Origin of the sequence: Bradyrhizobium sp. Pha-3, from assembly GCF_042258325.1 — a bacterium.
GTDB classification, from domain to species: Bacteria; Pseudomonadota; Alphaproteobacteria; order Rhizobiales; family Xanthobacteraceae; genus Bradyrhizobium; species Bradyrhizobium elkanii.
Genome location: NZ_CP170151.1, coordinates 4259655 through 4316361 on the forward strand (window position 1 = coordinate 4259655; position 56707 = coordinate 4316361).

A 56707-nucleotide genomic window follows, 5' to 3' on the forward strand; every position below is an offset into this window, starting at 1 on the left:
CCGCTACGGCACGCCGCGCGCGCCGGTCGAGGCTGCCCTATCGGTGGGGCAGGATGTTCTGTTCGATATCGACTGGCAGGGCACCCAACAGCTCCACCAGAAAGCCAGCGCCGATGTGGTGCGGGTGTTCATCCTGCCGCCGTCGGCCGCCGATCTCGAGAAGCGGCTGCATACCCGGGCGCAGGATTCGGAAGAGGTCATCCGCGGACGGATGAGCCGCGCCAGTCATGAGCTGAGCCATTGGGCGGAATACGACTACATCGTCGTCAACCACAATGTCGACGACGCCTTTGCCGAGGTGCAGTCGATCCTGAAGGCCGAGCGCCTCAAGCGCGAGCGCCGCACCGGCCTCACCGAATTCGTGCGCGATCTGCAGCGTCAGCTCGAGAAGTAGCAGGTTGAAGCCGTGACGCGATCGCGGGGGATCGCATCACGGTCATTTCCTTCAGCGCACGCTAAAGCGCGATGAAATCCGGTTGGGTCGTCATCGCGCTTTGGCTTCTTGTTGGGGCATGATCTTTTCGGAAAACCGCTTCACACGTTTCCGGATCATGCCTTAGTTCGCAGCGCTGCGCGCAAGCCGCTGTAGCATTGCGGCGATCTGCTTGTTGTCCTGCTCTCTTTGGTCCCGATCGCGCGCAGTCTCCCGGCGAGCAGCCGACGTCTCGGCGCGGCGTGGAGCGGGGGGCGTCTCCGCGCGGCGCGGAACGGGTGTCTCGGCGCGGCGCGGCGCAGCCTCGGACAGACGCAGCGGACGGTCCCGGCTGACAACTGCCATCGGGGGCGCCGGCTCGGTGTGCAGCGAATCCCACGGCGCGTGCCACTCGTCCTCGGTCTGGTAGGGCGCCGAGCGCCTGCGGGTCAGTCCGAACACCAGCGCGCTGACCATGCCGGCCAGCGCCAGCGCGCCGACCATCACGATCAGCAACATCTGCGTCGACGACGATGATTTCTCTACGGACGCCTCGGCTGTGGCGGGGGCGGCAGGCGCCGGCGCGGCCGCCTGTTGCGGTGTCGCGTCAGCCTGCGCGACCACGGTCGGCGGGTCCGCGGCGCGCCGGGTTCCGTTGGTTCCGGCCATGCTCGATGCATCCAGCCACCTGGCGTTCACGTCGGACGGCTGGGCGTTGGCACCCTGTGCCGCCGGATCGGTCGCTGCTGCCGTTCCGCCGGCCTGGCTGGCGTCGGCGCTTGGCGCAGGCACGGCTGCGGCCTGCGGCGAGGGCCACTCGGCATGGGCATCGGCGACTGACTTGCGCATCGCCGGCTGCTGCGGCGCGGGCTGGCTCTGCGGCGCGGGCTCGCTCTGTGGCGGCGTCGCGTCGGCCGTTGTGGTATCGGGCGCGGCTGCCGCTGGCGGTTGCTGTGCGGTCGTGATCGCCGTCTTGGCCGCCTTGTTCTTGGCCTCGCCGAGATACCAGCACTTCTTCTTGCTGCGATCGAGATGGTAGAACCAGTGGCTTCCCGCAGGAGCGGTTCCCTTGGGCGCGGACAGACAGGTGTCCGCCGTGTTGGTGCTATTGGCCGTATTGGCGGCGGTCTGGGCCATGGCGCCGAAACTGGCGCCGGCCAGCATGCTGGCGGCAAGCGCCGCAGCGAATTTCGCTGAACGATTTGACATACGCGTCCCCGGTATCTCTTTTTTTACGCAAACGCTGGAGATCCCAATCTCGGCAAAGAGTTGGGTCGCAATGCGCCGCAAATCCGGAACGGGTAGGGCTTAATTGGGGCTCGCGGGGTGCCGCAATTGCGGCGGGCCGGTGGCCGTGGAACACGAACCGAACGATGGCTTCGTTCGACTGTCGGGTTCCACCGGAGCGGCAGCGTCCCGCCGGCGGTAGCAGCACCGGCGGGACGTCATGTCTCAGCATGATCTTTCGGAAAACCGCGTCACACTTTTCCGGATCATGCTCTAGTTCTTCAAGACGATGCGTCCAACGACCTTGCCGGCGCGCAGCTCGTCGATCCATTTCTGGACGTCGGCCATCGGCTCTTCCTTCATCGGCGTCGGCTTGATCTTGCCGGCGCGGGCGAGCGCCATCAATTCCTGACCTTCGGCCAGCGTGCCCACCATGAAGCCTTCGATGGTCATGCGCTTGTACACCCACTGCACCATCGGCAGCGTGAACTGGCCGCCCATCAGGCCGGACACCACGATCTTGCCGCCGCGCGCGACCGTCGACACCGCAAACGCCATCGACTTCTCGTTGCCGGCAAAGTCGACGACGCCGTCGAAGCCGCCGTCGCTCTCCTTCAGCATGCGCTTGACGACATCGGGCTCTGCCGGGTCATAGGCGGCCGCCGCGCCGTTCTTCAGCGCGGTCTCGCGCGCCGCGGGGCTGAGATCGGCAACCGTGATCGGCTGCTTGAACATCGCCTGCGCGAATGACAGGCCCATCATGCCGACGCCGCCGAGGCCGATCAGCAGCAAATTGCGCTGGCGCGGACGATCGACCAGGCGCTTCAGCGCGCCATAGGCGGTGACGCCGGAGCACATCAGGGTGGCGGCCTGGTTGACCGGCAGCGGATCGTAATCGAGCAGGTATTTTGCGTCGGGCACCAGCACGTGGGTGGCGAAACCGCCGTCGATCGAGACGCCGAGGAAGCGCTGCTTGACGCAGAGATTCTCGTCGCCGGCGAGGCAGTCGCGGCACTGGCCGCAGCCGATCCACGGGAAGACAGCCTTCTTCGTCCCGATCAGATCCTTCGGCGCATCGGGGCCGACCTCGTCGACCACGCCCGCGATCTCATGGCCGAGCGTGAAGGGCAGGATCATGCCGCGGGTGGTATCGAGCTTCTTGCCACCGCCGAGATCGGCGTAGCCGTCTTGAATGTGGAGATCGGAGTGGCACAGGCCGCAGCGCTCGATGCGCACCAGCACTTCGCGTCCCTGGGGCCTCGGCGTGTCGACGATGGTTTCGCACAGCGGTGCATCGAATTTGACGAGGGATTGGCGAACCATACGCGCCATTACGTTTTCTCCTGTTGTTCTATTTTGTGGCCCGTATATCGGCCAATTCCCGGGCCATGGCAACAAAGCCCGCGACCGGAATGGTTTCGGCGCGCCGTGTCGCGTCGATACCGGCTGCGGCAGCAAGCCGCGCCGGATCGACCGACAGCGATTTCAGGCTCTGGCGCAACATCTTGCGGCGCTGGCCGAAGGCGGCGGCCGCGACCTGCTCGAGCATGCGGCGGTCACACGGCTCGGGCGCGGCGCGCGGTATCAATCGTACCACCGAGGACGTGACCTTCGGTTGCGGCACGAAGGCCGCGGGCGAGATGTCGAACAGGATCTTGGTCTCGGTGCGCCAGTTGGCGAGCACCGCGAGCCGGCCATACGCCTCCTCGTCCTCATGGGCGACGATGCGCTCGGCGACCTCGCGCTGGAACATCAGCACCATCATGTCGTACCAGGGCGGCCACGGCTCGATCGACAGCCAGTCGACCAAGAGCTGGGTTGCGATGTTGTAGGGCAGGTTGGCGATGATCTTGGCCTTGGCGCCATCGAGCAAGGGACGCGGGTCAAAGTGCTGTGCGTCGCCATGCACGATCTCGATGCGGCCGGGATAGCGCTTGGCGATGTAGTCGAGCGCGGCCAGCGCCCGCTCGTCGCGCTCGATGGCGATCACGCGCTTGGCACCCAGCGCAAGCAGCGCGCGCGTCAAGCCGCCGGGACCGGGCCCGACCTCGATCACGGTGGAGTCTTCCAGCGGGCCCGCGGCGCGGGCAATGCGCGCGGTGAGGTTGAGATCGAGCAGAAAATTCTGGCCCAGTGATTTGCGCGCCGACAGCGAATGCTCGCGAATGATGTCGCGCAGCGGCGGCAGATCGTCGATCGTGCTCACTTAGCTTGATGCCGCGGCCATGCGCGCGGCGAGCCGGAGGGCGGCGATCAGGCTCGACGGATTGGCCTTGCCGGTGCCGGCGATGTCGAACGCCGTGCCGTGATCGGGCGACGTCCGGATGAACGGCAGTCCCAGGGTGACGTTGACGGCGTCCTCGAACGCGACGGTCTTGATCGGGATCAGCGCCTGGTCGTGATACATGCAGATCGCACAGTCATAGGTCTTGCGCGCGGCTGCGTGGAACATGGTGTCGGCCGGCAGCGGGCCCCGGACGGCAATGCCATCGCGGCGCAGGATCTCGACCGCGGGCGCGACGATCTCGACGTCTTCCATGCCGAGCGTGCCGTCTTCGCCGGCATGCGGATTGAGGCCGGCAATGGCGAGCCGCGGCGCCGCGAGGCCGAATCGCGCCTTCATGTCCGCGATCACGATCCGCGCGGTCGACACGATCATGTCGGTCGTCAATTGCGCCAGCGCTTCGCGGACCGACACATGGATCGTCACCGGGACGACGGCGAGGGCCGGCGACCACAGCATCATCACCGGCTGCGGCGCGCGCCCGCCGCTTGCGGCAAGCTCGGCCAAGAACTCTGTGTGGCCGGGATGCCGGAAGCCGGCGCGGTACAGCACGTTCTTGGCGATCGGATTGGTGACGACGGCGCTGGCCTTGCCAGCGGCGACATCGGCGACGGCCTGCCGGATCGACGCCAGCGCCGCATCCGCACTCGTGCCGTCGGGCTGGCCCGGTAGCGCCTTCGCCGCCTTGCCGGTCGCAACGACGGGGAGGGCGCCTGCGAACGTCGCGGATGCCTCCTCGGCGCTGACCTCGGCCAATTCGACGGCAAGCCCGAGCGCCTTGGCGCGTTCGGCAAGCGAGGCGCGGTCGCCCAGTAGATAGAACGGCGGGAGATCGAGCTCGCGGCGTCGCAGCCATGCGGCGAGCGTGATGTCGGGGCCGATGCCTGCGGGCTCGCCGGATGTCAGTGCGAGAGGTTGAGCCATGCGTCAACGATAGTCGATCATCGCCCGCCAGGATATTCGATCATCGCGGCTTTCCGGACTTCCTGCAGGTAGGCCTTCGACTTCGCCTCGTACTTCTGCACGTACATCTTGTCGCGCATCTCACGCTTCTTCGGCGTGTCGACGGTGGTTGCCTTCCGGCCGCAGAGGGCGACCATTTCGATGCCCTGCTTGGTGACCTCGGGAGGGGTGAGATGGCCGACCGGGGTCTTGTCCAGTATGTCGCGCAGCGACTGCGGCAGGTCGGCCGAGGTCTTCACGACGATCTCGCGGATCGCGGCGTTTCGCATCGACTTGAAGGAGGTGTTGGCTTCCTCGCAGCTGGTGACGCGCTCACGCAGGCTGTCAGCTTCCTTGCGGCGCCCCTCGAACTCCGACTGCGGCGCGCCGCGGGGCACGATCAGAACGACCGGCTGCATCCTGTATTCGAACGCCTCGGCCTCAGCCGCCCCTCCGGTCTCCTTGACCGCGTTGGCCACGTCCTTTTCGCCAACCTGCAGGCTTTCCTTGAAGCGGCCGCGGACCAGGCTGGTCCAGACCATGTCGGCCCTGATGCGTTGCTTCAGCGTGTCCGGGCGGATGCCCTTGCCCTCGAGCACCTTGGTGAGCTGGTCGCCGGAAAGCCGCATCCGCTGCGCCATGCCGCCGAAGGACTGGTCGATATCGCCGGCCGAGGGATCGACGCCGAATTTCTTGGCTTCCTTGATCTTCAGCTTCTCGTCGATCAGTTCGTCGAGGACGGTCTTCCGATCGGGCGTCTTGCCGCCGGTCAGCGCGTTCAGCTTGGCGCGCTGCTCGATGTCGTAATTGGTGATGGGCTCGCCATTGACCATCACGGCGATGGTCTGGGCATGCAGTCGCGCACCGCCTCCGAGCAGGAGGAAAAGAGCCAGCAGGAAACTCAACACTAGCTGATTGGGGCGCGTTGGCAGGCTAGCGGTCGTCATTATCGTCATGTCAGCCGTTTAAACCAATTCAAGCCGGAGCCACAGGCCCGCAGGCAATCCAAGCCCCCCGCCAGACCGCTCGCTCGCTACTGCATGCCAGCCGAACTGCTGGTCGTGGAGGTTTGGGCGATCGTCCGCAGCCCGATCTGGAACATGAACGCGTGGCTGAGGACGGGCGGCGTCGAGCCGGCCTGATAGGTATAGGACGTGACATAGTTGGCGGCCAGCACGAAGCAGTCGTCCACATAGCCCGCGCCGAACGCGTACTGGTTGATTTTGTTCGCTTCAAGGTCCCAGCGCGCCGCGCCCTGAACCACCCAGTTCGCCGCCACCTTGATCGATCCGCTGGCGAGGATGCCTTCGCGGCGCGTCAAATAGCCAAGTTCCGGCTGCGCGGCATAGTCGCCGTACATCAGGCTGACCGACCAGCGGTCGAAGTTCGCGCTGGCCTGGGCCTCGAACCGGTTGATGTTCCAGGTCGCCTCGTCCATCCGCGAGCGGACGCTGAACGTGTAGGTGCGGTTGGGCGAGTAGGCGAGGCTCGCGACATAGTCCGAGCGCGGATTCTGCAGGCCGGAATCGATGCCGGTGTTGGTGACGTCCGCGACCGCGAACGAGTTCAACCCGAACATCTGGTAGGACTGTCCGAACATCGCCTTGACGCTGCCGCCGCGATCGAACTGCGTGGTGGCCTGCACGCCGACATTGGCGCGGCTGCCGCCCTCGACGCGGTCGTAGCCGGAGAACTTGTCGACCGCGAACAGGTTCGAGGTATCGAACACCAGGCTCTGCGCGTCCTCGTTCGGAAGCTTGCCGGCGTCGGGCTCGTTTGGCCGGATGATGACCTGCGCGATCGGCTCGACGGTCGTCGTGCCCCACGGCTGCACGTTGATGAAGGGGTAGCGGTATTCGAAGCCGACGGTCGGCATCAGGCGGACCGTCTGGGTGTCGCCGACCGGCAGGAAGTTGGAAACGCCCGGCTGGTTCGAGATGTCGGCGTTGATGGCATCGGCGCGGACGCCGACGAACGGCGTCCAGATCTGGCCGAGCGGGTCGGTATAGGATTTGCGCCACTGCGCCTCGGCGGTCAGCCTTGTGTAGGTGCCCGGCATGCCGCGCAGCAGGCACTGTGACGGCGTGCGCGCCATCGGGTCTGCGGATGTGGTCAGGCACAGGCCGTTGGTGTTGGCGGTCGTCGTGATCGGGTCGAACACCGCGGTTTCGCGGGTCAGGTTGGTGAAGTTCACCTTGTAGCTGAACTCGCCACCGAAGATCGGGCTGTTGATCACGTTGTTGTAGTCGATGACAGGCGCGACCACCGGAACCTGGTTCTGGTTGCCGGAGTAGCTGAGATAATAGATCGCGCGCGCGTCGAAGAAGCTGCGGTTGCCGACGCCGGTCAGATAGAGCTGCGAGATCGCCTCGGTCGGCAGCGACAGGAACGATCCGAACGGGTCCTTGTACTGGGCGAGCCGGTAATCGGACATGAAGTAGTAGTCGGACAGCAGCACGCCGTCCCAGCCCCAGGTCCACTTGTCGTTCAGCGCGAACTGACCCTTGGTCTCGATGCCGCCGCGGAACTGGCGGTCGCCGGGCTGGCCGGCGAAGGCGCCTTGATCGAGCTGGTCGATGCCGTAGAGCCGGATCTGATAGGCGCCGTTCGACAGACGCTGGCGGAATTCGCCCTGGAACAGCACGCCCTGCTTCGACGTGATGCGCGGATTGAAGGTCGCGTCGAAGTCCGGCGCGAGCGCGAAGTAATAGGGAATTTCGACGCCGACGCCGAACGCCGAATACGTGGTGAAGCCCGGCATCAGGAAGCCGCTCTTGCGCTTCACAGTCGGATCGGGCGTCGAGAAGTAGGGCAGATACGCCATCGGAACGCCGAAGAATTCGAGCTGGGCGTTCTCGAAATAGAGCATCTTCTCGGTCTGGTTATGGATGATGCGCGCGCCCTTGACCTGCCAGAGCGGCGGCTTCTTCGGATCATCCTTACAGGGCGCGCAGGCGGTATAAACGCCGTTGTCGAACACCGTGTAATTGCCGCTGGACCGATCGGCGCGGGTCGCCGCCATGCGGGTCTGGTCTTCAGTGTCGACGCGCAGCGAATCGACGAAACCGTCGCGGTAGTCGTCGCTGAGATCCAAGATGTTGGCGTAGGTGATCTTGCCTTCCGCATCGGTCATGCGGATGTTGCCTTCGGCATGAAGACGCTTGGTCTTCTGGTCGTAGATGACCTTGTCGGCCTCGACGCTGGTGCCGTTGTAGAACATCTGGACGTTGCCGACGGCCGAGATGCGCTGGTTGTTGTAGTCGTAATCGACCTCGGTCGCCTGGACCAGCATCTGCCCATCATTCTTGGCCGGCGGGCGGGGCGGCTTCGGCGGACGCGGATTGTAGGTGAAGGCCTGCGCGGCAGCCGGCGTCGACGCGACAACGTCGAGCGCGCTGACCACGACGAACGCGGCGAGGAGAGCTGAGATCGAAACGCCAAACGCGGCCATGCGGCTCCGTTGACGGCGCAGGACACTGCGCCGCCCGAGAGCAGGCGACCTCAACTGGCGGGCGGCGACGATAGCCACTACCCGTCCTCCTGGTACAGCAAGGCTAAGAAACCGGTGAGGCTGCCCACAACGACGGGCAACCACGCCGCAGCGATGGGATGCATCAACTCAGCCTTGCTCAAATCTTCAGTTACTTTCGACAGCACGTAGAGCAGAAAGCCTGCGCCCACGCCACTCAAAACCATCTTCTGCACGCCGCCCATCCGAAAGAAGCGGAGGCTCACAGAAGCCGCCAACATCACCATCGCAGCCAGCAAAAACGGCTGTGCGATGAGCTTGTGATACTGCAAGCGATAGCCAGCCGTCGCGAACCCTGAGCTCTCCGACGAACGGATGTAGTTCGGCAGTTGCCAAAAGGACACAGTTTCCGGGGTGGAGAAACTGTTGCGCACCTGTGCCGGGGTAAGGGTGGTGGTCAGGTAGAAGGTGTCCTGATCCACCGGAGGCTTATCGAGGGTGAATCGGCGTACTCCCTTGAACACCCAACGGCCGTCTTCGAGCGCCGCTTCGCGCGCTTCGATTCGCTCCTTGAACTGGAGCGCCGTATCGAATCGGAACACGGTGAGGCCGGTCAGCCGGACGCCCTGCTGCTCGCTGCGGGCCGCATTGATGATCGCCTGACCCTCGTCGTTGATCTGGTTCAGCCAGAAGCCGGACGCGTCCTGAATGCCGCCGCCGGGCGCCGAGCCGAACAGTTCGGCCTCCATCCGTTTGGAGAGCTCGCGCAGATTGGCCGATACCGGATTGTAGGCGGTGGTCGCGAAGATGCCGAGCACGATCGCGCTGGCCAGCGCCGGCGAGATGAATTGCCAGGCCGAAACGCCGGCGGCGCGTGCCACGACGAGCTCCAGCCGCCGCGACAAGGCGAGGTAGCAGGTCATCGCGCCGATCAGCACGCAGAACGGCATCAGCTTCTCGAGCAGCTGCGGCACCCGGAACAGCGAAGTCTCCGCCACCGTGATCGCGGAGGCCGAGACGAGGCCCGACGTCTTGCGCACCATCTCGATGTAGTCGACCAGCACGAGCAGCACGAAGATGCCCGCGAACACGCCCACCGCCGCGACCACGAAGCGGCCGGCGAAATAACGCCCGAGCGTGTTTGTGACCATGCTCATGCGGTTGCCGGCCTCCGGAAGAGGCGCGCAATGCGCTCGTTGTTCCTGTTGATCGCTTCCATCAGCCGCGGCGGCGCTTCGACGACCACGCCGCCGACGATCATCCAGATGCCGATGCCGATGCCGCCGAACAGCATCAGATACTGCACCAGCGCTGCGAGCGGCGTCTTCACCGCCATGACGGAGCAGGCGAACCCGACCATGCGCAGGCCGAACACCGCGAATACCGAGCCGCCGATCGAGAAATTGCGGCTTTGGCGCGTGGTGCGCGGCGCGCCGAGGAAAGCGAAGGTGAGGGCTGCGAACGCAAACGGATAGATCGGCGCCATGAAGCGATCATGCAGCTCCGCGAAGAACTGGCCCGACAGCTGCTGATAGGTCTTGTCTTCCTCGTCCGGCCACATCAGCTCCCAGAGATAGCGCTCGCGAATCCCGAGCGTGACGTCGCGGCCCTGCGAGAATTTCGACATGTCGAAGGCGTAGCGGGCGAATGCGACCAGCGCCGGATCGCGCTTGCCAACCTCGAACCGTTGGAGATTGCCGTCATAGAGCACGAGGTACGAACCTCGATCGGTCTTCTGCACGGTGCCGTGGTCGGCGATGATGGTGACGCGCTCCTGCGGATCGCGGCGATCGTCGACGAAGACGCCGCCGAGCACGCCGCCGGGCAGGCGCTCGCGGATGCGAATCGTCAAGTTCTGGTCGAGCTGGGCGAAGCGGCCGGGCTGCAGGATGTTGGTCAGCACGTCGGCGGTGATCTCGGCGTCCCACTGCTTGATTCGGCGCATGCCGTCGGGGGCGAGATAGGCACCGATGAAGGCGACCAGGGCCGCCACCACGCAGGTGGCAAGGAAGAACGGCCGGAACAGCCGGATCGGCGAGAAGCCCGCCGCGTTCATGACGATGATTTCGGAATCGGTCGCGAGCTTGTTCAGCGTGTGGGAGATCGCGATCATCAGCGCGATCGGGGCGATGATCAGCACCAGGGCGGGAATCACAAGACCGGTGATGCCAAGGAAGGTGAGGATGGTCTGACCCTGGCTGGTCATCAGGTCGATGCCGCGCAGCGCCTGCGTAATCCAGATCACGCCGGTGAGGCTGACCAGGACAAGCGCAAACGACGCCAGCGTCGTTTTAAAGATGTACTTGTCGATCGACCCCATCGCTACCGCATGACCCCCAAAGGCCCCCTGCACGCAACCAAACGCACGGCTTTCGACCATCCCCGTCAACCCGGGTTCCCCTATGGTCGAGCCGCGGACCCGTCCGGCTCACTCTCTAGTCACTCTCTCACTACCATCCCTTTGATCCGTCAACAAAATGGCCGAGCCAAGGCACGCTTAATTTATGGTTAATTAATCGCTTTTGTGGCCTTCCGGTCACTCCGGCGCTTGGCAGCGACGCAGCCGACAGGTCATAGTGCACGACAAGCCCGGTCCGGGCTGGTTCCGGACCGCCATCGCAATGCTCACCCCGCGTGCCGGAAGGACCGCCTCAGGTCCGAGCAACACCCTGAGTTCTGGAGGATTTTCCTATGTCCGACGCCGTCAAGGTCGGCTTTGTCCCATTCTCCGCGTCCGCTCGCGGTATTCTGGTCGCCTTTTGCGACGAGCAATTGAAGCTGGGAGCCACCACCCGGAAGGCGCTGGGAGCCGCCGCCGAGACGGTCAAGCGGGCCGCGGCCGCCAACCAGTTCAAGGGCAAGAGCGGGGCAATCCTCGACATCCTGGCGCCGGAGGGAATCAAGGTCGAGCGGCTGATCGTGATCGGCACCGGCAAGGCGGCCGACCTCAAGGAGAAGGATTTTCTCAAGTTTGGCGGCGCGGTGGCCGGCAAGCTCAATGCCGGCAGCGGATCGATGACCGTGGTCGCGGAACTGCCCGATGCCGCGATGGTCGCCGGCGAGGCCGCCGCGATCGCCACCGGCATCCGTCTGCGCGCCTACAAGTTCGACCGCTACAAGACCAAGAAGAAGGACGGCGAGGACGGCGCCGCCCTGCGGGCCGACGTCTCGATCGCCGTCGGCGATGTTGGCGCCGCCAGGAAGGCCTATGCGCCCGAAGCGTCCGTCGTCGACGGTGTGAATTTGGCGCGTGAGCTCGTCAACGAGCCGCCGAACGTGCTGTATCCTGAGGAATTCGCGCGCCGCGCCAGCCAGCTTCGCAAGCTCGGCGTCAGCGTCGAGGTGCTCGACGTCAAGGCGATGACCAAGCTCGGCATGGGCGCGCTGCTCGGCGTCGCGCAGGGATCGGCGCGGTCCGGCCGCACCGTGATCATGCGCTGGAACGGCGGCAAGAAGAGCGAGACGCCGGTCGCGTTCGTCGGCAAGGGCGTCTGCTTCGACACCGGCGGCATCTCCATCAAGTCGGCCGGCGGCATGGAGGATATGAAGGGTGACATGGGCGGTGCGGCCTGCGTGGTCGGGCTGATGCACGCGCTCGCGGCGCGCAAGGCCCGCGTCAATGTGGTCGGCGCCATCGGCCTTGTCGAGAACATGCCCGACGGCAATGCGCAGCGTCCGGGTGACATCGTCACCTCGATGTCCGGCCAGACCATCGAAATCATCAACACCGACGCCGAGGGACGCCTCGTGCTCGCCGACGTGCTCTGGTACGTCGCCAAGAAGTTCAAGCCGAAATTCATGGTCGATCTGGCCACGCTGACCGGCGCGATCATGGTCGCGCTCGGCACCGATCACGCCGGCATGTTCTCCAACAACGACGAACTCGCCGAGCGCCTGGCCAAGGTCGGCCTCGAGACCGGTGAGAAGGTGTGGCGCATGCCGCTCGGTCCCGAATACGACAAGCAGATCGATTCGCAATTCGCCGACATGAAGAACACCGGCGGGCGCAACGGCGGCTCGATCACGGCAGCGCAATTCCTGCAGCGTTTCGTCGACGGCACGCCGTGGGCGCACCTCGACATCGCCGGTACCGCGATGGGCGCGCCGAAGACCGAGATCAATCAGAGCTGGGGTTCGGGTTATGGCGTCCGGCTGCTCGAGCGGTTGGTCTCCGACTACTATGAAGCCGGGAAATAGAGTGTCGGCCGGCGCATGACCGAGGTTCTGTTCTACCACCTGCAGAACATGACGCTGGAGAGCGTGCTGCCGCCGCTGCTCGAGAAGTCGCTCGAGCGCGGCTGGCGCGTGGTCGTGCAATCGACGTCGCAGGAGCGCGCCGAGACGCTCGACGCGCATCTTTGGACCTACAGCGACGATTCATTCCTGCCGCACGCGACCTCGCGCGTTGCCGACGCGCAGGACCAGCCGATCATCCTGTCGATCGAGGAGGGCAACCCGAATCGGGCCAATGTCCGCTTCCTGGTCGACAATGCGGCGCTGCCGGCCGACTGCGACAGCTACGAGCGGGTGGTCCTCGTGTTCAATGGCGACGACCCTGACGCGGTGGCCTCGGCCAGGGAAAGCTGGACTGCTTGCAAGGCGCGCGGCTTCGAGGTCACCTATTGGCAGACCGACGAGCGGGGACGCTGGCAGCGGCGCCAATAGCGATAGCTACTAATTAATGATAATTCGACGTTTCTTGGGGCGGGCCACGGTCATGCCGCAAAGTGATGTTCGGACAAGCCCTTAGGTGAAGGGGTAGGAGCTTTGTCGATCGTGCAGGACGGAACATTCAGTCGGAAGTCTCTGTTGGCCTTGCTGGTGCTTGCACCGGGACTTGCCGGCTGTTCGGGCGCCGGATCCGACTTGTTTTCGCGCGATGCGGAATGGTTCTCGCGTCCCGGGCGGGTGTTCATCCGCAACATCTCGATCGAATCGCCGCCGCTGACGCCGGACAAGCCGGTGACGAACGACGATCTCGTCAGTGCCGACGGCAGCTGTCCAGGCATGGCGCCGCCGCCGGGCGCCGCCGATGCCAACGCGCAGGCCGGCGGTGCACCGCCGCCGCAGCCAACCGGCGGCAGCGTTGCACTCGGCCACACTGAATGCGACGTCGTGCGCGGCATCGGTGCTCCCGACAGTGTGAACCTGTCCAATGGGCCGGGCGGCGAGCGTGTTGCGGTCGTGACCTGGTCGCGTGGCGCGCGCGCCGGCATCTACACGTTCTCCTCAGGGCGCCTGTCGTCCGTCGAGCGCGGTGCGGACCCTGTGCCGGAGCCGAAGCAGGCGAAGCCAAAGAAGAAAAAGACCTCGCACGGCTAGCAGGCTGTTGAAGAAGTCTTTGTTCGACGTGCGATGAATGGGATGTCGTCGCCGTTGAGGAGGCAGATTTCGCCTTGGAGTGAGCCATCATCTTGCAGTTCGGCCCAGCCGTCACCATTGGCTGGCTCCATTTCGTCGTTTCCCTGCCAGCCGAACTCGACGATATCGCCGTCGCCGGCTCCATAAATTGAGCCGGCAAGGCAGTCGATGGCGAACTCGCCGCCATCCGCGTCGAACAGGATGTAGGCGCCCGCCAAGGCCATGTCGTAGCCGGGTGTCTCGACGACCCGCCATCTGCCCCGGACGCTCATGCCGGTGCCGCCAGGAGCTTGGGCAGCCGGATCAGGTTGTAGGCCGCAAGCGCCAGGACGAAGACGGCATCGACCCGGTCGCGGCCTCGCAGTTTGACCTTGGCCAAGCCAGCGGAACTCTTGATCCAGCCAAACACTTCTTCGATGCGTTTGCGACAACGCTGGCTAACGTCGTAACCACTGTGGCGTGTGGTACGCGCGTCAATTGCCGTCTTGCGCCGCTTGCCGGTCTTACTCAGATGTCCGTCGATCGCGATATGCGGAGTGACCGACCTGTCTCTGAGATCGTGCACGAACTGCGAGACGTCATAGGCCTTATCGGCCCCCAGAGTGATCCGCTTCGCGCACCTCCGCCTGTCGATCATGGCAAGCGCGCTCTCCCGCTCGGCGATGCCCGTCGCTTGGCTCACTCCACCCAAAACCGCCAAACCATTGCGGTTCTCCATCAAAGCATGGCCCATATAGCTCAGTTTGGCCGGCTGGCCGTCACCCTTCTTGTAGAGCCGCGCCTCAGGATCGGTCGTGCTCTCATGGGTCTCGTTGGATCGCTTCTCCTTGTGGAAGCTGCGCTCGGCATTGCGTCCCGGACCATCCTGGTCTTTGTCGCGGCCATTTTTCTTCCGGAAGCTCTTGATCGAAGCCCAGGCTTCAATCAGCGTACCATCCACCGAGAAGTGATCGCTCGATAGCAGACGCTTGACCTTTGGCTGCGCCAAAAGCGCGTTCAGGAACTTGGCCGCTATCTCGCCTTCGAGCAGCCGGTCGCGGTTCTTCGAGAAGGTCGAATGGTCCCAAACCGCATCGTCCACCCCAAGCCCGACGAACCAGCGGAACAGCAGATCGAACTCTATCCGTTCCATCAGATGCCGTTCCGAGCGGGCTCCATAGAACGCCTGCAGGAGCATCGCCCGAAGCAGCTTCTCCGGTGCGATCGAGGGGCGACCGAAGTCCGTGTAGAGCTTGCCGAACTCGCCAGAAAGATCGTCCAGCGCCGCATTCGCCAAGTCCCGGATCACCCGGAGCGGATGGTCGGCTCGAACCCGAGCCTCAAGGTCGACATAACTGAAAAGCGACCCGGACCGTTCGTCACTTCCACGCATCGCACCCCCTAGATCAATCCAGATCCTAGAGGATCACGATCCAAACCGCTTCGCCACAGACTTCTTCAACAGCCTGCTAGAGCATTTTCGCCGGCGGCACGTCGACGCCCGCATGCGCGGACATGATACCAGAAGAAATGAGAGCCTTGGCTGCCTCCACACGTCCGTCCCTGCCTGGTGCGCAATTGCGCACGGGAGCACGGACCCATACTCCGCGGCGGATGTGGTTAAAGGGACTCGTCGTTCGACGATCGGGCAACAATGACCATCTGTGGTTATGGGTCCCTGCTTTCGCAGGGACGACACCGAATATGTGGCTCGGTGAGTCAAATCTAATTCGCCGCCTCGTCGAGCTCGGCGCTGGCTTCCAGCCAGTCTTCCTCGGCGCGCTGTAGCGCGCTCTCGGCGCCGGCGCGCGCCTTGGTCAGTTGCGCGGCCTGCTTGGGGTCGCGCGTAAAAATATCGGGCAATGCGAGCGCGGTATCGATCTTGGCGATGATGCCGTTGATGCGCTCGATCTCGGCCTCGGCTTGCGCGACCCGCTGCCTGGGTGAAGCACGCTTCTCGTTGCGGGCGCGCTCCAGCTTGGCGGGCTCCTTGACGCGCTCGCGCGAGGCCGGCCGGCCGTCATTGGCTGACAGGATCATGCGTCGATAGTCGTCGAGATCGCCGTCATAGGCCGTCACGGTCTGGTTCGCCACGACCCACAGGCGGTCGGCGCAGGCCTCGATCAGATAACGATCGTGCGAGACCATCATGACCGCGCCGGGGAATTCGTTGATCGCCTCCGCCAGCGCCGCACGGCTGTCGATATCGAGATGGTTGGTCGGCTCGTCCAGGATGATCATGTTCGGGCCGTAGAACGTGGCAAGCCCCAGCAGCAGCCGCGCCTTCTCGCCGCCCGACAGGCTCCTCACCAGCGTGTCGCCGGCCTTGCCGGAGAAACCGATCGCGCCGACGCGGCCGCGCACCTTGCTCTCCGGCGCCTCCGGCATCAGCTTGCGGATGTGATCATAGGGCGAGCCGTCGAGATTGAGCTCGTCGACCTGGTGCTGGGCGAAATAGCCGACCGACAGCTTGTCGGCCCTCGTGATCCTGCCGGCAAACGGCGCGAGCTTGCCCGCCAGCAGCTTGACCAGCGTCGACTTGCCGTTGCCGTTGGCCCCGAGCAGCGCGATGCGGTCGTCGGTATCGACGCGCAGCGTCACGCGATTGAGAACGGGCTTGCCGGGTTCGTAGCCGACCGAGACGTCGTCGACCGCGATGATCGGCGGCGACAGCAGCTTCTCCGGTGCCGGGAACGAGATCTCATGAACATCCTGGGTCACCAGCGCGGTGATCGGCTTCATCCGCTCCAGCATCTTCACGCGCGACTGCGCCTGCCGTGCCTTCGATGCCTTGGCCTTGAAGCGGTCGACGAAATCCTGCAGGCGCTTGCGCTCATCGGCCTGCCGCTTGGCGTGCTTGGCGTCGAGCAGTTCGCGCGCGGCGCGCTGCTCCTCGAACGAGGAATAGGTGCCTTTGTAGAGCGTCAGCTTGCCGCGATCGAGGTGCAGGATCTGATCGACCGAAGTGTCCAGGAGATCGCGGTCATGGCTGATCACGATCACCGTGCGCGGATAGTTGGCTAGGTGGTTCTCGAGCCATAACGTGCCTTCGAGATCGAGATAGTTGGTCGGCTCGTCCAGCAGCAGAAGGTCGGGCGCGGAGAACAGCGTCGCCGCCAGCGCGACGCGCATGCGCCAGCCGCCGGAAAATTCCGCGCACGGCCGCGCCTGGTCTGATGTCGAGAAGCCGAGGCCGGAGAGGATCGCCGCGGCGCGGGCGGGCGCGGAATGGGCGTCGATGTCGACCAGCCGGGTCTGGATTTCGGCAATCCGGTGCGGATCATGCGCCGTCTCGGCCTCGCGCAGCAGCGCGTCGCGCTCGAGATCGGCCTTCAGCACGACGTTGATCAGGCTTTCTGGCCCGTCGGGAGCTTCCTGCGCGAGGCTGCCGATACGCCAGCGCGGCGGGAGCGCGATGCTGCCGCTCTCGGTCGGGATGTCGCCCCGGATGGCGTGAAACAGCGTCGATTTGCCGACGCCGTTGCGGCCGACAAATCCGACGCGGGCTCCGGGCACAATTTGTACCGAACTGTGATCGATCAACAGCCGTCCGGCGATCCGGACCGAGATGTCAGTGATGGAGAGCATGCAGCGTTGTCACCGGACCCGCCGCCAAACGCAACCCGTCTGTTTGTAAAATCTCTCCCGGACGCTGTTGCAAAAACGCAATTGGGCTGCTGGTCAGCCCTCAACATCTAATGGCGATCGCGTTCCCGTCGTTGCATCTCGTCGAGGAGCTGCTGCAGGCGGGACGAAAGCGCGGGCTCTGGCCGCATGCTTTGCTGAAGCCGTTCACCCACCGCATCGCAGATGTAACGGCAGGTCTTGTGATCAATCTGATCGGCGTCCTTGTCGATCTTGCTCATTGTCATCGTCATGGCACATCTCTTGGCGAGTTCCACCTCGCGTGTTCGAGTAGCTCCTCGCCATGACAAGTCGCGACCCCGAATTTGGTTTCCGCGCCTTACTCTCGCCTTGAGGTAGTGGGCCCCATCATATGCCCGGGTTCCCTGGCGGACCTGAAAAAAAGCCCCGGCGCGAGGGCCGGGGCGAGAAGCAAGTCAGGGGAGCAGTCGACAGATTCGATGGATCAGTAGCAGCGGTTGACCAGGCGCCAGCGGGGGCCCCACGGGGTCGGCACGACGCGGCGCACGTAGCAGCCGCCGCCATAGCCATAACCGCCGTAATAAGCGGGCCCGCCGACGATGACGCGCGGGACGCCCCACCAGCCGTGGTGCCATCCACCGTGCCAACCACCCCACGCAGAGGCGGAGGTCGGGGCGAGCGCGGCGGCACCGAGCGAAACCGCGGCGACGGCGGCAAGCGAGAGTTTGCGTAACATGATCGTCTCCTCGAGGTATGGGCGCGCGCGACGCGCCCGCGGTGACATTTCCCGAGACGTCCTGTGAGGCTTGCGGATGGAGGGCCAGCAAGGCGTCCGATCACTGCAGAGCCTATGTGGGTGGAGTTGAACGGCAGCGGCACGGCGCTGACAGAATGGGTTCACCTAGGTGAAATCGCGGTAAGTTGGCCGAGCCGGCCGCTGTCCGGAGGGCAGCCAAACGACGGTTTTCGTCGTGAAAATGCGTCAAAACTAAAGGCTAACGCGTCACAGGGTCGCTTGCCGTTACCCCATCGCGCCGATATAAGCCCCGGCAACTCCCAGCCACGTTTACAAGGACGAAATCATGGCGATTGAACGCACCTTTTCGATCATCAAGCCCGACGCCACCGAGCGCAACCTGACCGGCGCGGTCAATGCGGTGATCGAGAAGGCGGGCCTGCGGGTCGTGGCGCAGAAGCGCATCCGCATGACCCGCGGCCAGGCCGAGACCTTCTATGCCGTCCACAAGGCGCGTCCGTTCTTCGGCGAGCTGGTCGACTTCATGACCTCGGGCCCGGTCGTGGTCCAGGTGCTGGAAGGCGAGGGCGCCATCCTGAAATATCGCGACGTGATGGGCGCGACCGATCCGTCGAAGGCCGCCGAAGGCACCATCCGCAAGCTCTATGCGAAGTCGATCGGCGAGAATTCGGTGCACGGTTCGGATGCGCCGGAGACCGCCGTGATCGAGATCGCGCAGTTCTTCGCAGGCAACGAGATCGTCGGCTAACGCCGTATTGCTGAAGTGGCGCGGTCTCCCGAGGGGACCGCGTCGAAACAAACCGGGGAGCGGCGGACGACCGCCGCCAGGGGCGGCCGCAAGGCCGAATAGGACTCGCTGTGGACTGGCTGTGGCAGATCTTTGATCCGGCGTACATCGGCGCGTTCTTCACCGAATTCAAGAACGAGATGGCGACGCCGACCTTCTGGGTCGCCGTCGGCAAGATCATCTGGATCAACGTCCTGTTGTCGGGCGACAACGCGCTCGTGATCGCGCTCGCCTGCCGCGGGCTCGCGCCGCGCCAGCGCCTGTGGGGCATGATTCTCGGCGCCGCCGCGGCCGTGCTGCTGCGCGTCATCTTCACCGGCATCGTCGCCAGCCTGATGGAGCTTCCCTATTTGAAGCTGGTCGGCGGACTGGCGCTGATCGTGATTGCCGCCAAGCTGCTGGTACCGGAGCAGGAAGACGAGGACAGCGTGCACGCGGCCTCGCATCTGTGGGCCGCGGTTCAGATCGTCGTGGTCGCAGACATCGTGATGAGCCTCGACAATGTGATCGCGGTGGCCGCCGCCGCCAATGGCAGCGTGCCGCTGCTGGTGCTCGGACTTGCGATCAGCGTTCCCCTGATCGTTGCCGGCGCGGCGCTGATCATGGCGCTGCTCACCAAGCTGCCGGTTCTGGTCTGGGCCGGTGCCGCGCTGCTCGGCTGGATCGCGGGCGATGTCATCGCGACCGATCCGGCCGTGCATCCGAAGCTGGACGCGCTGTTCGCCGGACCGCTCGGTGCCAAGCTCGATTCCTGGCTGACGTCGGTCGGGATGTCGCCGCAATTCGCCCATGGCGGCAACGGCGGCGAGATCGCGCTCGCGGTGCTCGGCATCATCGTGGTGCTGGTCGCGGGGTCGATCTGGCGCCGCCACGCACTTCGCAAGGCAAAGCACGCCGCCAAGGCGGCGTGAGCCCTGACCAAGGCGGCGTGAGCCCTAGCGCCGCACGATCGAGCCGACGCGCCCGACCAGCCGCGCCAATTGCTTGAAGCGGCTGCCGACGCGGTCGGCGACCAGATCCACCATCCGGTGCTCGAACACCAGCATCAGCTTGCGGCCCTGGGTGCGGAAATGGGTTGCCGGCAGCACGCCGGTGCGCGCCGCCGTGATCAGATGCGCCACGCGGAACGCGGCGCCGAGCACGCGGGCGCGCTCGTCCATCGCCGGCGTCACCAGTGCGCGGATCTGCGGCGGCGGCTCGTTTTCCTCGCTGAGCCCGGCGTAGCGATAGAACACCGACAGCGCGGCGAAGGCGCGGCCCTGATGTGTGATCGAGCCGAAATTGCCGTTCATGATCAGGCTGAGGGTTTCCTCGCCGCGATGATCGGGATGCACCCGCCAGCCGATGTCGGAGAGCAGGCAGGCGACATGCCGCAGCCTGCGGTCTTCCTCGGTCTCGCGCAGCCTGACGACGCGCACCAGCCGGTCGGTCCACGCCGTCAGCTCCTGGGCGTGGCGGGCCGAGCGCGACAGCAATTCGTTGAGGTTCTGCGCGGCGCAGAGTAGCCCATCCTTGGCGCGTTCGGCCGGCGGCAGCATCTCGTAGAGCAAGCCCTCGCGCACGCCGAAGGTCGAGAACACGATGGTCTTCGGCTGGGCCACGCGGATGATGTATTCGAGCACGAGCGCGGCGTAGGCCAATAGAGGCCGCCGGGCATCGGCGACCGACTCGATATTGGCCAGCATGTTGGTGGCCGCCAGCCGCCGCAGCCGCTGCGCGAAATCGAGCGCGTCCGCCGCCGGAATCGAATAGCCGTGCATCACCTTGAGCGGGTAGCCGCTCTGGATGATGTGAATGCGCGCCAGCGCACGCCAGGTGCCGCCGACCGCATAGAAGGTACGACCGCGGCCGGTCTTGAGCTGGGCAACGCCGAGCAACTCGTTCTTGACGATGCGTTCGGCGCGCTTGAGCGACTTGTTGGAGAGGTCCTGCAGGGCGAGGCTGCCGAGCGGCAGCGTCACGCCGCTGCGCACGCGGTTGCCCTTGACGTCGATCAGTTCAAGCGAGCCGCCGCCGAGATCGCCGACGATGCCGTTCGGGTTGTGCACGCCCGAGACGACGCCGAGCGCGGACAGCTTCGCTTCACGCGGCCCGGTGAGAATCTCGATCTTGGCGCCGCAGATGCGCTCGGCCTTGGCGATGAAGTCCGGACCGTTCTTGGCGTCGCGGCAGGCCGCGGTCGCGATCGCGTAGACGCGGCCGACCTGCTGAATCCTGCACAGCGCGCGAAAACGGCGCAGCGCGGTGAGCGCCTTGTTGACGGCATCGGTTGCGAGCAGGCCGGTGCTCTGCACCTCGCGCCCGAGCCCGCAGAGCGCCTTCTCGTTGAAGATGGTGATGAGGCTGCGCGCCATCGACTCGTAGACCACGAGACGAACCGAGTTCGAGCCGATATCGATGACAGCGACGCTGGAAGCGCGCTTCCGCGGTCGCTTCACCGTAAGGCCCCCTTAAGACGATGGCTGCTGTCGCTCGTTGCGACGCGTGAGACGGCGCGGTGAAGATTCCTTGAGAGACTTACCACGGCCGGACAGACTCGGATTTGTCATGAAGTAGTCATGCAGATTGAAGGGCTCTTCGCCTTTCGCGGACTTCATACGCGTTGACGACCCATCCGGCAACAATTGCCAGCTCTGCTCGGTGTCCTTCAGATTCGCGACCATGATCTGTTCGAGAACCTGCTGATGCACCGTGGGATTTTGTAGCGGACAGAGAACCTCGACGCGGCGGTCGAGGTTCCGCGGCATCATGTCAGCGGACGAGATATACACAGCAGCTTTTGTGCTCGGCAGGCCCTGGCCCATGCCGAAGCAATAGATTCGGCCGTGTTCCAGGAACCGGCCGATCACCGATTTGACGCGGATGTTCTCGGACAGTCCCGGCAGCCCCGGCCGCAGGCAGCAGATGCCGCGCACCACGAGCTCGACCGAGACGCCGGCCTGCGAGGCCTCGTACAGAGCGTCGATGATGTCGGGATCGACCAGCGCGTTCATCTTCATCCAGACCGCGCCGGGCCGGCCGTGCTTGACGTGGGCGATCTCGCCGTGGATGTGCTCGATGATCCGCTTGCGCAGCGTCAGCGGCGACACCGCCATCTTCTCGATGTCGCTCGGCTCGGCATACCCGGTGATGTAGTTGAAGACCCTCGCGACGTCGCGGCCGATGATCGGATCCGAGGTGAAGTAGGAGAGGTCGGTGTAGATGCGCGCGGTGACCGGGTGATAGTTGCCGGTGCCGGTGTGCACATAGGTCGTGAGATTGCCGCCCTCGCGGCGCACCACCATCGACAGCTTGGCATGCGTCTTCAATTCGATGAAGCCGTAGACCACCTGCACGCCGGCGCGTTCGAGGTCGCGCGCCCAGCGGATGTTGGCTTCCTCGTCGAAGCGCGCCTTCAGCTCGATCAGCGCGGTCACCGATTTGCCGGCTTCGGCGGCTTCCGCCAGCGCGCGCACGATCGGCGAATTGTTCGAGGTGCGATAGAGCGTCTGCTTGATCGCGACCACGTCGGGATCGCGCGCCGCCTGCTGCAGGAACTGCACCACGACGTCGAAGGATTCGTAGGGGTGATGGACCACGAGGTCCTTCTGGCGGATGGCGGCGAAGATATCGCCGCCATGATCGCGCACCCGCTCGGGATGACGCGGCACATAGGGCGGGAATTCGAGATCGGGGCGATTGAGGCGGGTGAGCTGCGACAGCTCGTTCATCGCCAGCACGCCGTCGACCAGGATCACTTCGTCGTCGGCGGCCGACAAGGCGTGCTGCACGAAGATGCGCAGCTCCTCGGGCATCGTGGCCTCGATCTCGAGCCGGATCACCGACCCGCGGCGGCGGCGCTTGAGCGCGGTCTCGAACAGGCGAACGAGGTCTTCGGCCTCTTCCTCGATTTCGAGTTCGGAGTCCCTGATGATGCGGAATGCGCCCTGGCCCTTGACGGTGTAGCCGGGGAACAGGCGGCCGATGAACAGGCCGGTAGCCTGCTCCAGCGTGATCAGCCGCGCCGGCGCGCCGTCCTTGGTGGAGGGGATGCGGATGAAGCGGTCGATCTTGCCGGGCATGCGGATCAGCGCGTTCATCGCCTTGCCGTCGGCGATCCGCGACAATTGCAGCGCCACCGTGAAGCCGAGATTCGGGATGAACGGGAAGGGATGCGCCGGGTCGATCGCCAGCGGCGTCAGCAGCGGGAAGATGTTGTGGAGGAAGTGATCCTCGATCCAGCTGCGCTCGGACTTGGTGACGTCGCGGCCGTCGACCAGCTGGATGCCGACCTTGGCCAGGATGTCCCGCAGGTCGCTCCAGATCGCCTGCTGGTCGGAGGCCAGTTGCGAGACGGTCTTGTTGATCATCACGAGCTGCTCGGCCGGCAGCAGGCCGTCCGGGCTGCGCTCGGCAATGCCCTCGCGGACCTGCGCCTTGATGCCGGCGACACGGACCATGAAGAACTCGTCGAGGTTATTCGCCGAAATCGACAGGAAGCGGACCCGCTCCAGCACGGGATGGCCGAGATTGACCGATTCCTCGAGCACCCGCCGGTTGAAGTGCAGCCAGGAGAGCTCCCGGTTGATGAAGCGCTCGGGGCTGGTCGCGATTGCGGGGATGGCGGGAAATTCCGCCTCTTTTTCTTTGATTTCAGTAGCTTGTACCGAGTCCATCAAGTGTTGGTCCAATTCAGGGCAGGGGCCGGGGCGGTCTAGCCGAGAGCCGCAGAAACCATGTGATATTGCGATGACGTTTCGATGACATTGATGTTCCGCTCGCCTGCGCCGTCAAGCCGCGGGGACCGGTCAGGCATCGCGCAACAGCTCCGCCGCCAGCGCCCGTGTGACGGGACGGCCGAGCCGGAGTGCCTCGGTATCGAGCAGCTCGACAGCCTGCCGGACGGCAACGTAGGAGCGCTCGATCCGGTTGCTCAGATAGCTGACGAGCGGTTCGTCCACGCTCATCTGGCGGTCGGCGCAGAACTTGACGATCAGGCCGCGGAACAGCTGGTCGTCCGGCGGCAGCAGCGTCACGGTCGGCACCGCGCGGAGCCGCGACCGCAGGTCACGCAATTCGATCTCGAACGCCGAGGGCGGAACGCGCGCCGTGATCAGCACGTAGGCATCGTCCTGGCGCGCCAGATTCATCAGATGAAACATCGCGCGCTCGTCGAAATCCGCCGGCCTCAGGTCTTCGACGACGAGTGCACCGGTCGCAAGCGCGGTCGGCACCGTGTCGGCGGTCAGCGCATGCGCCGCGGTCGAGCGCGCGCCGGCGCTCTCGGCCCAGATCGCGGCGAGGTGGCTTTTGCCGGAGCCGTCAGGCCCGACCAGCAGCATGATTCGGTTCGGCCAGTCGGGCCAACCGTCGATCAGCGCCAGCGCAGCCTCATTGGCAGGGCCCTCGAGGAAATCGTCGCGGGTCAGCTTCTCCTCGTGCGGCAGGGCCAAGGCCAATTGACGAGGTTGAACGCTACTGGCCACACAAGTCTCCAAACCACCTTATTCTAGCTATGCGCAAGCGTGTCGCGCTTGTCGCGGAAAAACCGGCTTCGACTTTTCCGGATCCCGCCTACCGAGCTTCGATCGTGCTCATGTGGCGCACCCACTCCACGAGATAGAGGGACACCGAACCCAAAGTAAAGATCGTGACCAGGCCCATCAGGATCCAGTCGTAAGGATGCGGCTCGAAGCCGAAGCCGAGCGAGGCCAGCACCAGCGCCGCGAACGCGACCTGCGCCACCGTGTTCAGCTTCGACACCATCAGCGGCTTCATCTCGACCGGCTTGTCGAACAACCATGACACAATCACGGCGGAGACGATCATGATGTCGCGCGACACCACGAGAATCACGATCCAGCGCGGCACCGCGCCCCAGATTCCGAGCGCGACATAGATCGACACCAGGAGCGCCTTGTCGGCGAGCGGATCGAGCAGGGCGCCGAGTTCGCTCGTCATGTTGAAGCGCTTGGCGAGGAAACCGTCGACCGCGTCCGAGACGCCGGCGATCACGAAGATCGCGAACGCAATCTCCATCTGGCTGGACACGATGGCCCAGACGATCACCGGCACCAGGATGATGCGGCCGAGGGTGATGATGTTCGGAATGCTCAACTTGGATCGCTTCCCGGCTAGAAGCCTGATTTTACTCGATATCCGGCTCTTTTGCGCAGCCGCCTTGTGTTATCTACATAGTATCGCGGCAGCAGCGCCGCGAGCCATTGCGCGGGGGCCGAATTCCTCGTAACCAGCCCCTGATCATCTGGAATTGGGCATGACCGAGCGCAAAAACGGGCTCACTTACGCGGATTCGGGTGTCGATATCGACGCCGGCAATCGACTGGTCGATCTGATCAAGCCGATGGTGCGGGCCACCGCGCGGCCTGGCGCGGACGCCGAGATCGGCGGTTTCGGCGGGCTGTTCGACCTCAAGGCCGCCGGCTTCAAGGACCCGGTCCTGGTGGCCGCGACCGATGGCGTCGGCACCAAGCTGAAGATCGCGATCGAGACCGGCATTCATGGCGGCATCGGCATCGATCTGGTCGCGATGTCGGTCAACGACCTCGTCGTGCAGGGCGCGGAACCGCTGTTCTTCCTCGACTATTTCGCCTGCGGCAAGCTGCACCCGGAGGCCACCGCGCAAATCGTCGCCGGCATCGCCGAAGGCTGCCGGGAATCCGGCTGTGCGCTGATCGGCGGCGAAACCGCCGAGATGCCCGGCCTCTACAAGGATGGCGACTACGACCTCGGCGGCTTCGCCGTCGGCGCGGCCGAGCGCGGCACGCTGCTGCCGACCGCGGATATCGCGGCGGGCGATGCCGTGATCGGGCTGGCTTCCTCCGGCGTGCACTCCAACGGCTATTCGCTGGTGCGCAAGATCGTCGAGCAGTCCGGCGTTGCCTATGACGCGCCGGCGCCGTTCGCGCCGGTCATGACGCTCGGCGCGGCGCTGCTGACGCCGACCAGGCTCTATGTGAAATCCTGCCTGCGCGCGATCCGCGACACCGGCGCGGTGAAGGGCCTCGCCCACATCACCGGCGGCGGCTTCACCGACAACATTCCGCGCGTGCTGCCGAAGCATCTTGGCGTCGGCATCGATCTGGCGCGGCTGCCGGTGCTGCCGGTGTTCAAATGGCTGGCCGAGCAGGGCGGCATCGCCGATCTCGAGCTGCTGCGCACCTTCAACTGCGGCATAGGCATGATCGCGATCGTCAGGGCCGATGCAGTCGACGCCGTGACCGAGGCGTTTACCGCCGGCGGCGAGACCGTGACGCTGCTTGGCGAGGTGATCGAGGCCAAGGGAGCGCATGAGGGCGAGCATCGCGTGGTCTATAACGGTCATCTCGATCTCTCGCGATGAAGCGCCGCGTCGCCATCCTGATCTCCGGCCGCGGCTCCAACATGGCCGCGCTGATCGAGGCTGCGAAGGCTCAGGATTTCCCGGCCGAGATCGTGGCTGTGATTTCGAACCGCGCCGATGCTGCCGGGCTCGAAAAGGCGGCCGCGAGCGGCATTGCGACCATCGTCATCGAGAGCAAGCCGTTCGGCAAGGACCGCGCCGGCTTCGAGGCCGTGCTGCAGCGCGCGCTCGACGACAGGCAGGTCGAGTTGATCTGCCTCGGCGGCTTCATGAGGCTGTTCACCGCCGAGTTCGTGCGGCACTGGTACGGGCGGATGCTCAACATCCATCCCTCGCTGCTGCCCTGTTTTCCCGGCCTCGATCCGCACGGCCAGGCGTTGCGCGCAGGGGTCAAGCTGTCCGGAGCGACGGTGCATTTCGTGATCCCGGAGACCGACGCCGGACCGATCGTGATGCAGGGCGCGGTCACGGTTGCTGACGACGACACGGCCGAGACGCTCGCCGCGCGCGTGATCACCATCGAGCATCGCATCTATCCGGAGGCGCTGCGGCTTCTGGCAAGCGGCCGGCTCAGGCTCGAAGGCGACCTCTGCAAGACGCTTGGAAGCGCGCCAACGGACAGCACGCTGATCGCGCCGGCGCCTTAGCGCGCGGTAGCACGAGAGGTCCCCCGGGGTGATGCAGCCGGGGGAGGCATCTGGATGAATTCCGCTGGCAGCGGCGTTCAGTGAACCTTGAGGTTCTCGGCCGACGCCTTGCCGCGGTTCTCCACCAGCTCGTACTCGACGGACTGGTTCTCGTTCAATGTGCTGAGGCCCGCGCGCTCGACCGCGGAGATGTGGACGAACACATCCTTGTCGCCGACGGCTGGCTTGATGAACCCGTAACCTTTGGTCGGGTTGAACCATTTGACGGTACCCTTCGGCATCGTCTCTCTCCCAGTTTAGACATAAAAAAGACGCGGCCACGTTTTCCACGTGCCACGCCGCAAGCGGACTTTGCGCTGTCTGTTCACTTCCCGGGTCGTCAGATCCAAAGTCTTCAAGTCCGAAGTTTCGCCTCTCGAAGCCTGTACATCGAAGCCTTGGATATCAACGTCGCGAAACGCACAGTCGAACGGCCGCAATCCGATTGTGAAGCGATTGCAACACGAAAATTGCGCCTTAGCAAGCGCGGTGGTTTTGCGTAACGCAACCTCAGCCTGTGCCGGTCGAACTCCGGCGCAACGCGTTCGGCCACTGGCCGACTGCCGGTGGAACCTGCCGCGCACCGGGCGAGCGGCGTGCGCTAGCCCCGGTCCACCCGCACCACGCGGCCCTTGTCGATCGCGAGCGCGAGCTGGCCGTGCTTGAGCTTGAGCGCGGCCTCGCCGAACAGTTCGCGCCGCCAGCCGTGCAGGGCGCCGACCTCGGCCTGATCGCTGGCCGCGATCTGCTCGAGATCGTCGACGGTGGCGATCACCTTGCTGGCGACGCCGTGCCGCTCCGAGGTCATGCGCAGCAGCACCTTCAGCAGCTCGACGGTCGCCGCACCGTTGGAATTGTTTCTCGGCTTTTCCAGCTTGGGCAGCGTGGCCTGGTCGCGGGCGAGGCCGCGCTGCACGGCAGCAATGATGTCGGCGCCCCATTTGGAGCGCTCGAATCCTTTCGGCAGCGAGCGCAGATTGCCGAGCTTCTCCAGCGAGGTCGGCGCGTGGGTGGCGATATCGCCGACCGCATCGTCCTTGAGCACGCGCGAGCGCGGCACGTCGCGGCTCTGCGCCTCCTGCTCGCGCCAGGCCGCGACTTCGATCAGCACCGCGAGCTCGCGTGGCTTGCGCACGCGGGTCTTGAGCCGCTCCCAGGCACGTTCGGGATGGAAGTCGTAGGTCTTCGGCGAGGTCAGGACCTCCATCTCCTCGCTGACCCAGTCGCTGCGGTCGCGCTTCTTCAGATCGGCGTCGAGCGCCGCGAACACTTCGCGCAGATGGGTCACGTCGGAGACGGCGTAATGCAGCTGCTCGTCGCTCAGCGGCCGGCGCGACCAGTCGGTGAAGCGATGGGTCTTGTCGGGGCGGTGGCCAGTGACGCGGTCGACGAGCTGGTCATAGGCGATGCTGTCGCCATAGCCGAGCACCATTGCGGCGACCTGGGTGTCGAAGATCGGATGCGGGATCGTGCCGGACAGGTGCCAGACGATTTCGATGTCCTGCCGCGCGGCGTGGAATACCTTGAGCACGGCCTCGTTCGACATCAGGTCGAAGAACGGCTTGAGGTCGATGCCGGGTGCCAGCGCGTCGACCACGACGGCTTCTTCCGCGCTCGCCATCTGCACGACGCAGAGCAGCGGATAGTAGGTCGTCTCCCGCAGGAACTCGGTGTCGACAGTGATGACCTTGTGTTTGGCGAGCCGGTCGCAGGCGGCGGCGAGGTCGGAGGTCGTGCTAATCAAATCCATGAAGTGTCCATAACGGCTTAACCACACGCGTTCTGCCGAAAGGGCAGCTATGTCAAGGGTCTTGCAGGGATTTTGGCCCTGCGCGGGGTGAGGGACGGGCCATTTTTGAATTGATTGGGCGTGATTCGAGGGTGTTTTCGGCCCGGTCGTGCCGGGAATTCGGTGGTCGTCCCGGCGGAGGCCAGGACCCATAATCTTCGAAATTTGCTGGCCGGGGGATCGCGGCCCCGGCCTCGCGCGGCAATCGGCACTTGGGATAATGGGTCCTGGCTTTCGCCAGGACGACGATGAGGGTGGTTCTCGCGCGATACGGCGCATCGTCATTGCGTACTTCATCTCGGTGTCATCGCCCGGTCCCGCCTTCGCCAAGGCTTCGATGACGCTATGCATCCTTGGCGCGCCGAAGCTTCAGCGGAGGCGGCGATCCGGGCGATGACGGTGCGGATGCCACACACGATCGTCGTCCTGGCGAAAGCCAGGACCCAGAACCACCGCATTTGATCATGAACGGGATCGTGGCCCCAGCGTCGCGCAACAACTCTCATTTGGGGTAATGGGTCCTGGCTTTCGCCAGGACGACATTGAGTGTGTGGCGCGGTCTGTGAGTCACACATCCACACCCTCGCGGCGCTGACGCGTCCGAGTCATCGCGCGCAAAATCGAATGGTGCCGCGCGTTTTGCACTTTGTGAACGCGTCGAGTCTGGGGTAAACAACCCCTTTGGCATCGTCGAACGAGGCCCATTGTCGCCAATGGCCCGCAGTCGGACGGATCACAATGCCGGAGAAACAGCCAGGCGCCGATATGGAGGCTGCTCTCAAGCACTGGCTCGAAACCGTTGATCTCGGCCAGTACAGCGACCTCTTTGTGCTGCATCGCATCGGTTTGGACATCCTGCCCGACCTGACCGAGCAGGATCTGGTCGAACTTGGACTTCCGCTGGGAGATCGCAAGCGCTTGCAGCGCGCGGTTGCTTCCCTGACCGGTTCGGCAAAAGGTCCCGCCGGCGGCAGGAGCGTCGCAGAAGGCGCAGCGGTGAGCGCCGAGCGGCGCCAGCTTACCGTGATGTTCTGCGACATGGTCGGTTCGACCTCGCTGTCCGAACAGTTCGATCCCGAAGACGTCCGCGACATGATCGCGAGCTTCAGGGAAAAGTGCGTCAGCGTGGTCAAGCGGTACGAAGGCTTCGCGGCCCGCTACCTCGGGGACGGCATTCTGGTCTATTTTGGCTATCCGAATGCGCATGAGGATGACGCCGAGCGGTCGGTGCGTGCGGCGCTCGAAATTGTACGGAGCCTGTCGTTCGCGAGAGCGAGCGACGCCCGCGACGTTACAAGTCATGGGCCCAGTGTGCGCATCGGGATTGCGACCGGCCTTGTTGTCGTCGGAGACCTGGTTGGACAGGACACCGAGGAGCACGATTCCGCAGTCGGCGAGACGCCAAATCTGGCTGCCCGTCTGCAGGCCTTGGCGCCTCCGGACGGCGTCGTCATTGCGTCTTCGACGCAATCCCTGCTGAGAGGAAAATTCGACTACCAGGACTTAGGATTTCACGCGCTGAAGGGGATATCCGCGAAGGCCCAGGCCTGGCTCGTGGTTCGGCCCTGCCGCGCCGAGACGCGATTTGCCGCGGCCATGGGCTCCAGATTGACGCCGCTGGTCAACCGCACCGAAGAGGTGGCGTTGCTGCTCACGCGTTGGCAGCAAGCGAAAGCCCATGAGGGGCAGGTCGTGCTGCTGACGGGCGAGCCGGGAATCGGAAAGTCCAGGATCGTTCAGGAATTGCGGGAGCGGATCGCAGGTGATCAGCACGGACAAGTTTCGTTCCAGTGCTCTCCCTATTACAGCAGCACCGCTTTTCACCCCTTCATCGAGCATCTCAAATTCGCGCTCGGCCTTGACGGCGAGAACGCGTCTGCGCTTTGGCTGACAAAGCTTGAAGCCGGTGTCGCCGCCTCGAACGGCGAGATGGACACAGTGGTACCGATCCTTGCGACGTTGCTTTCAATTCCGACCGGGGACCGCTACGCGGCCCTGGATCTCTCACCGCAACAGCTGAAGGATGCGACGATCGCCACGCTCGTCAACCATCTGCTCGCGCAAGCGCGCGGGCAGACGCTCCTGATCGATTTTGAGGACGCACATTGGATCGATCCCACCTCGCGGGCCGTGCTCGATCTGCTGGTGGAGAACGTTCGCACCACGTCGATCCTTGTCGTGATCACCTGTCGTCCGGAGTTTCAGCCCGGCTGGAAGGATCACGCGCACACCATCAGTGCGAACCTCAAGCGTCTCGGCCGACAGGTCCGCACGATATTGGTCGAACGTGTGGCTGGAGAAAAGGAGCTTCCCAGAGAGGTGATTGAGGACATCATTGTCAAGACCGATGGCGTGCCGCTCTTCCTTGAGGAGCTGACCAAGGCCGTTCTCGAATCCGACGTCTTGACTGAGCAACATGGACGTTACGTCTTGTCCGGTCCGTGGCATCAGCTCGCTATTCCCGCGACATTGAACGATTCCCTGATGGCCCGCCTTGACCGGATGGGATCGTTCAAGAAAATCGCGCAGATCGGCGCCACCATCGGCCGCGAGTTCTCTTATGAGATCCTTCGCGAGGTTGCCGAGGCGCCGGCGGACCAGATCGAAGCCGCCCTGAACCATCTGGAGGCAGCCGGATTGATCGTCCGCTTCGGCTTTCTGCCGGAGGCGCTGTACTCGTTCAAGCACGTGATGATCCAGAATGCGGCGCATGAAAGCTTGCTGCACAGGGAAAGAAGGACGCTGCACGCCAAGATCGCACGCGTGCTGGCCGAAAAATATCCGGAAAAGATCGAGCGCGAACCGGAGCTTCTCGCCTACCACCTGACTGAGTCTGGCCAAAGCGAGCCGGCCACGGGTTTCTGGCTCAAGGCCGGAAAGCAGGCCGCAATGAAGGGTGCGACTCTGGAGGCGATCGGTCATTTGCGTCGTGGGCTCGGGGTTCTGCAAGCCTCACCCGGCATGCGGGGCCGAAACGAGTCCGAGCTTGAGCTTCGCATCGCCCTGGGCACCGCCCTGATCGCGGCAAAGGGATACGCCGTTCAGGAAGTCGAGGAGAACTATGTTCGCGCGCTCGAACTCGGCCGGCATCTTGACAACATGGCGAAGGTCTTTGCGGCGACGCGCGGACTTTGGGTGTGCCACTTTATCCGCGGCGATCTCGCACGGGCGCATGAGCTGAGCGCGGAGCTCCTGCAGTTCGCAAGGCGCGAGGCCTCGAACCGAGGATCGTCCGCGACGCAACAGACGGGATATCTGATCGAGGCGCATCGGGCGATCGCGATGACCATGCTGTACCGCGGGCGGTTTGTCGCCGCCGAACATCACCTTCATCGCTTCAGGAATCTGTACAGCCCTGATCTACACGGCGCCCTGACGGCAACGCATGGCATCCATCCTGGCATCGTCTCGCTCTCGTATCTCGGGTACGTGTCGTGGTTTCTGGGCCGTCCTGACGTGGCGCGCCGATATAGCCAGCAGGCTATTTCGGAAGCGGAAGACCTTCGCCACCCCTTCACGCTGTCGTTTGCGCTGACATTCGGCGCCTACGTTTGTCAGCATCTCCGCGATGTCGAAGGGACCCACGACTACACCAACAAGGCACTGGCCCTCTCATCGGAACACGGCTTCCTGCACTGGAAGCATCAGACGACCATCCTGCGAGGATGGGCGATGACCGAGCTCGGGAATGTCGATGAGGGATTGAACCAGATGCGAATGGCTATCGACGGCTATGAGGGCATGAGCGCCCGGCTCGCCAGTTGCTGGTTCAGGAGCCTGCTCGCGAAGGCTTATGCAAGCGCCGGCTTGCCGGATGCCGCCTTGCGCGAACTCGACAGCGCATTGGCGATCGGGAGAAGAACGGGAGAGCATTTTTACGAAGCCGAGATCTATCGTCTGCAAGGTGAGATGACGCTCAATTGCGCGAAATCATCGTCCGTCGAATCCGCCGAGCGAATGTTCCTCGCCTCGATCGAGGTGGCGCGCAGGCAAAGCGCGCGGTCCTTTGAATTGCGGTCAGCTGTTAGCCTGGCGCGCCTGTGGCGACATTCCGGCAAACACGCGCGAGCGGCCGAGCTGTTGCTACCCGTCGTTCGAACGTTCACGGAAGGTCTGCATACGCCTGACGTCAAGGAAGCGCTCGAGCTGGCGAATGAACTGGCAATGGAAATGCCCGGAGATCATGAATGGAGCGGGCGGGTCTGAGGATATCGAGGCGCCCCCGGGCGCCATCCACCCGCTTGCGCCTGACCGTCGTCACCACGCATCGCAGATGAATGACGGTGTTCGCTTCGGCCCAAGGTTCGCGACGGCGGCAACGTTGGGTGGATGCTGTTCCGGCGATGTGCGCCGGACTGATCAGCGGTTGGCGATGCTGCCGGCCTCGATGGACGGGGCAACGTCGTCCCGATCGATCCGCGCTTCGCCTGCACCGATGCGTGACGGCCATCCGTGCCGCGAGGCCAGCATCGTCAGCCTGTCCCTGACGAGATAATGCGCCGGGCCTTCGAGGAAGCGCCAGACGAACCATGCCAGCACCACCATGGCCGTCACGACCAGCGCGGTCGACAGCGCGTCCGGCGTTGGCGTCATCAGGAGCAGGATGACGTAGCCGAGCTGCAGATGCAGCAGATAGAGCGGGTAGGTGATGCCTCCCACGGCCCTGACGAGGCTTTCCGGCAGCGGCACCGACTTGATGCGGGTGGCGGCGAACACGATGCCGAGCGAGACGATGCAGATCGCCGTCACGACCATGGGATCGAAGCTGCCATGGGTGTGGACGCCGAGCCGCTCCAGCTTGTGCACGGCCTGGAATGTCGCCGTGCCCGTCGCCAGCGTCAGCAGGCTGTATAGCCTGGTGTCGCGCCGTCCCCGGTAATGCTCATAGATCAGGAGGCCGACGGCGAAGAAGCCGCTGTCGTCGGCCACGAACAGTTTCTCGAACAGGGGAACGTCGATGGTGAGCTCGTTGGCGAAGGTGATCGCGATCCACGCCACGATGATCGTGTCGATCCGCCGCGGAAAGATGCCCCAGGCCAGGAACAGCGCGATCCAGGCGTAGAACACGACCTCGATCACCAGCGACCAATAGGCGTCGTCCATGTAGGGCTGACCGAGCATCGGGGCTGCGATGAACAGGTTTGCCAACCATTGCCCCCACGTCACGTGGAAGTACGCGTGGCCCAGCAGCAGCGTCGCGAGGAAGGTCAGCGTCATGCAGATGACGAAGGTCGGATAGATGCGGCTGAAGCGGGCGATCGCGAAGCCGATCGGCGTGCGGCCTTCGGCGGAATAGGCAATGACGAAGCCAGAGATCGCGAAGAACACGGGGACGCCGAGGAAGCCGTATTGCGCGACCGGGGCGAGGTACGGCATCGCCACCTTTTGCACGCCGTTCGATGCCACGCCCCAGAAGCCGTAGTGATACAGGATCACGGCCCCGACCGCGGCAAGCCGCAGCAGGTCCAGCACGGGAACCCGGGTCGGTTGTTTAGAAACGCTCGGCATATATCCGCTATCGTGGCGGCGAGGCATGAAGGCGTTCTTAATCCGCGCGGCGAAACCACTGCGCGATCGTTCACGATTGCAGGAGCCCCGTGGCAATGCCGGCGGCCGCGCTGAGCACCACCACCACGAGCGGCGGTGCGCGCCACGCCGTGAGCAGGACGAAGCCGGCCAGCGCGATGCCGAAATCGAGCGGACGGTGGACGCTGCTGGTCCACACCGGATTGTAAAGCGCGGCCCCCAGGATGCCGACGACGGCGGCATTGACCCCGCGCATCATCGCCTGCGCCGCCGGCCGTTTGCGAAAGCCATCCCAGAACGGCAGCGCCCCGAGCAGGACGAGAATTCCCGGCAGGAAGATGCCGACGAGGCCGACGATCGCGCCCGGCACGCCGCCGATCACGGCGCCGAGATAGGCGGCAAAGGTGAATAGCGGGCCCGGCACCGCCTGCGCGGCGCCGTAGCCGGTCAGGAACGCATCGTCGCCGATCCAACCCGGCGTCACCACGGCTTCGCGCAGCAGCGGCAGTACGACGTGGCCGCCGCCGAACACCAGCGCGCCCGAGCGGTAGAAGGCCTCGAACAGGCCGAGGCCGGGCCATGTCCGCGACAGCAGCGGCAGTCCGGCCAACAGCGCGACGAACAGGATCAGCGCTGCGACGCCGACGCGGCGCGATACCGGCATCGCGATATGGGTGACCCCGTTGGCCTGTTGGGCCCGGCAGAACCAGAGCCCGGCGACGGCGCCGAGCACGATGGCGCCGATCTGCGCGATCGACGACGAACTGGCGAGGATGACGAGTGCTGCGACCGTCGCGATCGAGGCGCGTTCGCGATCGGGGCAGAGCGAGCGCGCCATGCCCCAGACGGCCTGGGCGACGATCGCCACCGCAACCAGCTTGAGGCCGTGCACCAGGCCGGTACCCGCAGGGCCGCTCAATCCGCTGGCGCCGAAGGCAAACAGCATCAGCGCGATCGCCGAGGGCAGCGTGAATCCGGTCCAGGCCGCCAGCGCCCCCAGGTACCCGGCGCGCATCAGGCCGAGCGAAAAGCCGACCTGGCTGCTTGCGGGGCCCGGCAGGAATTGGCAGAGCGCGACCAGATCCGCATAGGCCTGCTCGTCAAGCCAGCGGCGGCGGGTGACGAACTCGTCGCGAAAATAGCCGATATGGGCGATCGGGCCGCCGAAGCAGCTGACGCCGAGCTTGAAGAAGATGAGCAGCACCTCCAGCGGCGAGTGCGTCGAGCTCGCGGTGGCGGGCGCTGTGCCTGGCTGCGGGACGTCGGTGTCGTTCAAGCGTCGTCAATTCCCTGGCTGGCGTCCCAGGTCAGGACTCGTCAGCGCGAGCATATCGCCATTCGATGACGTTTGAGCGCGCTATTTCGCGCGGCTCTGTGCGCGGCTCACTCGTAACGGATGTTCTTCGACGGCCGGCGCGCGGCAGGCATCGCCAGCACGACGAGACAGAGCGCGATCATCGCCAATCCCATAAATTCGAATGCAAATGCGTCCACGGGCCATTCTCCCCATCAGAAACAGTTAGACTTGTTGGGGGAGCGTTGACGCGCTGTTAAGCCTTATGGTTACCGCTGCCGGCCTCGACGCATGGTGGAGAGTGAGTTAACGCTCACATGGCGCGTTAGGCGGCCACGCTCAACGGTCCGGTGCGCAGCTTCAGATCCACCGGCGTCGGGTTCCGCAGGATGTCCAGCACGGGGCAGTGACGGTCGACGGTTTCCTTCAGCCGGGCGATATCGGCCGCGGAGGCCGGACTGTCGATGGCGACCTCGGCCTCGATCTGCTGGAAACCAGCTCGCACGTCTGGATCGACGCCGAAGAAGCCGCGCAGATCGATCGCGCCCGACAGCTTGACGGACACGCCGTTGAGGGGAATGCCGAGCGCGTCGGCATAGAGCCGATAGGTGATCTCCTGGCATGAGCCGAGCGCGGCGAGGATGTACTCGACCGGGTTCGGTGCGGTGTCCCGGCCGCCCAGCGCCGGCGGCTCGTCGACGCTGACGTTGAATTGCCGCACGGCAACGCGGCTACTGACGCCGTCGCCGAGTTGCGAATGCGCCTGGAATACGGCCTGCGCCTGCGCCGGGTCGGCGCCAAGCGCCTGCTGGGTGTCTGCGAAAACCTGCTTGAACCTGAAGCTCATCGTTCGTCTTCCCCATGGCATCGATGATGCGAGGCTGATCGAACGACTCACGCAGGGCAATAGTCGCGGGATAAAAACGACGGCAGCTCCGCGAAGCGCGAAATTTTCAGCAGCATTTTTCCCGCGCGCGTAGATGCGTAGGATGAGTAGAGCCTACGGCGTTACGCGGTCAACGCGTCCTGATTGATCTCGCCCTTGGCGAGCGCCGTCAGCAGCGTGTCGACGTGCCGCTCTTCGTCGAGACTGTCATGCAGCAGCCGCTGGTCGTCCCGCAGATTGAGCTGGCCGGCGAGGGCGGCCGCGCTGCCATAGGCCGCGATCTCGTAATGCGCGAGCTTCTGCGCCGACGCGACGAGGCCGGCATCGCGCAGATTGTCGTCGGGCAGCAGCGAGACCATCTTGGCGGTCTCGTGGATCAGCGCCTGCATGGCCTGGTCGGTGTGCTCCAGCGGATCGGCGCCGTGCATCCGCAGCAGCGATTTCAACCGCTCGCCCTGCACGATGGTCTCGCGGTGATGACGGCTGAACGCATCCTTGAGGGACGGATGCGAAGCGATCTCCGCCATCCGCGCCAGCGCCACGGCGAGTTGCTCCTCGACGCTTGCGAGTTCCTGAAGCTCGGCGACATACATGTCCTTGAAGCTGGTGATCCTCATCGTGAAACCCTTCTTGTTTCGGTGTTCAGGCGGTGTGGCCGCCGGAACCGGAATCGATCGGCGTCTTCTTGGCACGTTGTGGCGTCATCTTCGCCGGGTCCGGTTGCCCGGGCACGCCGCGCGGCCCGAGTTGCTGTCGCTGCAGATCGTCCTCGGAGAAGGGCGGCTCGACGCCGTTCGGGTTGCTGCGCTCGATCGCGGTTTTCAGGTCGTCATCGCGCTGGTTCATGCTGGCACTCCATCATCTCGGCGGCACGGAACCTGGATCGGACGAGGCCGCACGCTCCGCGCTGCCCGGCCAACGATGCGCGCGCGAAATCGTTGCAAACAAATCAGGGGCGCGGCGCCACGCCACCGGCCGGGATGCGCAGGATGGGGGGAGCCGACGGGAGCTGTGCGAGCGGCGATCGACTACTCGGGCGCGGACCTGGGCGTCTATTTGGGCGTGGACCTGGCCTTCTCTTGCTCGCCGTTTGGTTGTAGTCTGGCATCATAGTTGAGCGATACGGGTCGATGTCCATTGCTGGAGCGTCGATGCCCGATTGAAACGCAAGTCTATTTTGGGATGGCAGATGAATTCCTCGACGGTTCGAATTGTGGCCACGCCGAGAACGGCTCAGTGGATCAAGGGTTCGTATGACGCCTATTTTCGCGCCGTGACCAAGAAGGAAATCCCTGTCCTGTCCTGTCCGGACGAACTGAAGCCCAATCGGGCAGATGATACCAACGATCGTCTTTGGGTGATCACCGTGGCGGATCCCTCGCACGGTCATATCATCGATTGGCACACGATGACCGCATTGCGCGCGCGCGATCGACGCATTGGAATCTGCCTTGTGGTTGCCTGGATCGCCGCGTTCTATGCTGCGCTGTTCCTGGTCTTCGAACGCGGAGTATGGATCACAATCCTTGCGTTTTGCGTTTGGTTTGGCCTGACCGCGCTGTTTGCGCGGCTTGCGGCAGCGCCGGCGCGGCGAACATTCGCATCGCTTACGAGAGTTGAATTTCCGATTGAACTGACCCAAGCGATCAAGCAAACCGCGCGACGCAAGCAGGTGTTCTCCATGGTTGGGAAGATCGTGGGAGGCGTCGGTGGGCTGGCTGCGGGTGGCGCCGTGCGTGCCATCATCGATAGCGATGGCGCTGCAAAAGTTGCAGAGGAGCTATCGAAAGCGCTGCTCGAATCTGGCGGCGAGGTGATGACCGAGACCCTGGCTCATCGTCCGATGCCCTCAACATCGGAGATGGTGGCCGGATAATTCGGCGGGCCCCCGGCATTTGCTGGTGCTTTTTCGTGCGTGAGTGGCCTCACGTCCCGCAGAACGTCTGCGTCACGCGCTGCTCGGGGAGCGGCGGATCGGCGTAGGCCGCGTATTGCGGCTGGTCCTCATAGGGTTTTGCCAGCACCGTCAGCAGTTCCTCGAACGGCGCGTAGTCATCCGAGTTCACCGCAGCCGCAATCACCGCCTCGATCCGGTGGTTGCGCGGGATGAAGGCCGGATTGACGGCACCCATCGCGGCCTTGCGATCGGCCGGCGTTTGCGGCTCCAGCGTGAGGCGGTCGCGCCAGCGGGCGGCCCATTCGTCAAACGCTGCGGGATCGGTGAACTGCGCGCGGACGTCGGCGGCGTCATCGCTTGCGGCCTCGCCGAGATGGCGGAAGGTCAGCGTGAAGTCGGCCGCGTTCTTGGCCATCGCGTCCAGCAGGTCCTGGATCAGCGCCTCGTCACCGTCGCGTGTGGTGAACAGGCCGACCTTGGCGCGCAGCCCGGCATTATAGGCCGCGGTGAACTTTTCGGGGAATTCGCCGAGGATCACTTGCGCCTGTTCGATCGCCTTCTCCTGCTCGTCCGCCAACAGCGGCAGCAGGCATTCGGCGAGCCGGGTCAGATTCCACAACGCGATGCGCGGCTGGTTGGCGTAGGCGTAGCGGCCCATCTCGTCGATCGAGGAGAACACCTGCGCCGGGTTGTAGGCATCAAGGAAGGCGCAGGGGCCGTAGTCGATGGTCTCGCCCGAGATCGAGGTGTTGTCGGTGTTCATCACGCCGTGGATGAAGCCGACCAGGAGCCAGCGCGCGACCAGCGCGGCCTGCCGCGCCACGACGCCGGCGAGCAGGGCGTGATACGGCTGGGCGGCGTCCTTCAGCTCGGGATAGTGCCTGGCGATAACATGGTCGGCGAGCGCGCGCACGCCGTCGGTGTCGCCGCGGGCGGCGAAGAACTGGAAGGTGCCGACGCGGATGTGGCTCGCGGCGACGCGGGTCAGCACCGCGCCGGGCAGCGCGGTCTCGCGCATCACGGGCTCGCCGGTGACGACGGCGGCGAGCGAGCGGGTGGTCGGGATGCCCAAAGCGAACATCGCCTCGCTGACGATATATTCGCGCAGCACCGGACCGAGCGCGGCGCGGCCGTCGCCGCGGCGGGAGAAGGGGGTCGGGCCGGATCCCTTGAGCTGGATGTCGCGGCGGACGCCGTTTTTGTCGATGACCTCACCGAGCAGGATGGCGCGGCCGTCGCCGAGCTGGGGAACAAAGTGCCCGAACTGGTGGCCGGCATAGGCCATGGCGATCGGGTCGGCGCCGTCAGGCAGCCGCTTTCCGGCAAGGATTTCGGCGCCCTCCGGCGTCGAGAGCAGGTCCGGGTCCAGCCCGAGCTGGACTGCGAGCGCCCGGTTCAGCTTGATCAGCCGGGGGGCTGCGACCGGGGTCGGCGCGACGCGGGCGAAAAAGTTCGCCGGGAGCGCCGAATAGGTGTTCTGGAACGGGAAATGAATGGTCATATCCCGAAGATAGGCCTGCGGGCCGAATAGGCAAACGGTTGGCGGCCCCTGGCGCCGGATCGCGGCAAAATCTGCAGTTTCGGGCCAAAAGCGGGCGTTCCCTTGGTTGCCGCCCCGAGCGGGCTCGGGTAAACCCAGCGCCTTCGGATAGGAAGTTTCCTATCGCGATTCTCCTCCGACATCAGTTTTTGGACAGACTATGCATCGCTACCGGTCACACACATGCGGCGCGCTCCGAGAGGGCGATATCGACCAGACGGTCCGGCTTTCGGGTTGGGTTCACCGGGTCCGCGACCATGGCGGCGTGCTGTTCGTCGATCTGCGCGACCATTACGGTATCACCCAATGCGTGGCCGATCCGGACTCGCCGGCGTTCGCCGAGGTCGAGAAGTTCCGCTCCGAATGGGTGGTGCGGATCGACGGCAAGGTGCGCCGCCGCCCCGCCGGCACCGACAATCCGGAGCTGCCGACCGGCATGGTCGAGATCTACATCAAGGAGATCGAGGTGCTCGGCCCGGCGGCCGAGCTGCCGCTGCCGGTGTTCGGCGAGCAGGAATATCCCGAAGATATCAGGCTCAAATACCGCTTCCTCGACCTGCGTCGCGAGAAGCTGCACCAGAACATCATGACCCGCGGCGCGGTGGTCGATTCCATGCGCAAGCGGATGAAGGAGCAGGGCTTCTTCGAATTCCAGACCCCGATCCTGACGGCGTCCTCGCCGGAAGGCGCGCGCGACTTCCTGGTGCCGTCGCGCATTCATCCCGGCAAGTTCTACGCGCTGCCGCAGGCGCCGCAGCAGTACAAGCAGCTGCTGATGATGTCGGGTTTCGACCGCTACTTCCAGATCGCGCCGTGCTTCCGCGACGAGGACCCGCGCGCCGACCGCCTGCCGGGCGAGTTCTATCAGCTCGACGTCGAGATGAGTTTTGTGACCCAGGACGACGTGTTCGCGGCGATGGAGCCTGTCATCATCGGCGTGTTCGAAGACTTTGCCAAGGGCAGGCCGGTCACCAAGAACTGGCCGCGGATTCCGTTTGCGGAAGCCGTGCGCAAATACGGCTCCGACAAGCCCGATCTGCGCAACAAGATCGTGATACAGGAAGTCTCCGAGCACTTCCGTGGCTCCGGCTTCAAGGTGTTCGCGCGGATGCTGGAAGACCCGAAGAACCAGGTCTGGGCGATCCCGGGCACCGGCGGCGGCAGCCGCGCGTTCTGCGACCGCATGAACTCCTGGGCGCAGGGCGAAGGCCAGCCCGGCCTCGGCTACATCATGTGGCGCGAGGGCGGCGAGGGCGCAGGTCCCTTGGCGAACAACATCGGCCCGGAGCGGACGGCTGCGATCCGCGACCAACTCGGCCTCAAGGAAGGCGATGCGGCGTTCTTCGTCGCCGGCGATCCCGAGAAGTTCTGGAAGTTCGCAGGCCTCGCGCGCACCAAGCTCGGCGAGGAATTGAACCTGATCGACAAGGACCGGTTCGAGCTCGCCTGGATCGTCGACTTCCCGATGTACGAGTATGACGAGGAGAACAAGAAGGTCGACTTCTCGCACAACCCGTTCTCGATGCCGCAGGGCGGCCTCGACGCGCTGACGTCGCAGGACCCGCTGACCATCAAGGCGTTCCAGTACGACATCGCCTGCAACGGCTACGAGATCGCCTCCGGCGGCATCCGCAACCACAAGCCGGAAGCGATGGTGAAGGCGTTCGAGATCGCAGGCTATGGCGAGCAGGAGGTCATCGACCGTTTCGGCGGCATGTACCGTGCGTTCCAGTACGGCGCCCCGCCGCATGGCGGCATGGCGGCCGGCCTCGACCGCATCGTGATGCTGCTCTGCGGCACCAACAATCTGCGTGAGATCTCGCTGTTCCCGATGAACCAGCAGGCCATGGACCTGCTGATGGGCGCGCCGTCGGAAGCAACGCCGAAGCAGCTCAAGGAGCTGCACATCCGCACCAACCTGCCCGCGAAGGGCTAGGCGGAAGAGTGAACCCGTAGCCCGGATGGAGCGAAAGCGAAATCCGGGGCGGTCCTTCCTGCGGCGACGCTGTTCCCGGATTGCGCTGCGCTTCATCCGGGCTACGGGATGAGCACAGCCTCACAACCCCGTCGAGGCCTCGATCCGGAACTGCGCCAGCGCCGATTGCGGATCGGTCTTGAGCAGCTGCATCAATTGAAGCGCCGGCGCCTTCGCGCGCGGGGTCAGCTTGATGACCAGCGTTTGCCCCGGCGTCTCGATGAACTGGCTGATCGCGATGAGGAGGCCGGTGGCGTCGGGATTACCCCCGCCGATCTCGTCGCCCTGCGCCTTGATGGCGTCGAGGATGACCTTGCGCGCCTCGTCGCGGCTGACGTTCCGGGTGCGCGCAAATTGAGCGACCGCGAGATCGATGACGCCGAGGTCATGGACAGTGAGCTCGATCGTGCCCGTCTCGATCTGCGCGGCCGCGCCCATCGCTTCCGCGGCGCTGGTCGAGAATGCCTCGCGCGGCACGTTGCCAAGCGAGAGCTTCGCCGACGCATTGAGCAGGCCCGCCATATCGAGCTTGACCGGCTCCAGCGCGAACGCGCGTGACGCCTCGGTCCAGGCAGCGCCGAGATCGGCGTCGACGGCCATCCGGTCGATCCCGGCTGCGACGAGCGGCTGCTGCCGCGGATCGGCCGCATCCAGCGGCGCCGCCAGCTTCGCGGTCAGCCGCAGCTTGCTCGGGATCGATCCGACGAACTGACCCCAGTCGAGGCTGAGGACGTCGATGTTGACCGGCTTGCCGGTTGCTTTGTAGGGCGACGCGACACCCTTGACCTCGACGCCCTCGATCAGCGGGAACAGCGCCAGCGCCTGTTCAGCGGACGGCTTCTGCGCGGTGAACTGCGCCGAGAGCCGCATGAAGCTGGCGACGTCGAGCGACTTCAGCGCGAAGCGTCCGACCTTGATGGGACCGTTCGGCGCACGGGTATCGAGCCCCTCGACCGCAAGCTCGCCGATCTTGCCGTGTTCGAAGTTGAACCGCATCGAGGCGAGCTTGAGCGGGCCCTGCGGCGTCTCAACCGAGAGCCCACGCATCTCCGCATTTGCAATTCCGACGCCCGAATAGAGGCTGGCGACCTTGTCCAGCAGTTCGCGTGCCTGGGCGGCAGACGGCGGCGGACTCCCTTGCGGCGGGATCATTGCCAGCAGCGCCGGCAGTTGCATCTTGGACGGGTTGATCCTGACGTCGTCGATGGTCATGCCATCGATCCGCATGTTCACGCCACGCGTGGAGGTGATAACGTAGGGACCGGCCGATACATGTCCCTGAACCTGGTACTCCCGGTCGTCGTCGGCCTTGGCCGGATCGAATATCGCCGCCATCGCGCCGACGTCGACATCGGTCGCGACAATATTGGCGATGTCGCCAGTCATCTTGATTGGCGTACCTGCCGCCTGCGAGTTGATCGTGAGTAAAACTCGGTCAATCCTGCTGGACGCGATCTTTCCGTCCTTGATGTTCTCGATGGCTAGGCCCGAAGAGGTGCCGCCTAAGTCGTCGCCGCTCTTTGCAGCTGCGCTGGAAGTGATCGTCGCGGTCAGCTTGGGCGCGGCCACCGATGAGGCGTTGATGTTGGCGAGTTGTCCGAACGCGAACCGGTACAGTTCGGACAGCGATGACGAAGCTGGAAGGTGGGGCAGGGCGGCGGGTCCGGAGTAGCCCTTCACCGAGATCTGCGGCGCCTTATAGGTCACGGAGGCGATCGCTGGGCTGGGACTTGTCACGCCGATCTCGACATCGTTGAACTCGACATGATCGGCGGAGACCCGGGCCGCGTCCGGCTGACCGAGGCCGGTCATCGTGAGACTGGCAACCTTGACGCTGACCGGGGATTGCGTCCCCGACTCGGTGGCGACGTCCGCGATCGTCAGGGTGCGGCTCTTGGTGTCGAACGTGATCTTGCCGTGGCTCGCCTTGGCGCCGGTGGCGCGGACCTGCTCGAAGGCGGCCTCGACGTCGCGGGTGACCCGGCGCTGGGCATAGAAGTCGAAACCGAAGTAGCCGCCGGCCGCGAGGACTGCGACGGCGATCAGGCCGAGCAGAATTTTCTTCATTCGGTCAACTCCGGATCATCAAGGGAAAAAAATTGCCAATCCCCGGCGGAATGGCGCGGGGAGGGGCAGGCGTCGATGAACGGCCGGCCCGGGCCTGTTGACGGGGACATTATCCGATGTTGCATCCAAGCGGCTGGACATGCTTCACATCCGGCTCGATTTGCCGGACAAATGACTTTCGCCTGGATTAGCACAGAAACAAGAAATTTGGGCCGGAAACGCGGGGAGCACGCATGTCGTCATCGTCTGAAGAACTCCACAACGCGGCGCTCGCCTACCATCGGCTGCCGCGGCCGGGCAAGCTCGAGATCCAGGCGATCAAGCCGCTTGCCAACCAGCGTGACCTGGCGCTGGCCTATTCGCCGGGCGTGGCCGCCGCCTGCACCGAGATCGCCAAGAACCCAGCCGAGGCGGCCTCGCTCACCGCCCGCGCCAATCTGGTGGCTGTGGTCTCGAACGGGACCGCGGTGCTCGGTCTCGGCAATATCGGTCCGCTGGCCTCCAAGCCCGTCATGGAAGGCAAGGCGGTGCTGTTCAAGAAATTCGCCGGCATCGACGTGTTCGACATCGAGATCAAGGCCGACACGATCGAGCGCGTGGTCGAGACCGTCGCCGCACTGGAGCCGACCTTCGGTGGCATCAACCTCGAGGACATCCGCGGACCTGAGTGCTTCGAGATCGAGGCGCAGCTCAAGGAGCGCATGAAGATACCGGTCTTCCATGACGACCAGCACGGCACCGCCATCATCGTTGCCGCCGCGATCGTCAACGGGCTGTTGTTGAACGGCAAGCAATTGCGCGACGTGAAGATCGTCTGTTCGGGCGCGGGCGCGGCTGCGATCGCAACCCTCAATCTGCTGGTCTCGATGGGGGCGCAGCGCAAGAACATCTGGGTCTGCGATATCGACGGTGTGGTCTATGAGGGTCGCAACACGACGATGGATCGCTGGAAGGCGGTCTATACCCAGAAGACCGACGCACGCGTGCTCGCCGACGTCATTCCGGGCGCGGACATCTTCATCGGCCTGTCGGCGCCGGGCGTGCTGAAGCCCGAAATGGTCAAGCAGATGGGCGACAAGCCGCTGGTGATGGCGCTTGCCAATCCAGTGCCGGAGATCATGCCGGATGAGGCGCGTCTGGCACGTCCCGACGCGATGATCTGCACCGGACGGTCGGACTTCCCGAACCAGGTCAACAACGTGCTCTGCTTCCCCTTCATCTTCCGCGGCGCGCTCGATGTCGGCGCCACCGCGATCAACGAGGCGATGAAGCACGCCGCGGTGGACGCGATCGCGCAGCTCGCGCGCGATCCGCCGTCGGATGCGGTGGCCCATGGTTTCGAGAGCGGCGAGACCCAGGGGTTCGGCCCGGGCTCGCTGATCCCGAGCCCGTTCGATCCGCGCCTGATCCTGCGCATCGCGCCGGCGGTGGCCAAGGCCGCGATCGAGTCCGGCGTCGCGACCCGGCCGATCACCAATTTCGACGAATACGCTGCCAATCTCGAACGCTTCGCCTTCCGCTCCGGCCTGACCATGAAGCCGGTGTTCGCCAAGGCCAAGACCCAGCCGGTGCGCGTGATCTACGCCGAAGGCGAGGACGAGCGCGTGCTGCGCGCGACGCAGGTGGTGCTCGAGGAAAAGCTGGCGCGGCCGATCCTGGTCGGCCGGCCATCGGTGGTCGAGACCAGGATCAAGCGCTTCGGCCTGTCGATCAAGGCCGGCCGCGATTTCGACCTGATCAATCCCGAGGACGATCCGCGCTACCGTTCCTATGTGCAGTCCTATATCGACGTCGCCGGCCGGCGCGGCGTGACGCCGGAGGCCGCGCGGACCGTGGTCCGGACCAACAATACGGTGATCGCGGCGCTTGCGGTCTCGCGCGGCGAGGCCGACGCCATGCTGTGCGGTGTCGAGGGCCGCTACATGAGCCATCTGCGCCATGTCCGCGAGATCATCGGCTTCCTGCCGGGTGTCAGCGACTATGCCGCGCTGGCGCTGATGATCACCTCCACCGGCGCCCATTTCCTCGCCGATACCCAGGTGCGGCCGAACCCGAGCGCGGAGGAACTCGCTGAAGTGGCGTCGCTCGCGGCGATCCACGTCCAGCGCTTCGCCTTCAAGCCGAGGGTCGCCTTCGTGTCACATTCCGACTTCGGCAGCTATGACACGGATTCCTCGCGCAAGATGCGGCGGGCAACCCAGCTCCTGAAGGACAAGCATCCGGAGATCGAGGCCGACGGCGAGATGCAGGGCGACACCGCGCTGTCGGCGGCGGCGCGACGCCTGGTGCTGCCGCAGTCGCGGCTGGAAGGCGAGGCCAACATCCTGATCATGCCGAACCTCGATGCCGCCAACATCGCCTACCAGATGATCAAATCGCTCGCCAACGCGTTGCCGGTGGGGCCGATCCTGATCGGTCCGGCGCGCCCGGCGCACATCCTCACCCCCGGCGTGACGGCGCGCGGCATCCTCAACATGACGGCGGTTGCCGCTGTCGAAGCCCAGGAGCGCGCCGGCCGCGCGCAGCCGACGCTGTTCGGCTGACGGCCGTTGTTTGAACACGTTATGTTCGGAAAACCGCAGCGCGGTTTTCCGCATCGTGTTTGAACCGGGATGGATTCGATTTGATCGAGGCAGGCGGAGCGACCATAATCGCTTGGCCTGCTTCGTCCGATTTCCGCCATCCAGTGAGGCCGACCCATGCCAGCGTTCATCACCTTCGGGCGGATCCTGTTCGCCGTGCTGTTCCTCTATTCGGGGGCGAGCAAGCTGTTCGGCATCCAGGCGACGGCGGATCTGCTCGCGGCCAAGGTGACGATCCCGGCGGTGGTCGCGCCCTATACGCAGCAGATCGAAGCCGCCGTCGGCATGCCGTTCATGCAGCTGCTGGCGATCACGATCGGTGGCTTCGAGATCGTCGCGGGGCTGATGATCGCGGTGAACGTGCTGGCGCGGTTCTTCGCGATCCTCCTGATCATCTTCGTGTGCTTCGCCACCTTCTACTTCCATGATTTCTGGAATCAGCCGGCGCCCGACAACCTCAGGACGCTGATCGATGCGCTGAAGAACCTGTCGCTGATCGGCGCGCTGTTCATCATCGCCGGCTACGGCCGCGGCCCGCGCCGCGACGACCCGGCCTATGGGGACGTGTAGGAGACGATACGGCGTAGGATGGGTAGAGCGCAGCGAAACCCATCATTCGTCAGGCTGGCGCGTGGCGATGGGTTTCGCTTCGCTCTACCCATCCTACGGACTGCGAACAGCGATCCCTCAACCCACGCGCCGCCACGGCGTCACGCTGACATCATGCGCGGCGTCGATCAGTTCCGGCGTGCCGGCGTGCAGGCCGTGCGCTGACAGCACCTGCTGCGGGCTGCGTGCGGGGACGCCGGGAAAGCACGGCTCGCCATCGGGGATGCGCACCTTCGGCGCGACCGAGAGCCAGAACGTGTCGTAGCGGTCCATGAACCTGCCGAACACGCCGGGGCCGCCGATGATCGCGACCATGCCCGAGGTCACGCCGGCCTCGCGGCTCGCGGTCTCGAACGGGCAGCCGGCGGGATTCCACAGCAGCGCCTTCGGATTGTCAGGGGCGGGCGCAGTGGCCGCGACCTTCCTGGTCAGGATCAGGCGCCGCCGCTTTGGCGCGTTCAACTGCTCTTCCTGGGAGTGACGGCCATGCACGACGAGGTCGGCGCGGTCGAGGGCCGCGGTGAAGAACCGCTTGTCGCCCTCGATCTTGAGGTCGTCGGGCATCACATTCCGCGCATTCGCCAGCCGGCCATCGGCGGAGACGATGACGAAGCCTTCGATACGCAGCGCACCCACCAGGATTGTCGCCGGCGCTATTGCTGATCGACGGTCGTGACGACGCTGTTCACCGGGCGCGAGCTTACGGTCGGCAGCTTGACGTCCTTGGCGAGCTCCTGCTCGTATTGCGGCAGCACCGTCACCGGGAACTTGGCGCGCATCGCGACCACCTTGTAGCCGCCGGCCTTGAGCTGCGTCAGCAGAGTGGGCAGGGCTTCCGCGGTGTGCTTCTGGAAGTCGTGCATCAGGATGATGCCCTTGCCGAGCTTGTTCAGCTTCTTCATCACGGTGTCGATCACCTGCTGCGGCTTGCTCGCCTTGAAGTCGAAGGAGTCGAGGTCGCAGGAGAAGATCGCGATGTTGCGGTTGCCGAGATAGGTCACCATCTCCGGCGGATGCTGCAGCGCCGGGAAGCGGAAGAACGGCGAGGGTGAGGTCTCGAGCGCCCACTTGACCGCGGCGTAGCCGCGCTCGATCTCGTCCTTCTTCTGATCCTCGGTGAGCTTCTTGTTGTTCAGATTGGCGTGCGACCAGGTGTGGGCGCCGACCGTGTGGCCGGCGGCATAGACCTGCCGCAGGATTTCGGGGTGATAGGTCGCATGCTTGCCGATCGGGAAGAAGATGCCCGTGGTGCATTCATCCGCGAGCGCCTTCAGCACTGCCGGCGTGTTGCCCGGCCACGGGCCGTCGTCGAAGGTCAGCACCACCTCATGGTCGCGCAGGAAGTCGAGCTGCTTGAAATGCTCGAAGCCGAAGCCGGGACCGCCGGTGGTGTCGATCTCGACCGTGCGGCCGACGCCGAGCGCGTTCGGATTGTTGCAGGCGGCGCGCGTCGGCTGCGGCGGTTGCTTCGGCGGAACCGGGGCTGCCGTTGCGGTTGCCGGCGGCGGGGCTGCGGCGGCGGGCGCGGGAGCCGCGGCCGCTGGTGCTGCCGGTGCCGCGGTGGCGCCCTTGGCGGGCGGCGTCTGCGACCAAGCTGCGCTCGACGCGAGCAACGATACGGTCCCTGCGAAAATCAGACCTGTCGCAATGCGCATGGCGTGTTCCCTGCTGATCGCGCTCCCGGCGCCGGCAATGCCGCGACCGGGTCGCTTCGCCCCCAACCGATCGTACCCTAGTCGCAGTGGCGACGCCAAGGCAATGAACGTGGCGAGCGCGTGTCCAAAATCCTCGTCGGATCAGTTAATTCCGGGGATTATCGCGATATCTCAGGCGGCCGCCAGTGCCCGTGCGATCCCGGTCTTGATGCGCGTGTCATCGGGCGCAACCGACTCAGCGAAAACGTCGGCGATGTAGCCGTCGCGGCCGATCAGGTATTTGTGAAAATTCCAGCGCGGCACGTCCTTGGGCCGGGCCTCCGCCGCCCAGCGGTAGAACGGATGCGCGCTCGCGCCGCGGACGATTGCTTTCGCCGCGATCGGGAAGGTGACGCCATATTGATGCTGCGCAGTCTCGGCGATCTCGGTCGGGCCGCCGGGCTCCTGGCCGCCGAAATCATTGGAGGGGACGCCGATGATGACGAAGCCGCGATCACGGAATTCGGTCCAGAGTTGCTGCAGGCCGGCATATTGCGGCGTGAAGCCACAAAGCGAGGCCGTGTTCACGATCATCAGGGGCCGGCCGGCATAGTCGGCAAGTCTGATATCGCCGCCGCCGAGTGCCGGGAATGAGAAGGCGTAGGCGGTGATTCGGCTCATCGCGGGCTGCTCGGCATGCAGCGGGCGGGATGCTGCGGCTGCGGCTATCGCGGCCACGATCAGTGTCCTGCGGTCCATCATGGTCTCGTCCCCGGAACAGATGTCGTGGACATCATAATCCAGCGGGCCGGCTCAGGCTTTCAAGAAGGCGTTATGGGCGGGCCCAGTTGGTCGCCCGTACGGAGACCTCAGCGCAGCGGCAGGATGAAGTCGGTGCCTTCGCCGGTCTCGCCCTGGTTCACGCCGAGGTCGGAGACGATGATCGATCCGCCGGTGCCGAGCGCTTCGCTGATCCGGGCCATCACGTCGGCCGGAACGGAGATGCGGTCGAGCGCCTCGGCCGGAGTGTTGGTCACCGGCTGCGGCTTGGCCTCGGCCACCGCTGCGGCCGCGACCCTGCGGCGATGCGAGGCGCGCTCCTCGACGTCGATGCGGCCGGCGTTGCGGGTCGGCAGCGTCACCACCGACCAGCGCAGCAGGTTCGTATCGGTCTTGTCAACTTGCGCGGTGAACACATGCGTGCCGAGCGGCCGGTCGCTTGCCGCGATCGTCACCGGCACCTCGAACAGCGGCGCAAAATTCTGCCGCACATAGAGCTTGGAATCCTTGCGGCTGATGAACACCGCGATCTGGCCGGCGCGCTTCGGCACGTCGATCCTCGCGGTGCCCGGCAGCCGCGCCGGATCCTTCTTGGCGTCGGGCGTATCGGCGGCTGCCTCGGCGGGCTCGTCGGCTTTGGCCTCCGCCTTCACCGGATCGCTTGCGGAGACCTCGTTCTTTGGCGTGTCGGTGCTGGCGGTGGTTTCGCCGACCGTCCTGTCATCCGTGTTCGTGTTCCTGTCGCGGGCGGCGGAATTGGCCTCGGCCGGCTTGTCGGCGGCGGCCGTCTCGGGTTTCACCGCCTCGGACTTGTCCGCGGCGATCTTCTCCGCGATGGCGTCACGCGCTGTGGAAGAGGACGCATCGGACATCGTCACCGACGCACTCGCTGCCGGCATCGCGCTGCTGGCGTCGGCGGTGTGGGTGTTGTCGCGCAGCGACGCGGCGGCATGGCCGACGCTGCTGCGCAAATCGAGACTGGACTGCTTGTCGGCGCCCTTGTCGCTCTTCACGCCGAGCGGCGCATCCATCTTCAGGATGTCGTCGGCGACCGGCTGCTGCGGGGCCATCTTCTGCGTGACCAGCAGCGGATGCGAGAAACTCTCCGGAGAGATCGTGCCCGGCGTGACGAACACGCGGGCGCCCATTCGCGTCCAGTTGTACATCTTGACCGCGAACGACATGGGCATGCGGATGCAGCCATGGGACGCTGGATAGCCGGGCAGCACGCCGGCGTGCATGGCGATGCCCGACCAGGTGATGCGCTGCATATACGGCATCGGCGCGCCGCTGTAGATGTTGGACTGGTGGTACTTCTGCTTCTGGATGACGCTGAAGACACCCATCGGGGTCGAGTGCCCCTTCATGCCCGTTGACACCGGGCTCTCGGCATAGAGGCCATTGGCGTCGTAGAGGCTGACCCGCTGCTGGTCGATCGAGACCGAGATCATCAGGGGACCTTGCGGCTTGCTGCCGGCCTCCTTCTCGAGCGCCGGATTCTTCTTGGCCGTGTTGCGCTTCGGCTTCTGCCGGTGCGGCTGTGGCAGCGGCATCGGCTCGTAGTCGCCGTAGAAGGCGGAGTCGCGGTTCCAGTAATAGAGCGCTGCATCGGCCTGTGTGGAGGCGGCGACGGTGCCGGCGGTCGTCAGAATTGCAAGCTGCCAGAACCGCTCATTCGCAAGATCAAAAATCGAAATCCGCCGTCCACCTGCGCGCATATTCCGAATCCCAGTCCAAACTACCTGTTGGTTGTCGCAGACGCACAACGCGTTCACCAGCGCAAGCGTTCTAACCCTTCCGTGAGGGGCGAATTTTCGACGAAAGAGTAGCAAAAAAGCCTCACAAGAGGTTAAAGCGCGCGGTCCGATCACCGAACTGTCAGCGCCTTCCTGTGCGGCGTTTGTGCACTACATAGGCGGGACCCACCCCGCGGAGACCTCAATGACATCGAGATATGTGAGCTTGTGTGACCTGCGACGGTTATCTCGCTGGATATGCGCGGTGCTGCTGATGTTGCTGGCTTTGGGGCAGGCAGATCCTGCGGCCGCGGCCGACGAGCCGGACCTGATCTTCCGCCGCTCCACCGTGTTCAAATGGGTGAGCCCCAACGACAAGCTCGCGACCTATGGCGTCGACGATCCCGAGGTCGAGGGCGTCGCCTGTCACTTCACTGTACCGGAGAAGGGCGGCTTCAAGGGCTGGCTTGGCCTTGCCGAGGAAGTCTCCGATATCTCGCTGGCGTGCCGGCAGATCGGGCCGATCCGCTTCAAGACCAAGCTCGGGCAGGGCGACGACATGTTCAGCAAGCGCCGGTCGCTGTTCTTCAAGAAGATGCAGATCGTGCGCGGCTGCGACGCCAAGCGCAATGTGCTGGTCTACATGGTCTATTCGGACCGCCTGATCGAGGGCTCGCCAAAGAACTCGACGTCCTCGGTGCCGATCATGCCATGGGGCGCGGCGGACGCTGCCGTGCAGAAGTGCGGCGAGTTCATTCAATAGCTGGAGCAGGGGCTTGGCCCAGGCGGCTGAGGCGGTGGGCGAGCTAGCGCTCGGTTTGCCCGAACTGCTTCGCGCTGATGCGAAGGCCCGGTTTGACCTTCGAGTCGCGGCAGCCGACGAGGCGGACCAGCTTCTGCGGTGCGCACTCATTGTCGCCCATGACGTAGGCGCCTTGCTGCGGCATCGCGGCCGTCATCTGCTGCTGGCCGGATTTGCTCGCCGCGGATTCATTGCCAACACCGATGTTGCCATTGCCCACGACTGACATCCTTCGTTGGATCGGGAGGGATTACCACAACGTGCCACCGCGAAGATGGTTGCACGGCGCCCAGATATGAGTCGGCCAAACCGCCGCCCGGTTCACGGCCGTACTTGCTGTGCTGCTTCCTCTCTCAGCAGAGGAAAGTTAACAAAGCGCGCTAGCTCGTTCAGCTTGCACGCATAATTGGCCGTCGATCCGGCAGCAGCCGGGGGCGGGCATTGCCGCGTGAAGTTTTCAACAGCCTTTCCAGGCGCGCTCCTGCCGCTGAAATCATTGGTGTTTTCCGGCGAATGTTTCGTGGACCGCTGGTCGACGAAACAATTCCAGGTCCGACGAAACCATTTTCGGCTTGTTCCGCAGAACTCCGGAAACGGCAGATCGTTATCAGACCGTCACACAACGGCGCCGGATGCCGAGCGGAATAACGGAGACTGTCAGATGCGGACCATGAGCCTGATCCTCGCCTTCGCCTTTGTGATGGCCGGTTCGTCGATGGCAGGCTCCCCGGACAGCGGTTTGCCCGGAATCGGCACCTTCTCCTATAACGGCTCGCCGGTGGTCACCCCGGCCCCGATGGTGATGGCGCAGGCTAACTGATCGCGACGCAAAAAATAGAACTGCCGGTAAAGGCTCCCCCATGGTGCTCCGTATCTGTTCCGCCGCGATGTTGGCATCGCTCGTCCTGATGGGCCCCTTTGCGGGCGCCGCGCAGGCCCAATCCCAGCTCCCGCTCGAATCGATACAGATCCGCTCGCTGTACCGCGTGCCCGAACCGCGCGACGAGTTCGTGCGGCAATGCGCGCCGCACATGCTTGGCCGCTGGGCGCATCCCGAGGCCGTGTGCGGCTGCCTGCACGACCACGCCGCCGCGACGGTGGACGATCCCGACCTGCGCCAGGCGCTGCTGCGCGGCATCAGCGAGACCGGCGTGCCGACCATCGAGACCGATTGGGTGCCGCCGTCCAAGCAGGGCGAGATCGGCCCGACCTTCACCAAGATCGCCAAGCCGACCCTGCAATGCATGTTCGAGCCGGTCTCGAACTGAGCCGCGCATCAAAGCAATGAGGACCGCAGCGCCTCGCGACAGCGGAGCGTTTTACTTTTTGGCGAGGCGCGGCACGCAGCTGCTGGTCCGCACCACGCCGTTCTGGCTCAGCCTGGAGCCGACGACCTGCTTGATCTGCCCGGCCGGGCACGAGCCGTCATCGACAAGGACGCGCTGCCCGACCCGCAGATCGACGATGTCGCCCTCACGCATATAGGACTGCTCAGCTGCGGCGGATTGCGCCATCGCGCCAAGAGCTGCGACGCTGACCAGCGCGACGAGTCTCAAGCGCAGCATCGCAGCCTCCTTCACTTGTTCTGGATCTTGAGCCCGTCGGGCCCGACATTGATCTGAAGGCCTTCGGGCTGCTTCTTCGCCTGGTAAAGATTGTAGCCGAGCATGCCTGCGATCACGACCAGCGCGGCGATCACGAGATACAGGACGTTGCGATTTGGCATCCGGTATCTCCGTAAGCGGACACTGGAGCGTTTTCAAGCGAAGTGGATACCGGTTCGCGTGAAGAAAACGCGTCAAAACAACAATCAAGAGCCCGGTTCCGATCCCATCGGAACGGAAGGCTCTGACTGAACGCGCGCGACCTTAGTCAGGTGACTGCGATTCTCCTAGAGCGCTGCGGCTTGGCGGATGGCTTGACCGATGTCCTGCGCGTCGCGCGCAGCGCATCGAGCGTTGTCTTCGCCAATCGTTCCGCGGACGCGACGAGTTGCGGAACCGGATGACCGGAAAATCCCAGCACGAAGCCGGGCAGTGGCGGCGCGCGATGATAGGTCTCGGCGAGCAGCCAGCCGCCGACGCCGGCGGCCGCCTTTGCCTGCGCGGCAATCAGCGGATCGGTCGCGGGATCGAGCCGCGCCACGAGGTGCAGGCCCTGCGAGGGCACGGGAACCGTGAGCTCGCCCTCCGAGGCATTGGCAAGCGTCGACGCCAGGACGTCGCGCGCCTCGCGGTAGAGTTTGCGCGATTTGCGTAAGTTGGCGGCGAAGGCGCCGGAGTTCAGCATGTCGGCGACCGCGCCTTCCATCGACGTGGCGGGAAAGCGGTCGAGCGCAGCGCGCGCCGCCGTCACCGGGCCGATCAAGGCTTCGGGCAGGGCGCAATAGCCGATCCGCAATCCCGGAAAGAGTGTCTTAGCAAACGTGCCCATGTAGATCACGCGGCGCAGATGATCGATGCCGGCGAGCGACAGCAGCGGCGCGCCGTCATAGCGGAACTCGCTGTCGTAATCGTCCTCGAACACGAAGGCGCCGGCGTCCCGTGCCCAGTCGAGCAGCTCGAGCCGGCGCGGCATCGACATCTGCACGCCGAGCGGAAACTGGTGCGAGGGCGTGACATAGGCGGCGCGCGCTTGCGGCGCGGACGCGCGCCCCTTGTCGATGCGCATGCCCGACATGTCGACCGGCACCGACACCGGACGATAGTCGCAATGCTCGATCGCACGCCGCGCCGCCGGATAGCCGGGGTCCTCGCACCACACCTGGTCGCCGGGCCTGAGGATCGCCCCGAGCACGATGCGCAGCGCATGCAGCGTGCCCGAGGCCAGCATGATCTGGTCGGGGTCGCAGCGCAGCCCGCGCGCCGACAGCAGATGGTCCGATATTGCCGCGCGCAATTCGCTGCTGCCGCGGGGGTCGCCGTAATGCAGATGCTCGGACCCGAACGCGCGCAGCCTGCGGCCGGCAAAGGCGCGGAAGCGCTGCAGCGCGCGCTCGTCGATATGGGTGCAGCCGAGCGACAGCGCATTGTGCTGCGGCGGCTCGATCTCGATCCTCGCGCGTCGCGGCGCGGTGGCCTGGGCCGGAATGCGCGACGCCACGAAGGTGCCGGAGCCCGTGGTCGCCACCGCAAAGCCGTCGGCGATCAGCCGCTCATAGGCGGTGGTGACGGCGTTGCGGCGGAAGCCGGTCTGCCTGGCGAGCGCGCGCGACGGGGGCAGCGGCTCGCCCGGCTTGACGAGGCCGCCGACGATCGCGTGGCACAGCGCCTGATAGAGCCGCTGCTGCGAGGCCGCGCCCGCCGTCACATGCGGGCCGCCGAGGTCGAGCGGCAGCTCGGCCTTGCGCGCCGCGGGCTCCCGGGAATTGGTCGGAATTTTTCGCATGGAATTGGCACTATCACAGACCAAATGGGCCGCTACAACTCTGGACAGATTCCAGATTTCGAAAGGCACCACCGTGACCGAAGGCGCATCCGCTCCGTCCTACCCCATGTCCTCCCGCAACCGGGTGAAGCGCCGCCACGACCGCGGCTTCTACGACCACGCCACCGTGCACAGGATCCTCGACGCCTCGATGCTGTGCCACGTCTCCTACGTGATCGACGGCCAGCCCTATTGCACGCCGACCTTCTTCTGGCGCGAGGGCACCAGGCTCTACTGGCACGGCTCGAGCGCGAGCCGGATGCTGGAGAACCAGTCCGAAGGGCAACGCGTGTGCCTGACGGTCGCCCATCTCGACAGCCTGGTGCTGGCGCGCTGCGGCTTCAACCACTCGGCCGACTATCGCGCGGTGATGGCGTTCGGGCCAGCCTATCTCGTCACCGACCCCGCAGAGAAGGAACGCGCGATCGTCGCGATGGTCGACCGCTTCTTTCCCGAGCGCACCGCGAGCCTGCGTGCCAGCAACAAGCAGGAGATCAAGGCGACCTCGTTCATCGCGATGGAGATCGAGGAGGCTTCGGCAAAAATTCGCGCCAAGGGCGTCGCCGACGATGACGAGGATTATGAGTTGCCGATCTATGCCGAGCGCATTCCGGTGCGCACCGTGCTCGGCGCGCCCGAGCCGTGTCCGCGGCTGCTCGACGGCGTGACGCGACCGACGACGCTCGATGGCTATTCGGAGGGCCGGCTGCTCGAAGATGCATTGCGGGATGCCTATTTTGCGCAATACAAGGCGGACTGAAATCGGGCTACGTTGCGGCTCCCCCCTGATCTGTTTTCCCGATGGAGCCAAAGCATGACTGCCGAGACGCAACAACGAATCCTTAGCGCCGTTGACGAGGGATTCGATGCGCAGCTTGCGACGACGCAGGCCTTTGTCGCGATCCCCTCGACCCGCGGCGCCGAGGGGCCGTGCCAGGACATGATCGGCGATCTGCTGCGCGAGCGCGGCTACGAGGTCGACGACTGGCACATCGATCCCGACGAGCTCAAGGATTTGCGCGGCTTCGGCCCGATCGAGCATGATTTCTCGAAGGCCCGCACCGTGGTCGGCACCTACCGCCCGGCCACCAATGCCGGCAAATCACTGATCCTGCAGGGCCACTGCGACGTGGTGCCGACCGGTCCGCTCGAGATGTGGGAGACGCCGCCGTTCTCGCCCGTCATCAAGGACGGCAGGATGTATGGCCGCGGCGCCTGCGACATGAAGTCCGGTACCATCGCCGCGCTTTATGCGCTGGATGCGATCAAGAAGGCCGGGTTGAAGCCGACGGCGCGGATTCACTTCCAGTCT

Annotated in this window: 52 protein-coding genes (2 of these 52 only partly in view); 18 read left to right on the forward strand and 34 right to left on the reverse strand. The window is 64.9% G+C overall.

What is annotated here, in order from left to right:
* Positions 1-394, forward strand: partial view of a guanylate kinase gene (gmk, locus tag ACE10X_RS19730; RefSeq protein WP_038383703.1) — the 3' portion only. It extends 260 nt beyond the left edge of the window; the window shows 394 of its 654 coding nt (coding positions 261-654); the start codon falls outside the window, past its left edge; the stop codon is at positions 392-394.
* A 162-nt stretch (positions 395-556) separates the two neighbouring features.
* On the opposite strand, the gene ACE10X_RS19735 is transcribed toward gmk, so the two are convergent.
* The 8 genes from ACE10X_RS19735 to lptF all read right to left on the reverse strand — a co-directional run bounded on the left by ACE10X_RS19735 (position 557) and on the right by lptF (position 10654).
* Positions 557-1621, reverse strand: a complete 1065-nt coding sequence (locus ACE10X_RS19735) for a hypothetical protein (RefSeq protein ID WP_304555613.1) — start codon at positions 1619-1621, stop codon at positions 557-559.
* A gap of 291 nt (positions 1622-1912) precedes the next feature.
* A complete protein-coding gene (locus ACE10X_RS19740; protein ID WP_038383705.1) occupies positions 1913-2971 on the reverse strand; it encodes an alcohol dehydrogenase in 1059 nt (352 codons plus the stop codon).
* 19 nt (positions 2972-2990) lie between these two features.
* On the reverse strand, positions 2991-3845 hold the full coding sequence (gene rsmA / locus ACE10X_RS19745; protein WP_038383706.1) for a 16S rRNA (adenine(1518)-N(6)/adenine(1519)-N(6))-dimethyltransferase RsmA: 855 nt from the start codon (positions 3843-3845) through the stop codon (positions 2991-2993).
* A complete protein-coding gene (pdxA, locus tag ACE10X_RS19750) occupies positions 3846-4847 on the reverse strand; it encodes a 4-hydroxythreonine-4-phosphate dehydrogenase PdxA (protein ID WP_038383707.1) in 1002 nt (333 codons plus the stop codon).
* Positions 4848-4864: 17 nt separating this feature from the next.
* Complete coding sequence (locus tag ACE10X_RS19755) at positions 4865-5812, reverse strand: SurA N-terminal domain-containing protein (RefSeq protein WP_304555612.1); 948 nt, start codon at positions 5810-5812, stop codon at positions 4865-4867.
* An 86-nt stretch (positions 5813-5898) separates the two neighbouring features.
* Positions 5899-8316, reverse strand: a complete 2418-nt coding sequence (locus ACE10X_RS19760; RefSeq protein ID WP_051002891.1) for an LPS-assembly protein LptD — start codon at positions 8314-8316, stop codon at positions 5899-5901.
* A gap of 77 nt (positions 8317-8393) precedes the next feature.
* Positions 8394-9491, reverse strand: coding sequence for an LPS export ABC transporter permease LptG (lptG, locus tag ACE10X_RS19765; protein ID WP_038383710.1), 1098 nt, complete (start codon positions 9489-9491; stop codon positions 8394-8396).
* Positions 9488-10654: an LPS export ABC transporter permease LptF gene (gene lptF, locus ACE10X_RS19770; RefSeq protein WP_038383711.1), complete on the reverse strand. Its 1167-nt coding sequence runs from the start codon at positions 10652-10654 to the stop codon at positions 9488-9490. The genes lptG and lptF overlap by 4 nt, the downstream gene beginning before the upstream one ends.
* Positions 10655-11025: 371 nt before the next feature.
* On the opposite strand from lptF, the gene ACE10X_RS19775 reads away from it, so the two are divergent.
* The 3 genes from ACE10X_RS19775 to ACE10X_RS19785 all read left to right on the forward strand — a co-directional run bounded on the left by ACE10X_RS19775 (position 11026) and on the right by ACE10X_RS19785 (position 13656).
* Complete coding sequence (locus tag ACE10X_RS19775) at positions 11026-12531, forward strand: leucyl aminopeptidase (protein WP_038383712.1); 1506 nt, start codon at positions 11026-11028, stop codon at positions 12529-12531.
* A gap of 15 nt (positions 12532-12546) precedes the next feature.
* A complete protein-coding gene (locus ACE10X_RS19780) occupies positions 12547-12999 on the forward strand; it encodes a DNA polymerase III subunit chi (protein ID WP_028335176.1) in 453 nt (150 codons plus the stop codon).
* A gap of 102 nt (positions 13000-13101) precedes the next feature.
* Positions 13102-13656, forward strand: coding sequence for a hypothetical protein (locus ACE10X_RS19785; protein ID WP_375764465.1), 555 nt, complete (start codon positions 13102-13104; stop codon positions 13654-13656).
* On the opposite strand, the gene ACE10X_RS19790 is transcribed toward ACE10X_RS19785, so the two are convergent.
* From ACE10X_RS19790 to ACE10X_RS19810, 5 genes are all read right to left on the reverse strand, one after another.
* Complete coding sequence (locus tag ACE10X_RS19790) at positions 13653-13967, reverse strand: hypothetical protein (RefSeq protein ID WP_038383714.1); 315 nt, start codon at positions 13965-13967, stop codon at positions 13653-13655. The genes ACE10X_RS19785 and ACE10X_RS19790 overlap by 4 nt on opposite strands.
* Entirely contained in the window at positions 13964-15067 is a 1104-nt protein-coding gene (locus tag ACE10X_RS19795; RefSeq protein ID WP_038383715.1) for an IS5 family transposase, read from the reverse strand. Before ACE10X_RS19795 ends, ACE10X_RS19790 begins: the two co-directional genes overlap by 4 nt.
* A 332-nt stretch (positions 15068-15399) precedes the next feature.
* Positions 15400-17262: an ABC-F family ATP-binding cassette domain-containing protein gene (locus ACE10X_RS19800; RefSeq protein WP_038383716.1), complete on the reverse strand. Its 1863-nt coding sequence runs from the start codon at positions 17260-17262 to the stop codon at positions 15400-15402.
* 107 nt (positions 17263-17369) lie between these two features.
* The gene (locus ACE10X_RS19805) at positions 17370-17540 is read right to left on the reverse strand and encodes a hypothetical protein (RefSeq protein WP_162832413.1); all 171 of its coding nucleotides are present in this window, start codon (positions 17538-17540) and stop codon (positions 17370-17372) included.
* Between the two features lie 224 nt (positions 17541-17764).
* The gene (locus ACE10X_RS19810) at positions 17765-18016 is read right to left on the reverse strand and encodes a hypothetical protein (RefSeq protein ID WP_038383732.1); all 252 of its coding nucleotides are present in this window, start codon (positions 18014-18016) and stop codon (positions 17765-17767) included.
* Positions 18017-18362: 346 nt separating this feature from the next.
* On the opposite strand from ACE10X_RS19810, the gene ndk reads away from it, so the two are divergent.
* Complete coding sequence (gene ndk / locus ACE10X_RS19815) at positions 18363-18785, forward strand: nucleoside-diphosphate kinase (protein WP_016847423.1); 423 nt, start codon at positions 18363-18365, stop codon at positions 18783-18785.
* 110 nt (positions 18786-18895) lie between these two features.
* Entirely contained in the window at positions 18896-19735 is an 840-nt protein-coding gene (locus tag ACE10X_RS19820) for a TerC family protein (RefSeq protein WP_028344814.1), read from the forward strand.
* Between the two features lie 24 nt (positions 19736-19759).
* On the opposite strand, the gene ppx is transcribed toward ACE10X_RS19820, so the two are convergent.
* The 4 genes from ppx to ACE10X_RS19840 form a co-directional block, all read right to left on the reverse strand.
* The gene (gene ppx, locus ACE10X_RS19825) at positions 19760-21262 is read right to left on the reverse strand and encodes an exopolyphosphatase (RefSeq protein WP_038383718.1); all 1503 of its coding nucleotides are present in this window, start codon (positions 21260-21262) and stop codon (positions 19760-19762) included.
* A gap of 12 nt (positions 21263-21274) precedes the next feature.
* Positions 21275-23479, reverse strand: a complete 2205-nt coding sequence (locus tag ACE10X_RS19830) for an RNA degradosome polyphosphate kinase (RefSeq protein ID WP_038383719.1) — start codon at positions 23477-23479, stop codon at positions 21275-21277.
* A gap of 132 nt (positions 23480-23611) precedes the next feature.
* Entirely contained in the window at positions 23612-24289 is a 678-nt protein-coding gene (locus ACE10X_RS19835; protein ID WP_038383720.1) for a DnaA ATPase domain-containing protein, read from the reverse strand.
* A gap of 88 nt (positions 24290-24377) precedes the next feature.
* Positions 24378-24920 carry a CDP-alcohol phosphatidyltransferase family protein gene (locus ACE10X_RS19840; protein ID WP_016847415.1) on the reverse strand — a complete coding sequence of 181 codons (543 nt, stop codon included), beginning with the start codon at positions 24918-24920 and terminating at the stop codon, positions 24378-24380.
* 160 nt (positions 24921-25080) lie between these two features.
* On the opposite strand from ACE10X_RS19840, the gene purM reads away from it, so the two are divergent.
* Positions 25081-26166 (forward strand): phosphoribosylformylglycinamidine cyclo-ligase, encoded by a 1086-nt coding sequence (gene purM / locus ACE10X_RS19845; protein WP_038383721.1) that lies wholly within the window; start codon positions 25081-25083, stop codon positions 26164-26166.
* A complete protein-coding gene (gene purN, locus ACE10X_RS19850; RefSeq protein WP_038383722.1) occupies positions 26163-26813 on the forward strand; it encodes a phosphoribosylglycinamide formyltransferase in 651 nt (216 codons plus the stop codon). The genes purM and purN overlap by 4 nt, the downstream gene beginning before the upstream one ends.
* 77 nt (positions 26814-26890) lie before the next feature.
* Here the strand turns inward: purN and ACE10X_RS19855 are convergent, their stop codons facing one another.
* Together ACE10X_RS19855 and rnd are read right to left on the reverse strand one after the other, a co-directional pair.
* Positions 26891-27094 (reverse strand): cold-shock protein, encoded by a 204-nt coding sequence (locus ACE10X_RS19855; protein WP_016847412.1) that lies wholly within the window; start codon positions 27092-27094, stop codon positions 26891-26893.
* A 359-nt stretch (positions 27095-27453) separates the two neighbouring features.
* Positions 27454-28602, reverse strand: a complete 1149-nt coding sequence (gene rnd / locus ACE10X_RS19860) for a ribonuclease D (protein ID WP_018271312.1) — start codon at positions 28600-28602, stop codon at positions 27454-27456.
* Positions 28603-29379: 777 nt separating this feature from the next.
* Here rnd and ACE10X_RS19865 point away from each other — a divergent pair.
* Positions 29380-32847, forward strand: coding sequence for an AAA family ATPase (locus tag ACE10X_RS19865; protein WP_038383723.1), 3468 nt, complete (start codon positions 29380-29382; stop codon positions 32845-32847).
* 153 nt (positions 32848-33000) lie between these two features.
* Here ACE10X_RS19865 and ACE10X_RS19870 read toward each other — a convergent pair whose 3' ends face one another.
* The 5 genes from ACE10X_RS19870 to ACE10X_RS19890 all read right to left on the reverse strand — a co-directional run bounded on the left by ACE10X_RS19870 (position 33001) and on the right by ACE10X_RS19890 (position 37193).
* Positions 33001-34149, reverse strand: a complete 1149-nt coding sequence (locus ACE10X_RS19870) for an acyltransferase (protein WP_038383724.1) — start codon at positions 34147-34149, stop codon at positions 33001-33003.
* Positions 34150-34219: 70 nt separating this feature from the next.
* A complete protein-coding gene (chrA, locus tag ACE10X_RS19875; RefSeq protein WP_038383725.1) occupies positions 34220-35443 on the reverse strand; it encodes a chromate efflux transporter in 1224 nt (407 codons plus the stop codon).
* 343 nt (positions 35444-35786) lie between these two features.
* Positions 35787-36308: an OsmC family protein gene (locus ACE10X_RS19880; protein ID WP_038383726.1), complete on the reverse strand. Its 522-nt coding sequence runs from the start codon at positions 36306-36308 to the stop codon at positions 35787-35789.
* 161 nt (positions 36309-36469) lie between these two features.
* Entirely contained in the window at positions 36470-36964 is a 495-nt protein-coding gene (locus ACE10X_RS19885; protein WP_375764466.1) for a ferritin-like domain-containing protein, read from the reverse strand.
* A gap of 25 nt (positions 36965-36989) precedes the next feature.
* On the reverse strand, positions 36990-37193 hold the full coding sequence (locus ACE10X_RS19890) for a hypothetical protein (RefSeq protein ID WP_035634028.1): 204 nt from the start codon (positions 37191-37193) through the stop codon (positions 36990-36992).
* 343 nt (positions 37194-37536) lie between these two features.
* Here ACE10X_RS19890 and ACE10X_RS19895 point away from each other — a divergent pair, with 343 nt between their 5' ends.
* Positions 37537-38223 (forward strand): hypothetical protein, encoded by a 687-nt coding sequence (locus tag ACE10X_RS19895; protein WP_375764467.1) that lies wholly within the window; start codon positions 37537-37539, stop codon positions 38221-38223.
* Between the two features lie 49 nt (positions 38224-38272).
* Here the strand turns inward: ACE10X_RS19895 and ACE10X_RS19900 are convergent, their stop codons facing one another.
* Complete coding sequence (locus ACE10X_RS19900; RefSeq protein WP_375764468.1) at positions 38273-39745, reverse strand: YdiU family protein; 1473 nt, start codon at positions 39743-39745, stop codon at positions 38273-38275.
* 199 nt (positions 39746-39944) lie between these two features.
* Between ACE10X_RS19900 and aspS the strand changes: the two genes are divergently transcribed.
* Positions 39945-41720, forward strand: a complete 1776-nt coding sequence (gene aspS, locus ACE10X_RS19905; RefSeq protein WP_375764469.1) for an aspartate--tRNA ligase — start codon at positions 39945-39947, stop codon at positions 41718-41720.
* A gap of 120 nt (positions 41721-41840) precedes the next feature.
* On the opposite strand, the gene ACE10X_RS19910 is transcribed toward aspS, so the two are convergent.
* Positions 41841-43826, reverse strand: a complete 1986-nt coding sequence (locus tag ACE10X_RS19910; protein ID WP_375764470.1) for a hypothetical protein — start codon at positions 43824-43826, stop codon at positions 41841-41843.
* A 233-nt stretch (positions 43827-44059) separates the two neighbouring features.
* On the opposite strand from ACE10X_RS19910, the gene ACE10X_RS19915 reads away from it, so the two are divergent.
* Both ACE10X_RS19915 and ACE10X_RS19920 read left to right on the forward strand, forming a co-directional pair.
* Entirely contained in the window at positions 44060-46369 is a 2310-nt protein-coding gene (locus ACE10X_RS19915; RefSeq protein WP_038383734.1) for an NADP-dependent malic enzyme, read from the forward strand.
* A gap of 156 nt (positions 46370-46525) precedes the next feature.
* The gene (locus ACE10X_RS19920) at positions 46526-46978 is read left to right on the forward strand and encodes a DoxX family protein (RefSeq protein ID WP_028344830.1); all 453 of its coding nucleotides are present in this window, start codon (positions 46526-46528) and stop codon (positions 46976-46978) included.
* A 117-nt stretch (positions 46979-47095) separates the two neighbouring features.
* On the opposite strand, the gene ACE10X_RS19925 is transcribed toward ACE10X_RS19920, so the two are convergent.
* The 4 genes from ACE10X_RS19925 to ACE10X_RS19940 form a co-directional block, all read right to left on the reverse strand.
* Entirely contained in the window at positions 47096-47653 is a 558-nt protein-coding gene (locus tag ACE10X_RS19925) for a dihydrofolate reductase (RefSeq protein WP_375764471.1), read from the reverse strand.
* 17 nt (positions 47654-47670) lie between these two features.
* Positions 47671-48672: a polysaccharide deacetylase family protein gene (locus tag ACE10X_RS19930; protein WP_038383735.1), complete on the reverse strand. Its 1002-nt coding sequence runs from the start codon at positions 48670-48672 to the stop codon at positions 47671-47673.
* A gap of 171 nt (positions 48673-48843) precedes the next feature.
* A complete protein-coding gene (locus ACE10X_RS19935) occupies positions 48844-49413 on the reverse strand; it encodes a glutathione peroxidase (protein ID WP_375764472.1) in 570 nt (189 codons plus the stop codon).
* Between the two features lie 107 nt (positions 49414-49520).
* Positions 49521-51149 carry a L,D-transpeptidase gene (locus ACE10X_RS19940; RefSeq protein WP_375764473.1) on the reverse strand — a complete coding sequence of 543 codons (1629 nt, stop codon included), beginning with the start codon at positions 51147-51149 and terminating at the stop codon, positions 49521-49523.
* A 223-nt stretch (positions 51150-51372) separates the two neighbouring features.
* On the opposite strand from ACE10X_RS19940, the gene ACE10X_RS19945 reads away from it, so the two are divergent.
* Positions 51373-51930, forward strand: coding sequence for a CreA family protein (locus tag ACE10X_RS19945; RefSeq protein ID WP_038383737.1), 558 nt, complete (start codon positions 51373-51375; stop codon positions 51928-51930).
* A gap of 43 nt (positions 51931-51973) precedes the next feature.
* Here ACE10X_RS19945 and ACE10X_RS19950 read toward each other — a convergent pair whose 3' ends face one another.
* Entirely contained in the window at positions 51974-52198 is a 225-nt protein-coding gene (locus ACE10X_RS19950; RefSeq protein WP_028344836.1) for a hypothetical protein, read from the reverse strand.
* A 177-nt stretch (positions 52199-52375) separates the two neighbouring features.
* Here ACE10X_RS19950 and ACE10X_RS19955 point away from each other — a divergent pair, with 177 nt between their 5' ends.
* Both ACE10X_RS19955 and ACE10X_RS19960 read left to right on the forward strand, forming a co-directional pair.
* Positions 52376-52789, forward strand: coding sequence for a hypothetical protein (locus ACE10X_RS19955; protein ID WP_375764474.1), 414 nt, complete (start codon positions 52376-52378; stop codon positions 52787-52789).
* Between the two features lie 40 nt (positions 52790-52829).
* On the forward strand, positions 52830-53237 hold the full coding sequence (locus ACE10X_RS19960; RefSeq protein WP_375764475.1) for a hypothetical protein: 408 nt from the start codon (positions 52830-52832) through the stop codon (positions 53235-53237).
* A gap of 51 nt (positions 53238-53288) precedes the next feature.
* Here ACE10X_RS19960 and ACE10X_RS19965 read toward each other — a convergent pair whose 3' ends face one another.
* From ACE10X_RS19965 to ACE10X_RS19975, 3 genes are all read right to left on the reverse strand, one after another.
* Complete coding sequence (locus ACE10X_RS19965) at positions 53289-53534, reverse strand: DUF6719 family protein (protein ID WP_051002894.1); 246 nt, start codon at positions 53532-53534, stop codon at positions 53289-53291.
* 11 nt (positions 53535-53545) lie between these two features.
* Positions 53546-53695: a hypothetical protein gene (locus ACE10X_RS19970; RefSeq protein WP_016843044.1), complete on the reverse strand. Its 150-nt coding sequence runs from the start codon at positions 53693-53695 to the stop codon at positions 53546-53548.
* A 146-nt stretch (positions 53696-53841) separates the two neighbouring features.
* Positions 53842-55356: a PLP-dependent aminotransferase family protein gene (locus ACE10X_RS19975; RefSeq protein WP_375764476.1), complete on the reverse strand. Its 1515-nt coding sequence runs from the start codon at positions 55354-55356 to the stop codon at positions 53842-53844.
* A gap of 106 nt (positions 55357-55462) precedes the next feature.
* Between ACE10X_RS19975 and ACE10X_RS19980 the strand changes: the two genes are divergently transcribed.
* Positions 55463-56155 (forward strand): pyridoxamine 5'-phosphate oxidase family protein, encoded by a 693-nt coding sequence (locus ACE10X_RS19980; RefSeq protein WP_375764477.1) that lies wholly within the window; start codon positions 55463-55465, stop codon positions 56153-56155.
* Positions 56156-56209: 54 nt separating this feature from the next.
* Positions 56210-56707 carry the beginning of an ArgE/DapE family deacylase gene (locus tag ACE10X_RS19985; RefSeq protein WP_375764478.1) on the forward strand. Its footprint extends 780 nt past the window's final position, so the window shows 498 of its 1278 coding nt (coding positions 1-498); its start codon is at positions 56210-56212; its stop codon lies off the right edge, out of view.

Coding starts and splice junctions, on each gene's coding strand:
- ACE10X_RS19880 (WP_038383726.1), bottom strand. CDS start 36,308: ATGAGCTTCAGGTTCAAGCAGGTTTTCGCAGACACCCAGCAGGCGCTT.
- ACE10X_RS19970 (WP_016843044.1), bottom strand. CDS start 53,695: ATGCCAAATCGCAACGTCCTGTATCTCGTGATCGCCGCGCTGGTCGTG.
- ACE10X_RS19755 (WP_304555612.1), bottom strand. CDS start 5,812: ATGACGACCGCTAGCCTGCCAACGCGCCCCAATCAGCTAGTGTTGAGT.
- rnd (WP_018271312.1), bottom strand. CDS start 28,602: ATGGATTTGATTAGCACGACCTCCGACCTCGCCGCCGCCTGCGACCGG.
- ACE10X_RS19780 (WP_028335176.1), top strand. CDS start 12,547: ATGACCGAGGTTCTGTTCTACCACCTGCAGAACATGACGCTGGAGAGC.
- ACE10X_RS19830 (WP_038383719.1), bottom strand. CDS start 23,479: ATGGACTCGGTACAAGCTACTGAAATCAAAGAAAAAGAGGCGGAATTT.
- lptG (WP_038383710.1), bottom strand. CDS start 9,491: ATGAGCATGGTCACAAACACGCTCGGGCGTTATTTCGCCGGCCGCTTC.
- ACE10X_RS19940 (WP_375764473.1), bottom strand. CDS start 51,149: ATGCGCGCAGGTGGACGGCGGATTTCGATTTTTGATCTTGCGAATGAG.
- ACE10X_RS19975 (WP_375764476.1), bottom strand. CDS start 55,356: ATGCGAAAAATTCCGACCAATTCCCGGGAGCCCGCGGCGCGCAAGGCC.
- purN (WP_038383722.1), top strand. CDS start 26,163: ATGAAGCGCCGCGTCGCCATCCTGATCTCCGGCCGCGGCTCCAACATG.
- aspS (WP_375764469.1), top strand. CDS start 39,945: ATGCATCGCTACCGGTCACACACATGCGGCGCGCTCCGAGAGGGCGAT.
- ACE10X_RS19775 (WP_038383712.1), top strand. CDS start 11,026: ATGTCCGACGCCGTCAAGGTCGGCTTTGTCCCATTCTCCGCGTCCGCT.
- ACE10X_RS19805 (WP_162832413.1), bottom strand. CDS start 17,540: ATGAGCAAGATCGACAAGGACGCCGATCAGATTGATCACAAGACCTGC.
- lptF (WP_038383711.1), bottom strand. CDS start 10,654: ATGGGGTCGATCGACAAGTACATCTTTAAAACGACGCTGGCGTCGTTT.
- ACE10X_RS19740 (WP_038383705.1), bottom strand. CDS start 2,971: ATGGCGCGTATGGTTCGCCAATCCCTCGTCAAATTCGATGCACCGCTG.
- ACE10X_RS19760 (WP_051002891.1), bottom strand. CDS start 8,316: ATGGCCGCGTTTGGCGTTTCGATCTCAGCTCTCCTCGCCGCGTTCGTC.
- ACE10X_RS19855 (WP_016847412.1), bottom strand. CDS start 27,094: ATGCCGAAGGGTACCGTCAAATGGTTCAACCCGACCAAAGGTTACGGG.
- ACE10X_RS19935 (WP_375764472.1), bottom strand. CDS start 49,413: ATGATGGACCGCAGGACACTGATCGTGGCCGCGATAGCCGCAGCCGCA.
- ACE10X_RS19870 (WP_038383724.1), bottom strand. CDS start 34,149: ATGCCGAGCGTTTCTAAACAACCGACCCGGGTTCCCGTGCTGGACCTG.
- purM (WP_038383721.1), top strand. CDS start 25,081: ATGACCGAGCGCAAAAACGGGCTCACTTACGCGGATTCGGGTGTCGAT.
- ACE10X_RS19790 (WP_038383714.1), bottom strand. CDS start 13,967: ATGAGCGTCCGGGGCAGATGGCGGGTCGTCGAGACACCCGGCTACGAC.
- ACE10X_RS19800 (WP_038383716.1), bottom strand. CDS start 17,262: ATGCTCTCCATCACTGACATCTCGGTCCGGATCGCCGGACGGCTGTTG.
- pdxA (WP_038383707.1), bottom strand. CDS start 4,847: ATGGCTCAACCTCTCGCACTGACATCCGGCGAGCCCGCAGGCATCGGC.
- ACE10X_RS19910 (WP_375764470.1), bottom strand. CDS start 43,826: ATGAAGAAAATTCTGCTCGGCCTGATCGCCGTCGCAGTCCTCGCGGCC.
- ACE10X_RS19945 (WP_038383737.1), top strand. CDS start 51,373: ATGACATCGAGATATGTGAGCTTGTGTGACCTGCGACGGTTATCTCGC.
- ACE10X_RS19810 (WP_038383732.1), bottom strand. CDS start 18,016: ATGTTACGCAAACTCTCGCTTGCCGCCGTCGCCGCGGTTTCGCTCGGT.
- ACE10X_RS19965 (WP_051002894.1), bottom strand. CDS start 53,534: ATGCTGCGCTTGAGACTCGTCGCGCTGGTCAGCGTCGCAGCTCTTGGC.
- ACE10X_RS19885 (WP_375764466.1), bottom strand. CDS start 36,964: ATGAGGATCACCAGCTTCAAGGACATGTATGTCGCCGAGCTTCAGGAA.
- ACE10X_RS19960 (WP_375764475.1), top strand. CDS start 52,830: ATGGTGCTCCGTATCTGTTCCGCCGCGATGTTGGCATCGCTCGTCCTG.
- ACE10X_RS19890 (WP_035634028.1), bottom strand. CDS start 37,193: ATGAACCAGCGCGATGACGACCTGAAAACCGCGATCGAGCGCAGCAAC.
- ACE10X_RS19865 (WP_038383723.1), top strand. CDS start 29,380: ATGCCGGAGAAACAGCCAGGCGCCGATATGGAGGCTGCTCTCAAGCAC.
- ACE10X_RS19915 (WP_038383734.1), top strand. CDS start 44,060: ATGTCGTCATCGTCTGAAGAACTCCACAACGCGGCGCTCGCCTACCAT.
- ACE10X_RS19920 (WP_028344830.1), top strand. CDS start 46,526: ATGCCAGCGTTCATCACCTTCGGGCGGATCCTGTTCGCCGTGCTGTTC.
- ACE10X_RS19735 (WP_304555613.1), bottom strand. CDS start 1,621: ATGTCAAATCGTTCAGCGAAATTCGCTGCGGCGCTTGCCGCCAGCATG.
- ACE10X_RS19950 (WP_028344836.1), bottom strand. CDS start 52,198: ATGTCAGTCGTGGGCAATGGCAACATCGGTGTTGGCAATGAATCCGCG.
- ndk (WP_016847423.1), top strand. CDS start 18,363: ATGGCGATTGAACGCACCTTTTCGATCATCAAGCCCGACGCCACCGAG.
- ACE10X_RS19980 (WP_375764477.1), top strand. CDS start 55,463: ATGTCCTCCCGCAACCGGGTGAAGCGCCGCCACGACCGCGGCTTCTAC.
- ACE10X_RS19900 (WP_375764468.1), bottom strand. CDS start 39,745: ATGACCATTCATTTCCCGTTCCAGAACACCTATTCGGCGCTCCCGGCG.
- ACE10X_RS19930 (WP_038383735.1), bottom strand. CDS start 48,672: ATGCGCATTGCGACAGGTCTGATTTTCGCAGGGACCGTATCGTTGCTC.
- ACE10X_RS19895 (WP_375764467.1), top strand. CDS start 37,537: ATGAATTCCTCGACGGTTCGAATTGTGGCCACGCCGAGAACGGCTCAG.
- ACE10X_RS19795 (WP_038383715.1), bottom strand. CDS start 15,067: ATGCGTGGAAGTGACGAACGGTCCGGGTCGCTTTTCAGTTATGTCGAC.